The 57,671-nt window shown below is 37.1% G+C and carries 54 protein-coding genes (1 of these 54 running past the window's edge); 7 read left to right on the top strand and 47 right to left on the bottom strand.

The features are described 5' to 3' along the window. The 5 genes from xylE to D0T53_RS10030 all read right to left on the bottom strand — a co-directional run. A protein-coding gene (xylE, locus tag D0T53_RS10050) for a D-xylose transporter XylE (protein ID WP_163267479.1) crosses the window boundary here: on the bottom strand, positions 1–324 show its 5' end (the start). Its footprint begins 1,068 nt before the window's first position; 324 of the gene's 1,392 nt are visible here — the first part of the coding sequence; it begins with the start codon at positions 322–324; the stop codon falls past the left edge of the window. A 74-nt stretch (positions 325–398) separates the two neighbouring features. Further along, the gene (xylA, locus tag D0T53_RS10045; protein ID WP_163267477.1) at positions 399–1,727 is read right to left on the bottom strand and encodes a xylose isomerase; all 1,329 of its coding nucleotides are present in this window, start codon (positions 1,725–1,727) and stop codon (positions 399–401) included. Positions 1,728–1,750: 23 nt separating this feature from the next. Beyond that, the gene (locus D0T53_RS10040) at positions 1,751–3,229 is read right to left on the bottom strand and encodes a xylulokinase (RefSeq protein ID WP_163267475.1); all 1,479 of its coding nucleotides are present in this window, start codon (positions 3,227–3,229) and stop codon (positions 1,751–1,753) included. A gap of 16 nt (positions 3,230–3,245) precedes the next feature. Continuing rightward, the gene (locus tag D0T53_RS10035) at positions 3,246–3,962 is read right to left on the bottom strand and encodes an NUDIX domain-containing protein (RefSeq protein WP_163267473.1); all 717 of its coding nucleotides are present in this window, start codon (positions 3,960–3,962) and stop codon (positions 3,246–3,248) included. Between the two features lie 307 nt (positions 3,963–4,269). Continuing rightward, complete coding sequence (locus tag D0T53_RS10030; RefSeq protein ID WP_163267471.1) at positions 4,270–4,950, bottom strand: MIP family channel protein; 681 nt, start codon at positions 4,948–4,950, stop codon at positions 4,270–4,272. 110 nt (positions 4,951–5,060) lie between these two features. Between D0T53_RS10030 and dinB the strand changes: the two genes are divergently transcribed. Continuing rightward, entirely contained in the window at positions 5,061–6,134 is a 1,074-nt protein-coding gene (gene dinB, locus D0T53_RS10025; protein ID WP_163267515.1) for a DNA polymerase IV, read from the top strand. A 31-nt stretch (positions 6,135–6,165) separates the two neighbouring features. Here the strand turns inward: dinB and D0T53_RS10020 are convergent, their stop codons facing one another. The 9 genes from D0T53_RS10020 to D0T53_RS09980 all read right to left on the bottom strand — a co-directional run bounded on the left by D0T53_RS10020 (position 6,166) and on the right by D0T53_RS09980 (position 14,383). Next, a complete protein-coding gene (locus D0T53_RS10020) occupies positions 6,166–6,762 on the bottom strand; it encodes a MarC family protein (protein WP_185152990.1) in 597 nt (198 codons plus the stop codon). A 92-nt stretch (positions 6,763–6,854) separates the two neighbouring features. After that, a complete protein-coding gene (gene pdxH, locus D0T53_RS10015) occupies positions 6,855–7,493 on the bottom strand; it encodes a pyridoxamine 5'-phosphate oxidase (RefSeq protein WP_163267469.1) in 639 nt (212 codons plus the stop codon). 125 nt (positions 7,494–7,618) lie between these two features. Continuing rightward, complete coding sequence (gene tsf / locus D0T53_RS10010) at positions 7,619–8,443, bottom strand: translation elongation factor Ts (protein WP_163267467.1); 825 nt, start codon at positions 8,441–8,443, stop codon at positions 7,619–7,621. Between the two features lie 114 nt (positions 8,444–8,557). Further along, entirely contained in the window at positions 8,558–9,412 is an 855-nt protein-coding gene (gene rpsB, locus D0T53_RS10005; RefSeq protein WP_163267465.1) for a 30S ribosomal protein S2, read from the bottom strand. 140 nt (positions 9,413–9,552) lie between these two features. Next, positions 9,553–9,939, bottom strand: coding sequence for a 30S ribosomal protein S9 (gene rpsI, locus D0T53_RS10000; RefSeq protein WP_163267464.1), 387 nt, complete (start codon positions 9,937–9,939; stop codon positions 9,553–9,555). A gap of 5 nt (positions 9,940–9,944) precedes the next feature. Continuing rightward, positions 9,945–10,400 (bottom strand): 50S ribosomal protein L13, encoded by a 456-nt coding sequence (gene rplM, locus D0T53_RS09995; RefSeq protein WP_163267462.1) that lies wholly within the window; start codon positions 10,398–10,400, stop codon positions 9,945–9,947. Positions 10,401–10,987: 587 nt separating this feature from the next. After that, positions 10,988–12,592, bottom strand: a complete 1,605-nt coding sequence (abc-f, locus tag D0T53_RS09990) for a ribosomal protection-like ABC-F family protein (RefSeq protein WP_163267460.1) — start codon at positions 12,590–12,592, stop codon at positions 10,988–10,990. 433 nt (positions 12,593–13,025) lie between these two features. After that, positions 13,026–13,787 carry an SDR family oxidoreductase gene (locus D0T53_RS09985; RefSeq protein WP_163267458.1) on the bottom strand — a complete coding sequence of 254 codons (762 nt, stop codon included), beginning with the start codon at positions 13,785–13,787 and terminating at the stop codon, positions 13,026–13,028. After that, a complete protein-coding gene (locus D0T53_RS09980) occupies positions 13,787–14,383 on the bottom strand; it encodes a hypothetical protein (RefSeq protein WP_163267456.1) in 597 nt (198 codons plus the stop codon). The genes D0T53_RS09985 and D0T53_RS09980 overlap by 1 nt, the downstream gene beginning before the upstream one ends. Before the next feature lie 178 nt (positions 14,384–14,561). On the opposite strand from D0T53_RS09980, the gene D0T53_RS09975 reads away from it, so the two are divergent. Further along, positions 14,562–15,713, top strand: coding sequence for an ARPP-1 family domain-containing protein (locus tag D0T53_RS09975; RefSeq protein ID WP_163267454.1), 1,152 nt, complete (start codon positions 14,562–14,564; stop codon positions 15,711–15,713). Between the two features lie 154 nt (positions 15,714–15,867). Here D0T53_RS09975 and D0T53_RS09970 read toward each other — a convergent pair whose 3' ends face one another. From D0T53_RS09970 to D0T53_RS09920, 11 genes are all read right to left on the bottom strand, one after another. Next, positions 15,868–16,992 carry an aspartate aminotransferase family protein gene (locus D0T53_RS09970; protein WP_163267452.1) on the bottom strand — a complete coding sequence of 375 codons (1,125 nt, stop codon included), beginning with the start codon at positions 16,990–16,992 and terminating at the stop codon, positions 15,868–15,870. 1 nt (position 16,993) lies between these two features. Next, positions 16,994–18,133: a glycosyltransferase family 4 protein gene (locus D0T53_RS09965; protein WP_163267450.1), complete on the bottom strand. Its 1,140-nt coding sequence runs from the start codon at positions 18,131–18,133 to the stop codon at positions 16,994–16,996. After that, positions 18,130–19,266, bottom strand: a complete 1,137-nt coding sequence (locus D0T53_RS09960; protein WP_163267448.1) for a glycosyltransferase — start codon at positions 19,264–19,266, stop codon at positions 18,130–18,132. Before D0T53_RS09960 ends, D0T53_RS09965 begins: the two co-directional genes overlap by 4 nt. Positions 19,267–19,272: 6 nt before the next feature. Further along, entirely contained in the window at positions 19,273–20,241 is a 969-nt protein-coding gene (gene argC / locus D0T53_RS09955) for an N-acetyl-gamma-glutamyl-phosphate reductase (RefSeq protein ID WP_163267445.1), read from the bottom strand. A gap of 24 nt (positions 20,242–20,265) precedes the next feature. Continuing rightward, complete coding sequence (locus D0T53_RS09950; RefSeq protein ID WP_163267443.1) at positions 20,266–21,465, bottom strand: argininosuccinate synthase; 1,200 nt, start codon at positions 21,463–21,465, stop codon at positions 20,266–20,268. Beyond that, the gene (locus D0T53_RS09945) at positions 21,465–22,055 is read right to left on the bottom strand and encodes a GNAT family N-acetyltransferase (protein WP_163267441.1); all 591 of its coding nucleotides are present in this window, start codon (positions 22,053–22,055) and stop codon (positions 21,465–21,467) included. The genes D0T53_RS09950 and D0T53_RS09945 overlap by 1 nt, the downstream gene beginning before the upstream one ends. 13 nt (positions 22,056–22,068) lie before the next feature. Continuing rightward, positions 22,069–22,521 carry an arginine repressor gene (argR, locus tag D0T53_RS09940; RefSeq protein ID WP_163267439.1) on the bottom strand — a complete coding sequence of 151 codons (453 nt, stop codon included), beginning with the start codon at positions 22,519–22,521 and terminating at the stop codon, positions 22,069–22,071. Positions 22,522–22,613: 92 nt separating this feature from the next. Beyond that, positions 22,614–23,834, bottom strand: a complete 1,221-nt coding sequence (locus D0T53_RS09935) for a M48 family metallopeptidase (RefSeq protein ID WP_163267437.1) — start codon at positions 23,832–23,834, stop codon at positions 22,614–22,616. A 12-nt stretch (positions 23,835–23,846) separates the two neighbouring features. Beyond that, complete coding sequence (locus D0T53_RS09930) at positions 23,847–24,671, bottom strand: VanW family protein (protein WP_163267435.1); 825 nt, start codon at positions 24,669–24,671, stop codon at positions 23,847–23,849. A 127-nt stretch (positions 24,672–24,798) separates the two neighbouring features. Then, a complete protein-coding gene (locus D0T53_RS09925; RefSeq protein ID WP_163267432.1) occupies positions 24,799–25,428 on the bottom strand; it encodes a LysE family translocator in 630 nt (209 codons plus the stop codon). 127 nt (positions 25,429–25,555) lie between these two features. After that, on the bottom strand, positions 25,556–28,447 hold the full coding sequence (locus D0T53_RS09920; RefSeq protein WP_163267430.1) for a PD-(D/E)XK nuclease family protein: 2,892 nt from the start codon (positions 28,445–28,447) through the stop codon (positions 25,556–25,558). Positions 28,448–28,541: 94 nt separating this feature from the next. Between D0T53_RS09920 and hflX the strand changes: the two genes are divergently transcribed. The 3 genes from hflX (at position 28,542) to D0T53_RS09905 (ending at position 32,583) form a co-directional block, all read left to right on the top strand. Beyond that, positions 28,542–29,765: a GTPase HflX gene (gene hflX, locus D0T53_RS09915; RefSeq protein ID WP_163267428.1), complete on the top strand. Its 1,224-nt coding sequence runs from the start codon at positions 28,542–28,544 to the stop codon at positions 29,763–29,765. A 269-nt stretch (positions 29,766–30,034) separates the two neighbouring features. Continuing rightward, on the top strand, positions 30,035–31,999 hold the full coding sequence (locus D0T53_RS09910; RefSeq protein ID WP_163267426.1) for a DUF4954 family protein: 1,965 nt from the start codon (positions 30,035–30,037) through the stop codon (positions 31,997–31,999). A gap of 8 nt (positions 32,000–32,007) precedes the next feature. Next, positions 32,008–32,583 (top strand): flavin reductase family protein, encoded by a 576-nt coding sequence (locus D0T53_RS09905; RefSeq protein ID WP_163267424.1) that lies wholly within the window; start codon positions 32,008–32,010, stop codon positions 32,581–32,583. 43 nt (positions 32,584–32,626) lie between these two features. Here D0T53_RS09905 and D0T53_RS09900 read toward each other — a convergent pair whose 3' ends face one another. The 14 genes from D0T53_RS09900 to D0T53_RS09835 all read right to left on the bottom strand — a co-directional run bounded on the left by D0T53_RS09900 (position 32,627) and on the right by D0T53_RS09835 (position 45,575). After that, entirely contained in the window at positions 32,627–34,018 is a 1,392-nt protein-coding gene (locus D0T53_RS09900) for an NADH-quinone oxidoreductase subunit N (protein WP_163267422.1), read from the bottom strand. 17 nt (positions 34,019–34,035) lie between these two features. Beyond that, a complete protein-coding gene (locus D0T53_RS09895) occupies positions 34,036–35,469 on the bottom strand; it encodes a NuoM family protein (RefSeq protein WP_163267420.1) in 1,434 nt (477 codons plus the stop codon). A gap of 14 nt (positions 35,470–35,483) precedes the next feature. Next, positions 35,484–37,358, bottom strand: a complete 1,875-nt coding sequence (gene nuoL, locus D0T53_RS09890; RefSeq protein WP_163267418.1) for an NADH-quinone oxidoreductase subunit L — start codon at positions 37,356–37,358, stop codon at positions 35,484–35,486. A gap of 6 nt (positions 37,359–37,364) precedes the next feature. Then, a complete protein-coding gene (gene nuoK / locus D0T53_RS09885; protein ID WP_163267415.1) occupies positions 37,365–37,688 on the bottom strand; it encodes an NADH-quinone oxidoreductase subunit NuoK in 324 nt (107 codons plus the stop codon). 3 nt (positions 37,689–37,691) lie between these two features. Then, entirely contained in the window at positions 37,692–38,195 is a 504-nt protein-coding gene (locus tag D0T53_RS09880; protein ID WP_163267413.1) for an NADH-quinone oxidoreductase subunit J, read from the bottom strand. 11 nt (positions 38,196–38,206) lie between these two features. Beyond that, positions 38,207–38,740: an NADH-quinone oxidoreductase subunit I gene (locus D0T53_RS09875; protein WP_163267411.1), complete on the bottom strand. Its 534-nt coding sequence runs from the start codon at positions 38,738–38,740 to the stop codon at positions 38,207–38,209. A 14-nt stretch (positions 38,741–38,754) separates the two neighbouring features. After that, complete coding sequence (nuoH, locus tag D0T53_RS09870; protein WP_163267409.1) at positions 38,755–39,810, bottom strand: NADH-quinone oxidoreductase subunit NuoH; 1,056 nt, start codon at positions 39,808–39,810, stop codon at positions 38,755–38,757. Between the two features lie 22 nt (positions 39,811–39,832). Next, positions 39,833–40,879 carry a 2Fe-2S iron-sulfur cluster-binding protein gene (locus tag D0T53_RS09865; protein ID WP_163267407.1) on the bottom strand — a complete coding sequence of 349 codons (1,047 nt, stop codon included), beginning with the start codon at positions 40,877–40,879 and terminating at the stop codon, positions 39,833–39,835. 71 nt (positions 40,880–40,950) lie between these two features. Further along, positions 40,951–42,306 carry an NADH-quinone oxidoreductase subunit NuoF gene (nuoF, locus tag D0T53_RS09860; RefSeq protein WP_163267405.1) on the bottom strand — a complete coding sequence of 452 codons (1,356 nt, stop codon included), beginning with the start codon at positions 42,304–42,306 and terminating at the stop codon, positions 40,951–40,953. Between the two features lie 8 nt (positions 42,307–42,314). Next, positions 42,315–42,836, bottom strand: a complete 522-nt coding sequence (gene nuoE, locus D0T53_RS09855; protein WP_163267403.1) for an NAD(P)H-dependent oxidoreductase subunit E — start codon at positions 42,834–42,836, stop codon at positions 42,315–42,317. A 17-nt stretch (positions 42,837–42,853) separates the two neighbouring features. Then, on the bottom strand, positions 42,854–44,089 hold the full coding sequence (gene nuoD / locus D0T53_RS09850; RefSeq protein ID WP_163267400.1) for an NADH dehydrogenase (quinone) subunit D: 1,236 nt from the start codon (positions 44,087–44,089) through the stop codon (positions 42,854–42,856). Positions 44,090–44,100: 11 nt separating this feature from the next. Further along, the gene (locus D0T53_RS09845) at positions 44,101–44,634 is read right to left on the bottom strand and encodes an NADH-quinone oxidoreductase subunit C (RefSeq protein ID WP_163267398.1); all 534 of its coding nucleotides are present in this window, start codon (positions 44,632–44,634) and stop codon (positions 44,101–44,103) included. Between the two features lie 8 nt (positions 44,635–44,642). After that, on the bottom strand, positions 44,643–45,197 hold the full coding sequence (locus D0T53_RS09840; RefSeq protein ID WP_163267396.1) for an NADH-quinone oxidoreductase subunit B: 555 nt from the start codon (positions 45,195–45,197) through the stop codon (positions 44,643–44,645). A 9-nt stretch (positions 45,198–45,206) separates the two neighbouring features. Then, positions 45,207–45,575 carry an NADH-quinone oxidoreductase subunit A gene (locus D0T53_RS09835; protein ID WP_163267394.1) on the bottom strand — a complete coding sequence of 123 codons (369 nt, stop codon included), beginning with the start codon at positions 45,573–45,575 and terminating at the stop codon, positions 45,207–45,209. A 413-nt stretch (positions 45,576–45,988) separates the two neighbouring features. On the opposite strand from D0T53_RS09835, the gene D0T53_RS09830 reads away from it, so the two are divergent. Beyond that, entirely contained in the window at positions 45,989–46,987 is a 999-nt protein-coding gene (locus tag D0T53_RS09830) for an alpha/beta fold hydrolase (RefSeq protein WP_163267392.1), read from the top strand. 150 nt (positions 46,988–47,137) lie between these two features. Next, on the top strand, positions 47,138–47,548 hold the full coding sequence (locus D0T53_RS09825) for a DoxX family protein (protein ID WP_163267390.1): 411 nt from the start codon (positions 47,138–47,140) through the stop codon (positions 47,546–47,548). Positions 47,549–47,631: 83 nt separating this feature from the next. On the opposite strand, the gene D0T53_RS09820 is transcribed toward D0T53_RS09825, so the two are convergent. From D0T53_RS09820 to D0T53_RS09785, 8 genes are all read right to left on the bottom strand, one after another. Further along, a complete protein-coding gene (locus D0T53_RS09820; RefSeq protein WP_163267388.1) occupies positions 47,632–48,057 on the bottom strand; it encodes a biotin/lipoyl-containing protein in 426 nt (141 codons plus the stop codon). A gap of 12 nt (positions 48,058–48,069) precedes the next feature. After that, on the bottom strand, positions 48,070–48,249 hold the full coding sequence (locus tag D0T53_RS09815) for a hypothetical protein (RefSeq protein ID WP_163267386.1): 180 nt from the start codon (positions 48,247–48,249) through the stop codon (positions 48,070–48,072). 39 nt (positions 48,250–48,288) lie between these two features. Continuing rightward, positions 48,289–49,848 carry an acyl-CoA carboxylase subunit beta gene (locus tag D0T53_RS09810; RefSeq protein ID WP_163267384.1) on the bottom strand — a complete coding sequence of 520 codons (1,560 nt, stop codon included), beginning with the start codon at positions 49,846–49,848 and terminating at the stop codon, positions 48,289–48,291. A gap of 96 nt (positions 49,849–49,944) precedes the next feature. Beyond that, a complete protein-coding gene (gene mce, locus D0T53_RS09805) occupies positions 49,945–50,358 on the bottom strand; it encodes a methylmalonyl-CoA epimerase (protein ID WP_163267382.1) in 414 nt (137 codons plus the stop codon). 241 nt (positions 50,359–50,599) lie between these two features. Further along, the gene (locus D0T53_RS09800) at positions 50,600–51,460 is read right to left on the bottom strand and encodes an RNA polymerase sigma factor RpoD/SigA (protein WP_163267380.1); all 861 of its coding nucleotides are present in this window, start codon (positions 51,458–51,460) and stop codon (positions 50,600–50,602) included. A 201-nt stretch (positions 51,461–51,661) separates the two neighbouring features. After that, complete coding sequence (locus tag D0T53_RS09795) at positions 51,662–53,179, bottom strand: Do family serine endopeptidase (protein WP_163267378.1); 1,518 nt, start codon at positions 53,177–53,179, stop codon at positions 51,662–51,664. Between the two features lie 333 nt (positions 53,180–53,512). Continuing rightward, positions 53,513–55,543, bottom strand: a complete 2,031-nt coding sequence (locus D0T53_RS09790) for a TonB-dependent receptor (protein WP_163267376.1) — start codon at positions 55,541–55,543, stop codon at positions 53,513–53,515. 537 nt (positions 55,544–56,080) lie between these two features. Continuing rightward, positions 56,081–57,463 carry an MATE family efflux transporter gene (locus D0T53_RS09785; protein ID WP_163267374.1) on the bottom strand — a complete coding sequence of 461 codons (1,383 nt, stop codon included), beginning with the start codon at positions 57,461–57,463 and terminating at the stop codon, positions 56,081–56,083. Positions 57,464–57,671: the final 208 nt, after the last annotated feature.

Genomic DNA, 57,671 nt, shown 5'->3' with positions numbered 1-57,671 from the left:
TTTTGTAAAGAATAAGAATTCAGGGCAAGCTGAGCCTAATGCCGATAAGAAGAATAAGAGAGCAGCAAGCTGTAAAGACCTTTTTCTTCCCAAACGAGAAGACAATAGTCCGGATAAGGCTCCCCCAATAATACATCCAATCAGCGCACTCGATACAGTGGCACCATGGGCAAAGGCACTCAGGTTGAGAGGATCGATAAGGTATGCTTGTATCGACTTTTCTGCGCCCGATATAACAGCTGTATCGTATCCGAATAACAGCCCTCCGAGGGTAGCTACAAGCGTAATACCAAATATGTAGAATTTATTTGTTTCGTTTTTCATTGGTCAGTTTTAATTAGAAGTTAGCAAATAACAGGCTACAGTTAATATAGCCTGTTATTTCTATATAATATCAATTAGATATACATATTAACAATAGCTTCAAACAATTCTTGTTTACCGCTTATTTGTTTAGGCTCTCCAACTTTATGAGCAATAGTGCGTAAATCCTCTAGAGTAAGTTTTCCGTCTTCAAATGCTTTTCCGTCACCATTGTCGAAAGAAGCATAACGCTCTTTACGTAATTTGTTATAGTCCGAATTTTGAAGAATATCAGCTGCTATAAGCAAACCACGGGCAAACACGTCCATTCCTGAAATATGAGCAATGAAAAGATCATCCATATCTGTGGAGTTACGGCGTATTTTTGCATCGAAGTTAACACCTCCGTTACCAACACCTCCGGTAGGAAGCATCACTAACCAAGCCTGAGCTAAATCATATAGGTCGATAGGGAATTGATCTGTATCCCATCCGTTTTGATAATCGCCACGGTTAGCATCAATACTACCCAACATTCCGGCATCAACAGCCGTTTGCAATTCGTGTTCGAATGTATGCCCTGCCAATGTAGCGTGATTAACCTCTATGTTTACTTTAAAATCTTTATCCAGTCCGTAATTACGAAGGAAACCTATTACTGTTTCTGTATCGAAATCATACTGATGCTTAGTTGGTTCCATTGGTTTTGGCTCAATAAGGAACGTTCCTGTAAACCCATTTTTACGAGCATAATCGCGAGCCATGGTCAACATTTGAGCTAAATGATCTTTTTCGCGCTTCATATCTGTGTTTAAAAGGCTCATATACCCTTCGCGACCACCCCAGAATACATAATTAGCACCACCAAGGGCAATTGTAGCATCAATTGCATTTTTTATCTGTGTACCGGCACAAGCAACAGCATTAAAATCAGGATTTGTTGCAGCACCATTCATATAACGTTCGTGTCCAAAAACATTTGCAGTACCCCAAAGCAACTTGATACCCGATGCTGCTTGTTTTTCCTTAGCATATTCAACAATAGTTTGAAGATTCTTTTCATATTCAGTCCAAGAAGCACCGAAGTCTACTAAATCAACATCATGGAAACAGTAATAATTGAATCCCATTTTTGTCATAAACTCGAAACCTGCATCCATTTTATACTTCGCACGGCTTATAGCATCATTTCCTATATTCCATGGATGATGAATTGTTCCTCCACCAAACGGATCGCCTCCATCAGCACACAAAGTATGCCACCAAGCCATAGCAAAGCGCATCCAGTCTTTCATGGATTTTCCCATTACTATTTTATTCTCATCATAAAAACGGAATGCTAATGGGTTTTTACTGTCTTTTCCTTCGAATTTAATTTTTCCTATCCCTGGGAAAAATTCTTTTGATCCTTTCAAAATTTCCATTGTTCTTTATTTTTAATAAGTAATTATTCATTTACAATATCTTTCCATCTCTGATACGCTTCCCTATACTGCTCTGTATACTTAAGATCGGGCTCAATTACAGCCAACTTTTCAAGCGAAACAAAGGCTTCTTGAGGTGTTGAGTAAACGCCAATACCAATACCTGCTCCTTTAGCTGCACCAGCAGCACCATCGGTGTTATATAATTCAATTGTTGCGCCACTTATGTCTGCTAATGTTTGACTGAAAATAGGACTAAGAAACATATTAGCATAGCCAGCCTTTATTGTATGAATATTCAGACCCATTTCTTTCATTATTTCCATGCCGTATTCGTACGAAAACACAATACCTTCTTGTGCTGCTCGTAACAAATCGTTCTTACTATGAGTATTAAAGTTAATACCATGTATAGAGCAATTCACTTCACGATTTTCCAGAATACGTTCCGCACCGTTTCCGAATGGAACAATAGTAACTCCATTTGAACCTATAGATGATTTTGTAGCAAGATCATTCATATCGTTATAACCAAGCCCTTCAAGAGCTAGGTTACGCTTCAACCACGAATTTAAAATACCTGTGCCATTTATACACAACAATACTCCTAGCCGTTTTTGCTCAACCGTATGATTCACATGTGCAAATATGTTTACGCGAGACAAACGGTCGAAACACAATTGATCGGCCACACCATATACAACTCCTGAAGTTCCTGCATTAGAAGCAATCTCCCCCGGATTGAAAACATTTAAAGACATCGCATTATTTGGCTGATCGCCTGCCCTGTACGAAATGGGAGTTCCTTCTTTTAACCCTAATTCTTTTGCTGCGCTAGCCGACACTTGTCCTTGTAATCCAAAACCGGGTTTAACATCCGGAAAAAAACTTTTTGGTATATCAAAATAGCTTAAAACATCTTCAGACAAGCTATTTGATTCGAAATCCCAGAAAATGCCTTCCGATAATCCTTCAACAGTAGTTACAATATCTCCTGTTAGCTTCATCCCGATATAATCTCCGGGAAGCATTAGTTTATCTATTTTTTCGTAAACGTGAGGTTCATTCTCCTTAACCCAAGCCAGTTTCGAGGCTGTAAAATTTCCGGGCGAATTAAGTAAACGCGACAAGCATTTCCCCTCTCCTATGGTTTTAAAGGCCTTCTCGCCATACGATACAGCACGGCTATCGCACCAAATAATAGATGGACGTAGAACATTCTTATCTTTATCGACAATAACCAGCCCATGCATTTGCCATGTTATACCAATGGCTTTGATATCCAGGCTGTTTACACCTGACTTTTTCATTACCGATTCATGAGCCAATTTAAGATTCTCCCACCACATTTCGGGTTCTTGTTCGGCCCATCCGGGTTTCACCGCTGTTATCTTCATCTCTTGCTTCGGAAAAAAATCCGATGCAACCGTTTTTCCTGTGCTCGCCTCTACTAAACACACTTTTACAGACGAACTACCTATATCATAACCTAGTAAATACATATTTATCTTTTATCGATTATATATTAGTTTTCCTTTTATTATATATTATCTTATCGAACTTATAGTAGCGTGCTGCCCTATGCGAAACGCCTGTCTGTCTCTCTTCCAAAGGTTGTACATAATCCATAGTTGCTACTTTTTTATGGAAATTACGAATATCAAGCGGCTTGTTATATATAGCCTCATACAGCCTATGCAATTGGCTTATCGTAAATTTGTTAGGGAGCAAATCGAAAACAATTGCCGGATCATGTTCAATCCAACGTCTGATTTCCAACAACGATTCATTCAGTATCTGGTTATGATCGAATGGCATTTCGGGAATCAGATTCAGTGGACACCACTCTGTTGAACGGTATTTCGATACATTATTCAACTTTCGGTCAATTTTGCATAACGACAAATATGCAACTGTTACCAACCTGTTTATATTAGGTTCATATTCTTTGTTCAACCATTTTATATCATCCGGATTATTAGCTCTGTCGGGTGAAGCAAAGCAACGAAATTGTCGTAGCCTAACCTTTTTTATACCTGTCAATTCAAACAATACCCTGTTTGCTGCATCATCAACATCTTCTTCGTTATAAATTAAGCTACCGGGTAGTTTTTGTATCTTTTTTTCCCCGTCAACTGCATCCCGTTTCACCAGTAATATATTGAGCTGATTATCGTCAAATCCAAATATTACACAATCGACCGAAAGATATGTTTGTATGAAGTTTGTTTTCATATCTAGGTATTAGTATTACATCTTTATATCGTAAAGCAAATATATACTCATTACCTGAATAAAACAAGTAATAGTCATCAAAAAAATACATAAATATTTGACTATCAATAAATTACTAATCTTCCAATATACAATAAGCACCCTTACCTTATTGTAGCACATACATTTATATACATCTCATAATAAGCAGGTTACAATTGTCATTAAAAGAGCCTGAACCTTACTTATTTTTACAATAAGACAGACAAAAAAAGGACACAAGCCACAGGCCTGCATCCTTTATCTTTTATGTATGTTAACTATAAGTTTATGCTTCTTCTGTATCTATAACCCTCCACGAAAGAGCAGCTAAAGCAGCACCCAAAAATGGAGCTACAATAAACAACCATAACTGAGATAACGCTTCACCTCCCTGAAATATAGCAGGTCCGATACTACGAGCCGGATTTACCGATGTTCCTGTAATTGGAATACATACTATGTGTATAAGAACCAACGAAAGCCCGATTGCCAACCCTGCAAAATTACCGGCACCACCTTTAGATGTAGTTCCCAAAACCACCAAAACAAAGATAAATGTAAACACAAGTTCAGCAATAAAAGCCTGTGTCATATACCCTTCGGTAAAACTATTAGAACCTGTGGCAGTAGGTCCGGCATGCGATCCTGTCGAAACCAGCGCATATAATACGGCAGAACCAATTACTGCACCTATCACTTGGAAAATCATATACATTCCTGCATCTTTTGCCGACATACGTTTCGATAAAAACACGCCTAATGTTATAGCCGGATTAATATGACATCCCGATATTTTACCAATGGTATAAGCCATAGCTACAACAGCCAAGCCAAAAGCCAAGGCAACACCTAATGTTCCGACTCCAGCACCAACAGTTCCGGCAATACTTCCTGCAAAAACAGCACTACCACACCCCATAAGAACAAGGACCATAGTCCCTAACATTTCCGCAATGTACTTTTTCATTCTAGTTTTAATTTAGTTAAATTAATATTTAATCTGTTTATTCAATAAACAATCAATCTATCTCTTTAGTTTGCGCGCCGAAAGATAATAATTATTTATTTTAACTTTGTATCTATATGAGAAAAATTATCCATATAGATATGGATGCCTTTTACGCCTCTATTGAACAACGCGACAATAAAGAACTGAGAGGAAAACCAATTGCTGTTGGCTATTCGGGCAATCGTGGTGTTGTTGCAGCAGCCAGCTACGAAGCCCGTCGATATGGTATCAAGTCGGCTATGGCTTCAAAAACGGCATTACGAAAATGCCCGCACCTCATATTCGTACCTGCCCGATTCGATATATATCGGTCTGTTTCGTCACAGATAATGGATATATTTCACGAGTATACAGATATAGTTGAACCTCTCTCTCTTGACGAGGCTTTTTTAGATGTTACCGAGAACTTAAAAAACATAGCTTCGGCCACACAAATAGCAAAAGAAATAAAGGCTCGTATATTTGAAGAAACAGCGCTGATAGCATCGGCAGGTGTATCATTCAACAAATTTCTTGCTAAAATAGCATCAGACTACAATAAACCTAACGGACTGTTTGTTATAAAACCCAAGATCGCAGAATCTTTTATAGAGCAACTTCCTATCGAACAATTTTTTGGTGTCGGAAAGGTTACAGCCAAAACCATGCACCAATTAGGTATAAAGACAGGATGGGACTTAAAACAAAAGAGCGAAGAAATGCTGGTTAATATATTCGGCAAAGCCGGACACATGTACTATCAGAACGCCCGAGCAATAGATAATCGTTTAGTAAACCCAAACAGGATACGCAAATCTATTGGCGCCGAAATGACCTTCGACCACGACATTGATTCGTTCGACGAATTATATGCCGAAATGAAGGATGTAGCCGCAGATGTCATTAACAGAATATCGCGCCGATCATTTGAAGGCCGAACCGTTACATTAAAGATAAAATACGCCGACTTTAAAGTTATAACCCGAAGCAAGACCTTAAATGCTCCGATCAAAGACATTGATACATTAATGCTTATAGGCGATGAACTTTTAAGAATGGTAGACATTTCGCCCACAGTTCGTTTATTGGGACTAAGTATAAAAAACAGCGACTCCGATATATGGAGGGACGCAATACAATTGGAAATCGATTTTAAAGATTAAACCGATAACTATACACGTTGGCATACAGCCTTTACTTTCCTCCCGCAAAAGACTCTAACAACATATTGATATTCGAAGTAAACAGGCTTATTGCTATTGCCATAAGTATAATACCAAAAAACTTACGCATAACATAAACTCCGCTTACACCCACAAGACGTTTTACAAATCCCAAGTTTTTGAGAACAAAAAACACAACAATCATATTAAGGAAAAGCGCAATAACTATATTCTCGACATCGTACCCCGCACGCATCGAAAGCAGAGCTGTAAATGTACCCGGTCCGGTAATAAGAGGAAAAACAACGGGCACAAGCGTAGAAGAGCCACCGGGAGCATCATTTTTAAATACTTCTATTCCAAATATCATTTCTATCGAAATAATGAAGATTACCAATGCACCTGCCACGGCAAACGATTCGACATCCACATTAAATAATTTGAGAATCCACTCCCCTACAAATAAAAATACAATGAATATACAAAACGAATAAATAGCCGCCTGTTTTGAGTTAATATCTTTTCCTTCGGTTTTAAATTTCAGAAATATAGGAACCGATCCTAAAACATCGATAAGGGCAAACAGAACGACAAAAAGACTTGCTATTTGAGTTATATCTATATTCATAAGTATATATTTATAAAAATACTGTTACGCAAAAATAGTTCTTTAAGCTATATTTTTCTTATTTACAAATATGTTTAATAGCCTACTTTGGTTTAAGGAGCCAAACGTTCAATAATCCAATTTCCGTTCTTATATAGATATTGGACTCTATCGTGTAATCGGTTAGAACGACCTTGCCAAAACTCAAACAGGTAAGGTTTGACAATATATCCACCCCAATTTTGAGGACGGGGAATTTCAGTGTTTTCGAACCTGCGTTCAAATTCTTCAACCTTATCGTCAATACTTTTTCTGGTATCTATTACCTGACTTTGAGCCGACACCCAGGCTCCTATCTGGCTATCTCTTGGACGAAGGCTAAAATAATAATCCGAATCTTTGGGCAATATTTTTTCGGCAAAACCTTCTATTCTTATTTGTCGTTCAAGGTCGAGCCACACAAAATTTAATGCACAAAAAGGATTAATTTCAATATCCTTTGCCTTATGGCTTTCGTAATTTGTGAAAAAGGCAAAACCTTCTGCTGAAAACTGCTTCAGTAATACAACTCTCGACGATGGTTTCCCTTCGCCCGATACAGTTGACAATACCATTGCATTAACCTCTTTCACATTATTGTTTACTGCATCGTAAAACCACCGTTCGAATTGCTTAACCGGATCGGTATCGACACAATGTTCGTCAAGCATATCCAAATTAAACTCTTCCCTCATATCAAAAATTTCAGCCATAAATTATCCTTTCTTCATTTTACCACAATGATATAACGGATAAAGACGGCTTTTGTTTAAAGATAAAAGCCGTATCAGATTTCTGATACGGCTTTCTATATTAAATAAGAATATGTTATCCTTAATTATTCAGCATTTAAAGTAAAACGTTTGAATGCTGTTACAGTCAAATCTTTATCGTGTTGTGCAAGATATTGAGCAACTGTTTGTTTTGGGTTTTTAATAAACTCTTGTTGAAGCAAAGTAAACTCTTTGTAGAATTTAGTTAATGCACCTTCAGCAATTCTGTCAATAAGATTTTCAGGTTTGCCTGCTTCACGAGCTTTTTCTTTAGCGATAGACATTTCACGCTCTTTAATTTCTTCCGATACTTCTTCGGCAACTAAAGCAACAGGATTCATCGCTGCAATTTGCATAGCAACATCTTTAGCTACTTGCTCATCAACTCCGGTTTTGTTGAAACCTACTATAGTAGCAAGTTTGTTGCCAGGGTGAACATAAGCAATAACAGAAGGCGCTGTAATTTGCGCATAAATACCTATTTCCATTTTTTCGCCTGTAACACCCATTCTGTCTGTTACAAGATCTGCAATACTGCGTCCGTCTACTTCAATAGCATTAAGTGCGTCTAAGTCAGCAGGTTTATTTGCAACAGCTGTGTTAAGTATCTTTTTAGTAAGATCAACAAACTCAGCATTCATAGCAACGAAGTCTGTTTCGCATTTCAAAGCTACAATAGTAGCAAAATCTCCGTTTGTTGCAGCTAAAACACAACCTTCCGAAGCCTCACGATCGCCACGTTTTGCAGCAAAAGCCTGACCTTTTTTACGAATTATTTCGATAGCTTTTTCAAAATCTCCTTCTGCTTCAGTTAAAGCAGCTTTACAGTCCATCATACCCGCACCAGTTCTTTTACGAAGGTTTTGGATATCTGCCATACTAATTGCCATATCTTTATATTTTTATTTGTTTAAAATCAGTTTGGTTTTTAATAAAAAATGACCAAGAAATAAGTACTAAGAAGACACCTCAGTACTCAGTTCTTAGTCAAAATATACTATAACTTATTCTTCGTCTTCTTTGTTTGCAAATTTACTTGCAACAGCAGCATTTATAGCTTCTTCATCTTCTTTTGCTACTCTTTCTTTTCTAGCTCCGGCTTTAGCTTTACGCTCTTTGCGTGGCGCATCGTCGTCCTGAGCTTCTGCAGCAGCAGAATCAGCTTTTTCTACTTTTCTTTCGTCAAGACCTTCTTTAATAGACACACACATGTGGTTGATGATTAACTCAACCGATTTTGCAGCGTCATCATTTGCAGGTATTACGAAATCGATATTCGAAGGGTCTGAATTTGTATCTATCATTCCGAATACAGGTATACCTAAACGGTTAGCTTCTTTTACTGCGATGTGTTCTTTCATAACATCAACAACAAACAAAGCCGAAGGCAGACGTGTAAGGTCTTGAATAGAACCTAAGTTCTTTTCAAGTTTAGCACGCTGACGTGTAACCTGTAATCTTTCTCTTTTTGATAATGTATCAAATGTTCCGTCTTTAACCATTTTGTCGATAGTCGACATTTTTTTGATGGCTTTACGGATTGTTGGGAAGTTTGTTAACATTCCACCCGGCCAACGTTCGATAACATAAGGCATGTTTACCGATTGAGCCAAGTCTGCAACAATTTGCTTAGCTTGTTTTTTTGTTGCAACAAACAATATTTTTTTGCCCGATTTTGCTATTTGTTTCAAAGCAGCAGCAGCTTCATCTGCTTTTGCTATTGTTTTATAGAGGTCGATGATATGAATACCATTTCTCTCCATGAAAATGTAAGGAGCCATTGCAGGGTTCCACTTTCTTTTCAAGTGTCCGAAGTGCACACCTGCATCTAATAATTGGTCAAATTCTAATTTAGCCATTTTTGTTTTTAATTATTCGTTTACTTTCTTTTTCTGAAATTGAATTGTCGGGTAGCTCGTTAAAATTCTGCGACGTCCCGCCAATTTAGATACTAAACAAAACTCAGTGAACAGTTAACAAACTGTATACTGCCCTTTTGTTAACGTTTCGAGAATTGGAATCTTTTTCTTGCCTTTGGTTGTCCTGGTTTTTTACGTTCAACAACACGTGGGTCGCGAGTCATAAATCCTTCGGCTCTCAAAGCTGGTTTGTCCTCTGGGTTTATTTTTACCAAAGCACGAGCGATACCTAAACGTGCAGCTTCTGACTGACCTTTGTATCCACCACCTTTAAGGTTGATTTTAATATCATAATTCTCAGCAACTCCTAATTTATTAAGAGGTTGTTTAACAACATACTGAAGAATAGATGAAGGGAAGTATGTCTCTAGATCGCGCTTGTTGATAACGATTTTACCAGTACCTTCGCTCACGTATACACGAGCAACGGCAGCTTTACGTCTTCCTATTGTGTTTATTACTTCCATTGTAATTATTTAATAGCGTTAATATCTAATGATTTTGGTTCTTGTGCCTGATGAGGATGCTCAGTACCAGCATATACATAAAGATTTTTCAAAAGAGCTGCACCAAGACGATTTTTTGGCAACATACCTTTTACAACTTTAAGCATTAAACGATCTGCTCCTTTTTCAAGTAATCTTGCTGGAGTCATTTCGCGTTGTCCTCCCGGATAACCTGTATATCTTAAATATACACGATCGTTCCATTTATTTCCTGTAAGAACAACTTTTTCGGCATTGATAATAATTACATTGTCGCCACAATCTACGTGTGGAGTGTAATTTGGTTTATATTTCCCTCTCAGGATTTTAGCCACTTTAGAGGCTAAGCGACCCAAAGTCTGACCAGTTGCATCAATCACAACCCATTCTTTGTTTACTGTTGCTTTGTTAGCAGAAATGGTCTTAAAACTTAAAGTATCCACTTTCTTAATGTTTTTAATTAGTTAATGACTTTTGTTTGGCAATAAACACGACTGTTGCTTGCTAAGGGCACATGTATACAAATAACATGCTGATTGCCAAAACCTTACATTTATTCTTTTAATAATCGGCTCGCAAAGATACGTTTTTTCAATGAATTAGCAAAAATATACCACCCAAAATCTCATTTTTTTCAAAACTAAATTGCATTGTATCAATTAAAAAAAATAGCGGCCACACTTATTCTATCAAAACAGAATACCTACTCTGTTTTAAAACTGTAAAAAGTATATTCACTGAAAAACCTGACAAATCTGACGGTTTTATTACTATTTTCTGTTTGTTGGAATAAAAACATTATGCCCAATATTTTCTGTTTCGAACATATATAATTTACCATCTACTTTATTTACATCTTTTCTACCAACATAGAATTACGCATTGGTTTAAGTATCATATAACGCATATTTTCAAAAAAGCTGACAGACCTGACAGTTTTTTCGCATATTTCAAATACGATAAATCTACATCCTTGATGGTTAGATACTATTCCTTTATACATAGATAAAAAGACACCTGATAATTATTTTTAAATCGACTTTTTAGACAACTCTAAAACGCTATCAACTCCTATTTCGTCAATAAAATACTGATCGTGCGAAACAACAAGTAATGTTCCCTTATATCCTTTTATAGCAGATGTTACAATCTCCAGACTTTGTATATCAAGATTATTTGTAGGCTCGTCAAGAATTATCATGTCCGGAGTATTATTGTCGACAATCAGACTGCAAAAAATTAGCTTCATCTTCTCTCCCCCACTTAACTTACTGCATGGTTTATTCCATGTGTCGGATGGAAATAAAAAACGATGAAGAAGTGTTTTCACTTCATGCTCTAATAGTTTTCTTGTATTAAATTTCTGAACCTGTTCAAAAACTGTCAGGTTATTATCAATTATCGAATATTCCTGATCGAGATACAAACTCTTAAATTCGGCTCTTTCCAAACTGCCCTCGGATGGAGGAATAACACCAAGTATTAGCTTTATAAGTGTAGTTTTTCCCGAACCATTTTCTCCCCTGACTACAATTTTATCGCCTGAACTAATTACAAAGTCGAAAGGCTTTTGCCATAAATTTTCCGAAGCATATCTGAAATTTATTTCACGAGCCGAAACCAGTATCTTTCCTGTGTGTAACTGCGAATTTCCAAATCCCAACTGAAGCTCTTGAGTTACCGAAAGATCTCCTCTTATTTGAGTGAGCTCTGTTCTTAATTTTTCAATTTTATCGGCGTGCACATCTTTTAATTTTGCCCCCGACTGTTCTGCTCTGTTCCTTATGGTATTCATCATAATACGGGCAACACCTTCTTTTTCTTTCTTTTTTGCTCCTTTCGAATCTTGTTTTTGTTTTCGTTCTATTGCTTCCCGTGCTATTTTATTAGCTTTTCGCAAAGCCTTCTCTTTCTCATCTTGCTGAGCTTTTAATGCATCCAGCTTCCCTTCTTTTTGCTCCTTATAAAAGTCGTAATTTCCACCGAATACCTCTATGCCATTCTGCCCCAATTCGCATGTTAAATTCAACCGATTTAGTAAAACCCGATCGTGACTTACTATAATAAAAGTTCCATTGTATGCTTCCACAAATTTATATAGTTGTTGGCGGGAATCCCAATCAAGATGATTTGTGGGTTCATCCAAAAGTACTATTTCGGGGTTGTGTAATTTTATTCCGGTCAAAAACACTTTTGTTTTCTCGCCGCCACTCAGTTCATCCAATCGCTGGTATAAATCTATGTTATGCAATCCCCAATAATCAAGAGCAGCCAAAGCCTTCTCTTCTATATCCCAATCATCGTCTAATACTGTAAAATTCTCAAGCGAAGCATCACCACCTATTATAGCCTGTAAGGCTTTTAATTTAACATCTATACCAAGAGCTTGAGCTACTGTTTTTTCATTAAATTGACCAAAGTGCTGTGGTATATAGTAAGGATCTGACGAAACTATAACTTCGCCCATTGTTGGTTGTAATACTCCACTTATTATTTGCAGAAGGGTTGATTTTCCCGCCCCGTTATTACCTACTAAACCAATTTTATTTCCATTGTTTACATTCAGGTTTATATTTTGAAATAATAACTCTCTGTCGGGATGTATATATGTTAAATCTTTTAGTATAATACTCATACTAATTTATGCTATAATGTTAAACGAAAAAAAATGAACACGCGAACCCTAAACACTCATCAGGAAGAAGATTGCTTAAAGCGATTAAACAGCATTAAGAAAGCTGTTCTGTTACTGAAATTAAAATTACATGATTTCTAAGTATTAACTCAAACACACAAAATAAAGAAGGCTTTGCGTTTGAGCAAATTGATAATTTATTTAACCATAATGTTTGTCCAATCCTGTTGGACTTCATGATGGCTCGTAACCACCAGTTTTTACTTAGACACTTTCATTGGAGTATTTTTTCGTTTATACTGCTGCAAAGATATATACTTTAATGTAATAAAACAAGTTAAATTCGCCTATTATCAACACTTTCCGTCCGATAATTAAGAACAAAGGGATGTATTTATTAATACATCCCTCTCTTTTAATTTATATCATATCCCTATTTTTCCCTATGAAAAAGACTCCCGCTTGCCTGTGCTTTAGGCATTACCAATACATCCTGAATATCAACATGATCGGGAGCCGATATAGCAAAGTAAACAGCATCGGCAACATCTTCGGCCGTTAACGGCGTCATTCCATCGTATACCCTATCGGCCCTGTCGTGATCGCCTTTAAAGCGGACAAGAGAAAATTCGGTTTCGGCAAAACCGGGAGCAACAAGAGTAGTTTTTATCCCATATTGAAGCATATCGATACGCATTGCCTGCGATAAAGCAGCTACCGCATGCTTTGTTGCACAATACACATTTCCGTTCGGGTATACTTCGCGCCCGGCAATTGATCCTATATTTATTATATGTCCCGATTTGCGTTCAACCATAACAGGCGAAACAAGACGTGTAACGTAAAGTAAACCTTTTATATTGGTATCAATCATCCGCTCCCAATCGTCTATTTCTCCCTTATGTATAGGATTAAGCCCAACAGCCAATCCCGCATTATTTATAAGGATATCAATATTTTTCCATTCTGACGGTAAGTGCCCCAAATTCTTCTCTACTTCCTCGTAGCAACGAACGTCAAAACTCAAAGGTAAAACACTTATTCCATTATCCTTTTCAAGCTGATTTTTAAGTTCGTCTAAACGCTCAGCCCTACGTCCTGTTATTATCAGATTAAAACCTTCTTTTGCCAAGCGTTCGGCAATAGCTTTCCCGAATCCGGCTGTTGCTCCTGTTATTAATGCAATTTTTCTCATTATATTCTAAATATTTTTTTCGATTTATCCCATTCTTCTTTAAAAATCAGTTTAGAGAGTTTTACTATTTCATTTAATTGCTCTTCAATCGCAGCTCTATTATCTGATTTTAAATTGTTCTTTTCATGCAAATACTGTTCTATTTTATCAATGCATTTTTCAATTTGCTGATGTTTATCTTCCTTTGCATTTAAATAAAGTAATACCCTACAACTTAATCTATTAATCAAATTGGCAGATTCCACATAAGAAGAATAATGTTTATCTATAATCATATCAATTTCTTCTTTTTTTACCCCTAGACATTTCTCTCTCATATTAGTTATAATCATTGCACAATTAATGACTTCTGCTGAATACTCACTTAATGCACATCTAAGGTTTTCAATCCAAGTTATCCTTGCACTAGATATTACATTCGACTTTACCTGATATAAAGCAATCAAAGCAGCCACTAAAGCTAACAATATTGTTATAACATTAGTTATTAATTGGTTGTCACTATCTGGATTTGCATTGAAAGTTATCGAATGATTAACTTGAGCAATTGTGTCTTTCAACACAACTATGTGGTCTGAGATTAAAGTATCCTTCATAAACGAGTTTTTTTCAAAGGTACCCTTTTTAACTAAAAGATAAAATAATACCTAAAACTTTTAAATATAAAGTTCACCATCCGAAAACACGGGTTTACACACTGCCCCCGAAATCTTATTTTTTAACAATCTATATTTGAACAACAGAAACGAGATTGTATAACTAAAACATAAGATTATGAAACGTTTATTTTTTATTTTCATTGCAACAATTTTCATCTTTGCAAATACACATGCACAACCCAAAGTTGTGGATAAGGTTTATACACATAAAAACCTGAGTATATTTTTACTTGAAGGTGAAGATCTTATCAACAAAAGTTTTATGACACTGGAAGAAGCCATGAAGCAAAATAAAATAGCACTACACGAAACCGGAAACGTTAACGAATTAAGTATAGATAACAAATCGGATGCTTATATATTTATTATGGCCGGCGATATTGTAAAAGGAGGAAAACAAGACCGCACAATAGGCGAAGACGTAGTTCTAAAACCTTGGGCAAAAAAAGTCCCTTTAAAATCGTTTTGCGTAGAACAAAGCCGATGGAGACAACGAGGCGCAGAAAATGTGAGTCAGTTTTCGGCATCGACACAAGTTTTAAGCGACAAAAAGATAAAAATAGCAGCACGATCGAGTAAAAACCAATCGGCTGTGTGGAAAGAAGTAAATGAATTTCAGGAAAACGCAAGCAAAAATGTAAATAAGAATGTAAAAAGCAGCGTTTCGGCTACAAGCTTGCAGTTAACACTCGAAGATAAAGACCTGAAAGCCCTTACCATTGAATACATGAATGCTCTTAAACCTGCTTTAGAAGGAAGAAAGAACATTACAGGAATAGCCTTCTGTATAAACGGAAAAATATCGACTATCGAATGGTTTGGAAATTCGGCCTTATTCGATAAACTAAAAATAAAGCTTCTGGAGTCGGCCGCAAACGAAGCGATCTCGAATTATGATAAAAATAAATTAACATCTTCTGATATCGAAACATTTATAAAAAAAGCTATCGACGAAAACTCAAACCTATCGAAAAGCGAAATTGAAGCATTCATAAAAAATGCACTTAAAAGTTCTACAATTACAGCTTCTGACATTGCCAGCTTTATAAAAAAAGCTAAGAGTAAAGAATTTACGAGTAGTGGTAATAAATCGGATATGATTGAAAAACAATATAAAACTGACAATAGTATAATGTTTGAATCGTTTAACGCAAAAATAAGCGAGCAACACCCCATACATGTAAGCATTTACTCGACCGAAGGTGTAGCACAGGAAGTAACTCCCATTCAGATAAACCGCAGCCCGTATATAAACAGGATAAGATAGCCTTCTATTGATATCTAAAAAAGAAGCAAAGGTGTCTGACTTTTTCAGACACCTTTGTTTTTTGTTATATAGTGGGCCGATATAAATATTCTATGCCTGTTTTAATGAGAAGACTGTAGTAGTTCTTCGGTACCAACCGACTCAAAAAAAAGGCTTATTCTAATACTCGCTTAAATCGTACTAAAAAGTCCTGAGCCTGTTCTTTAGTTAAACATAGTGGAGGTAACAAGCGGAATATATTTGTACCTGCTGAGCCGGTAAATACTTTTTCCTCAAATAAAAGCCTTCTACGCATATCTTTAATTGGTTCTTCAAATTCCATACCAATCATTAAGCCTCGTCCTCTAACTTCTTTTATCGAGGGTATTTTTTTCAATTCCTCAATCAGAAAATCCCCTACTTTCTTTGCATTTTCCACTAAATTTTCGGCCTTCATTATGTCAAGAACCGCAATTGCAGCAGCACATGCTAAATGGTTTCCTCCGAATGTAGTCCCCAATTGTCCGTATACAGCCTTAAACATAGGATGGATCAATACTCCCGACATAGGAAAACCATTGCCAATACCTTTAGCTACTGTAATAATATCTGCCTTTATATCAGCATATTGGTGCGCAAAAAATTTACCACTACGTCCATAACCCGATTGAATTTCATCCAGAATAAGCACAGTATCAGTATCAGTACACAGTTGGCGAAGTTCTTGCATAAAGTTATCATCGGGAATCTGAATTCCGCCAACACCTTGTATGCCTTCGATTATAACTGCACAAAACTCGTTTGTAACAAGAGCCTTTCTTACAGCATCAATATCATTGAACGGAACAAACAAAACATCCAATCCATCATTTACAGGAGCCTGATAACTTGGTATATCCGTAACCTTTACAGCGGCAGAAGTTCGTCCATGAAAAGCTTTATTGAAAGACAATACTTTTTTCCGATTGTTATAAAACGATGCCAATTTTAGTGCATTTTCATTTGCCTCAGCTCCCGAATTTATAAGGAATAACGAATAATCGTCATATCCACATTGTTCTCCCAGTTTTCGGGCTACCTCTTCTTGCAGCTTATTGATAATAGAATTTGAGTAAAAACCTATTTTATTCAGTTGTTCTGTTACTTTTTCCACATAATAAGGATGTGTATGCCCCACCGATATTACGGCATGACCTCCATACAAATCGAGGTACTCATTTCCTTTGTCGTCATAAACATAACATCCCTTACCTTTTTCTATATTTATATCGAATAATGGATATACATCAAATAATTTCATCTTATAATTCTTTTAAATATTTCATTATTGTTTGTCCTGCAACATCCCAGTTCAGACGTGTTTTATAATCATTAAATGCATATAACGACATATCCTCATATCGCTTTTTATCAGAGAATATACTATATATTCTTTTTGCATATTCCTCGATTGAAGCACCGACCTGCAATAGAGCACCATTTTCTCCGTCTTTTATTATTGTAGGGATACCTCCCGTGTTAGAGGATATACAAGGGACACCAAAAGCCATAGATTCACAAAAAACCACCCCATACGCTTCTGCCCTTGACGGAACAAATAAGAAGTGGCTTTGCTGAATCAAATTTTCAATTCGTTCAACACCCTCTGGTATAGACTTACTTATACGCCCATGATTTATAATGTAAACAGGCAGCTCATCCACAACAGGTAAGTTATCGATTCCAACAAGATGCAGTTCTGTAGGTTGTTTCAGAACTTCATTCAAATATTTCACAGTTTCAACAACTATATCGCCCCCTTTTCGTTCCCACTCTACCGCCAAGAAAAGTATTTTGCAAACGTCATTATTATTACGCAGTGTAACAATGTTTTTTACATCTTCGTAAGAAAGGTTTAAATTTACATTTGCTCCAAAAGGAACAACTTTCACTTTGTCCGGATTGGCTCCATAATCATTTATTGCGCTTTGAGCCGCCCAATCCGACGAATAGAAGGCAAGGTTACTACTATTTATGGCTTGTCGTTCCATCTTCATACCTTCTTTATAGGTCTGTTGGCTAAGGTTGTCAAACCAATCGTAATAACCAATCATCGAAGCAAAAGTTGCATCTGTATAAAAAGCCTTTGGTTTTCCTGCATCCAGATAAGCAATAGACTCGGTACTGGCTGAAAATATAATATCTGTCGGAGATTTCAGTTGAGCCACAATCTGATTAGCATATGCCTTCCCAACTTCGGGCGAACGTTTTACCCAGTATTTTTTACTACGTCCAAACAAACGCATTTTTATTTTTACCGGAAAACTCAATATATCTTTTAACCCTGCAATACAATCCAAATCAGCCCCTTGTTGTTCAAGAGACTTCAGAATATAATATTCGGTACCTGACCAATTATTAATATTAATATCAGGAAATTTGGATATAAAGGTAATATTCATTTCAAGTTATCTTCTATTGTGCTCAAGAACTTAGTAATATAATTGTCCCACGTAAAATCTTTTACTTTATCATATGCATTTAAGGCCATCAATTCATAATTTGGGCTTTCTAATACCTGTTCTACAATATTGTATAAATCTATATTCTCGTTATGTGTATAATAAACCCCAAAATCAATATTTTCTCCAAATGTTTCAACAAACTCTTTATAATGGGTAACGATAACCGGCGTATAAAAATACATAGCTTCTAATGTTGCCGAAAAAGCACCCCATTTGGGTGTTGTATTTATAAAAACAGTTGCTTCCTTCAATAATTTATAAAAAAGCTCTTTGTCTTTACTTTTCCCTTTATCCAGATATCCATGACATAAAACACCCGATGGTAAACTATTAAAATTGCTTTCTGACATACCTATTATGTCAAGTTTTAATTCTGGATACGCTTTTCTTAATCTGGAGAAACACTCTATAAGTTGTAATGCCCCCTCTTTATAATCCGGTTTCCCAACAAACAACAATCGCTTATTCTCTTTGTTCTTATTTATGTTTATACCAACAGGTAACTCTAGAGAGTTTATCACATTCCCTAAGTAATAAATATTTTCATTATTATATACCGATTTCATTTTTTGATATACACCGGGAAATAGAACAAAAATCATGTTAGAGTTCTCTATACAACTATTTTCCCTTAGTAATACTTTCTTTTCGAAATAATCTGGTTCGCGACCTTTAAAATGCGTGATGTAATGGTCATAAGTCCAATCTCCAAATAAAACAACCGGTTTTTTCGATACCTTATAAGAAGAAAAAGAGAATGTCATAAATAAATTAATATCAGCATCTGGGAATCTTCTTTCTGCTTTTTTTATTTTCCTTGCTACTGTTCTGTCATAGATCTTAGAGCGAAAATAAGTATACGATGTCCCTTTTTTACATGCTTTCAGAATACGTAAAAAAGTGTGTCTATATAAAAAATCGATAAAAGAAGAATGGGCTATATTTATGCGATTCACTTTAATGTCTTTTGCGAGTAACCCCTCTGCAAAAAAATAAGGAACATTTGAGAAAACCTTCAAGTCGGAAGAATCTCCTGTCGTAAACATATTTATTTCCTTTATCTTAATCATACTTATTTAAAAAGCATTCGCTTTCAATTTAAGCCCTGTCGTTTCGTCCAAATCAAAAATAAGATTCATATTTTGTACTGCCTGCCCCGACGCACCTTTGAGCAAATTATCGATACAAGATAGAATTAGCAATTTATTACCATGTTTCTCGATATGTAAGATACACTTATTTGTATTCACAACCTGTTTCAAATCGATATTCTTTTCGGAAACAAAAGTAAAAGGTTCATCTTTATAAAAATCGTTATATAATTTATATGCCTCTTGTTCTGTTCCGTTATAGTCAAGATATATGCTGGCAAAGATACCTCTGGTAAAATTACCTCGAACAGGTATAAAATTAATTTCGGACTCGAAATTTGGCTGCAACTGCGCCAAAGATTGTTTTATTTCGGTCAAATGCTGATGTCCAAACGCCTTATACACCGAAATATTATTCTCGCGCCAGCTAAAATGAGATGTAGCCGATGGCTTTACACCTGCACCTGTTGAACCTGTTATAGCACTTACATGAATCTCCGAATTTAATAATCCTGCTTTTGCCAACGGCAATAAAGCCATTTGGATAGCTGTTGCAAAGCATCCGGGATTTGCAATATGTTTTGCTTTTTTAATGTCCTCTTTGTTCAACTCCGGAAGACCGTAGATAAAATCATTACCTTCGGCTTTATGCCTGTAGTCGGTCGATAAGTCAACTATTTTAAGATTATCGGGAACATTATTCGATTCTAAAAACTTCTTCGTATCGCCATGAGCTGAGCAGAAAAACAGCACATCTATCTTTTCGTACGGTAACTGGTCGGTAAATAGCATATCGGTTTCGCCTAACAACCCACCATGTACATCTGTCATTTTATTACCTGCATTACTTGTACTGTTAACAAAAACCAACTCCACCTGCGGATGGTTTAATAATATTCTTATCAGTTCTCCGGCCGTATAGCCTGCACCACCTATAATACCAGCTTTTATCATTTAATATTGTTTTATCTAAACCAATTATTTTCCGTTCTTTTTCTGTACGCTATGGAATATCTTATTGGTCATAGCATATATTTTAGTGAATCCTTTGGCATCGTCCGAAGTCCAAGCTTTATTTACTTCACCATATTCTCCGAAGTCGGCTTTCATTAAATCAAAATCGCTTTCTATACCCACCAATACATATCTGTATGGATGTAATTCAATAATAACACGTCCTGTAACATTGTCTTGCGAATTACTAAGGAAAGCCTCAATATCCCTCATAACGGGATCTAAATATTGAGCCTCGTGAAGGAACATACCATACCAATTACCCAATTGCTCTTTCCAATATTGTTGCCATTTGGTTAATGTATGTTTTTCGAGCATTTTATGAGCATTTATTATAACTATCGGAGCAGCAGCTTCAAAGCCCACACGCCCTTTTATACCTATAATAGTATCTCCAATATGCATATCGCGCCCAATAGCATAACGCGATGTTATAGCTTCAATTTTTTGTATAGCTTTTACTTTATTGGCAAACCTTTCGCCGTTTACGGCTGCAATTTCTCCTTGTTCGAAATCAATAGTCAGGGTTTCTTGTCCATTCTCTTGCAATTGCGAAGGATATGCCTTTTCGGGTAAAGTTTGCTCCGATTTCAAAGTCTCCTTCCCCCCTATACTTGTTCCCCAAAGCCCTTTATTTATAGAGTATTCCATTTTTACAAAATCGGCTTCGTAACCATGTTCTTTCAGGTAATTTATCTCGTACTCACGGGTAAGAATCATATCGCGAGTTGGCGTAATTACCTCTATTTCGGGAGCAAGCACATCGAACGTTAAATCGAAACGAACCTGATCGTTACCTGCTCCGGTACTTCCATGCGCTACGGCATCGGCTCCAATCTCTTTTGCATAATTGATAATTGCCATTGCCTGAAATATACGCTCCGAACTAACTGATATAGGATATGTTCCGTTGCGAAGTACGTTCCCGAATATCATGTATTTAATGCTCTTTTCATAATATTCTTGTGTTACATCCAATGCTATATGTTTTACGGCTCCTAAATCGTAAGCACGTTTTTCGATATTTTTTAATTCTTCGGTCGAAAAACCACCCGTATTTGCTACTGCTGTGTATACATCATATCCTTTTTCTTCGGAAAGATACTTTACACAAAACGAAGTGTCTAGTCCTCCACTGAATGCCAATACTACTTTCTTTTTCATTATATTTTATCTTTTAATTTTTCTATCAAATCTTTTATTTCAGGCTTATCTTCATGCGTTTTCGGATCGTATAACATTGCTGTACAAATACAATACATCCGATTTGTGCGTTGCAGTATATCTACATTCTTACAACCATTACAACCACGCCAAAAAGCCTCATCGTCGGTCAATTGAGCAAAAGTAACAGGCTCGTACCCTAACTCGGTATTTATCCTCATTACAGCTGCACCCGAAGTTAACCCAAATATTTTAGCATCGGGAAACATTGTCCGACAAAGGGCAAATGCCATTTGTTTTATACGTTTAGCTAAGCCATGCTTACGGTAACTATCTACAACTATAAGTCCCGAGTTAGCTACAAATTGTTTATTTCCCCACGACTCGACATAACAAAAACCAGCAAACCTATCGTCATCCAAAGCTATAATAGCTTTTCCCTCGCGCATTTTTTGTTCAACATATTCGGGCGAGCGCTTTGCAATACCAGTGCCACGTACTTTAGCGGCATCCTCGATAGTTTGTAAAATTTCAGGAACATACTTTATATGCTCTTCTCCTGCTATTATAATTTTTATATTATCTTCCATTTTATTTACGAACCTATAACATAAAACCCGATAAAACTTTTAATACCTGTTCACGGGCAACCCCTTCTCTTATCACTAATAAAATAGTATCGTCTCCGGCAACAGTACCTATTATTTCCGACTTTATACTCGAATCAATCTCGGCTGCTATACCCTGAGCATATCCGGGAGGTGTTTTTACGACTGCCAGATTACCAGAGAATTTAATACCTAAAAGTTTCAGAGTTGCTAAACCTCTTGTATCTGACTGATTATTAGCCGGAGTTGTATCACTCAGTTGATATATATAATGTCCCAAGTCGGTAGGCACTTTTACCACCCTAAGCTCCTTTAAGTCTCTCGATAAAGTTGCCTGAGTAAGATCGAATCCTTTTTTCTGCAACACAACAAGTAAATCTTCCTGACACTCAATTTTGTGAGTCTGGATAATTTCCATTATTGCTTTTTGCCTGTTCTTCTTTACCATGCGAATAAATATACAAATAAAATGCAAATTTATACATAATATTTGTATATACAAACACTATAAAACACAAATTGGTAGTATTTATTGAAACTTTATGCACCTAGATGCTTTATACGTTGTAATAACGTAGGGTGCGAATAGTAGAAAAACACATATAAATCATCCGGATTTAAATTACTTAACGAGTCGACCGACAATTTTTTCAATCCACCGACTAAGCCATCCGACAATCCGAAGTTTGCAGCAAAAGTATCCGCTTCGTATTCGTTCTTGCGACTCAAAACGTTCGTAAATAGACCTAATACCAGCGAAATAGGCGTAAATAAAATAGAAAATGCAATTATGCCTAAATGAAATGAAGTATACGAACCACCCAAAGCTTCGGCTAATGGCTGACTATTTAAAAACAACGACAAAATAAACAACATTGCACCTGTATAAAACACCGATATTATCATCTGCTTAACAATATGCTTCTTTTTATAATGCCCTATTTCGTGGGCTAACACTGCAACTATTTCTTCTGTTGTTAAATCTTTGATAAGTGTATCGAATAATACAATCCGCTTTTTACTGCCAAAGCCTGTAAAATAAGCATTTCCTTTAGTCGAACGCTTCGATGCGTCCATCACATATATATTTTTAAGCGAAAAATCGGCTCTCTTCGCAAATTCCTCAATAGCTTTTCTCAATTCTCCATCTTCTAAAGGAGACTGTTTATTGAATAAAGGGACTATAATATCAGAATATAAAAAAGTCATTACTAATGAGAAGACTGTAATGGCTCCCCATGCATAAAGCCACCAATATTCGCCCAGATTTCCAAATATCCACAATATCAGAGTCAATATTCCTCCACCTAAAACAATTGTAAGAAGAAGCCCCTTCAATTGATCGAACCAAAATGTTTTCAGGCTCGATTTATTGAATCCAAACTTTTCTTCTATCACAAACGTGGAATAATACTCAAAAGGAAGCGATACTATTTCGTTTATCACATACACAACGCCTACAAATGCAAGGGTCAATAACATTGGGCTTTCGATATAACCCCTCAAATAATTATCGAGCCACCCGAATAGCCCGAAAGATAAAACAACCAGAATTATAATAAACGACAATAAACTCGTATAAATACCAAAACGGCTATTCTCTTTTTGATATGCTTGCTGACAATTATATTTTTCCTGATCGTATATTCCTTTCAGCTTCTCAGGAATTATAGGTGTCATCAACTTTCTGTTGCGATAGGCTAAATATTGTGTCCATCCAAAATCGAGAACAACAATAAGTATAATAATATAGTATAGCATAAATGTAATTATTTACTGTTCAATGTAATTATCGGGTGTATAAGTAACCCGTGCAAAATTTTTAATCAATTGTTCATCTTCGAGCACTTCACCCCCTTTAAACTTCAGAATTTTTTTACGCCAGATTTCATTCTTTCGAAAAAAATCGTCTCCAATTTTCAGAAATTGATGATCTTTTTCATAAACGTGATACGCATAATCTAATTCGGTATCAATTCTTAACTCTCCTTCGAGGCATTTATCTGTCAACCACAAGTTTAATTGAAAAGTATGAGGAGTATTATTTGCAAACTGATAATCTCGGTAATTATAAAAAACAGTAGCTCCGCTACCAAAAGGCAATACTCGTCCGTCGTCAGGAAACGGATCGAATGAATGATGATAACGTTCTTTTATTGTTAAAGGGCTATGCATTACAAGCCAATGAATTAGATTGGATATCTGGCATAAACCGCCACCTATTCCCGGTTTAGCTTTACCAAAAGACAATTCCATTCCTTCAAGAAATCCTCGCCTGCGAGTAGGTAAACCCACCAAACGACAAAAAGAAAAGACTTCGCCCGGTTTTATTATCAGCCCATCAATCTCGGCAATAGCTATTCGCAAATTTGTTACCTTATTTATCTGCAACTGCATGTCGCTTTCGCCTAATTTTTTTAATAAAACCGATTGATGCTTCTTTACCCTGAAAGGTAGTTTATGAGGCATGCGTTTAAGTGAGTATTTATTTCCGTCGAAGTGCCAGTCAAAGTATCTTCTTATTCGCCTTAACCATACGGCGATAAAATACAGTACAGGATGACGTTGACTTAATAATTTGCGTTTAGGTTTTGGCATATAAACAAAAAAAGAATGCCCGAAGATAGGAATTCTTTTGCAAACTTATAACATTAAAACTATAGAGTATAATTACCGAATTAACCTTTATCCACTAACACAAGCGCACGTAGCAAACTCTTTTACACTAAACTTCGAATATCCATTGGTAAAAACCTTTAAACGTTCCCACCAAGCCTATAAGAATAAGTATAAGCCCCAATATTCGGTTAAAAACAGACAAACCACGCAAATTAAAACGTCCGCGCAACCTGTCAACAATATAAGATATAAGAATCCACCACAGCACAGCTCCTATTCCTATCGCTATTATCCCCACAGGTAAAGGAGCCTCCGACGAAACAAAGTTGAAACGCGCAAATAATGCTATGTAGAAAAAAAGTATTCCGATATTAGACAGATTCAGAAAAAAAGAAGAAAGAAAATCTTTCCATACAGGTTCTTTTGTATGATTCTGTTTTTTTAATTTTCGTGCAGGATTTGAGTTAAATACCATATAACCCAAAATAAAAAGCACAAGACTTCCTATTACTATTAAGGGCTTTTCGTTTTCTTGTATAAAATCTATTATAAAACCCATCCCTACCCCTGCTATTACAGCAAAAAGAACATCGGACAACGAAGCTCCGAAACCCGTAGCCAACCCATGTTTTCGGCCATCATTCAACGTGCGCTGAACACACAACACGCCAATAGGCCCCATCGGTGCAGAAGTTAAAAAACCAATAAATAATCCCTTATATATAATTTCGAGCATAGAAAATTCGCTTCAGAAAAATGCATCAAATAAATAATGCAACAGACAAAGATAATACCTATTTTGCAATTTAACGAAAAGGCTTTCTAAAAAAAGCCTCTATTTTTCTATCTTAAATTAATTACCACTACTTTTTACATATACCCGTAAATTTACACCACTCGCAAGCTTTACCCGTTGTTGTTTGTGTAAACGGTATATTTGCGTTAAATATCTCGGTCAAACAATCGTCGAATAAACGAACAAATTCAGTCTGGTATTCCGAAAAATCATTAACCCGATACAAATCCCTTAACGAAGGTTTATATATAACATTAGGGTCGAAGCGCTCGTCAAACAAATTCCGCAAATAATAAATACCGGGTTCCAATATCTTTTCAGGATTTTCGAGCATATACAGATGAGCATACATAAACACCTGCATAACAGCCTTCGGACGATCTTTTGCTTCTTTATCGAATAAATGCTCTATGCTTTTAAACTGCAAGATGCCTCGCCCTGTTTTATAATCAATTATCCGGGTATGTCCTTTAATCTCATCAACCCTGTCGATAAAACCCTTTAACGAAACATTCAGCCCTGTGGGTAAAGTGTATACTTTTTCTAATCGCTTTTCCGACTCTATGTATTTAAAAGGCGTTAGCTTAGCATCGGTACTCAACACCCGCTTAACATACCTCTTTATAACTTCGCCTGTCAGGTAATTTTGACCTACCAATTTTCGGGCTTTCGACGGATCTATCTTGAAAAAATTCTTCGCAAAAGAGCGTTCTATCACTTCGGTCAGAAGTTTATTATCTTTAGCTATAGCTTGTAACAGGTCTGCTGTTATGAGTTGACCTTCGAACCGATCGTATAGCCATTCCATCACCGAATGAAATATACTGCCAAAAACATCGGCCTCAATAGTTTCCGATATTTCATCCTCTTGCTGAATACCCTCAACTACCGAAAAATAAAATTGCAACGGACAATCGAGGTAGGTATTAATAGCACTGGCCGACAAACTTCGTTCGCCACTACTAAAAGCCTTCATCTTTTCGAGAACCGAAGCATCTTTTTGCACTGCAATAGACAGACTCTCGGTTGACGAAACTTCGTATACAGCAAGCCTTTCGCGTATGTCGAACATATCGGCATAAATATGTTTCAATTGCAAAAAGTACCTGCTGACTTCGCCCGTTTGCAATCCCTCGGTACGGGTATCATATAGCAGATAAATACGCCTTGCCCTGTTTATCATCCGATAAAAGTGATATGAAAATATACTATCCTGATGTTCGTATGTGGGCAAGCCAAAACCTCTGCGCAAGTTGTAAGGAACGAACGAATTTGCAGCTTTCTTTTTCGGGAAAATACCTTCGTTCATCGATAGGATAATCAGATTTTCGAAATCAATTGCACGGGTTTCTAATACCCCCATAACCTGTAACCCCGAAAGTGGCTCGCCCGAAAAAGGAACACTTATATTTACAACCATTTTTTTTAACAGACGAAGATATGTTTCCACCAGCATATCGGCATGTACATGCTTCAATGCATCGTCCATTTTATTGATTGTTTTATAGTATTCTATAACAAATTCCCGTTCCATATCTGCCGATCGGGCATTTATTATTTCATCATCTTCATTCCTGTTTACAAATAACGATGTTTGCAATAAGGTTAGTATTTTCCTTAAATAATCAGGCACATCCGACCAACGTTCAACATACCTGAATATAAGATTTAGCAAGGGATGTACATGCAAATCGGAAGCCAAAACAATGGTTCTGTTATTCTGGTTAATCTCTAGCTTAATTCTTCGGGCTTCATCGCCCACAATGCCGACAATATATTTATGATTAAGGATAGGTAATACTGAACGATAATAAAAACCCAGATTACCATCTACATAACGGATATTACGTTGAACCTCGAATATAAGATTCATCAGACCCGATATAGACGAGTTACTAAGGCTGTACCCCATCGTTACATTAATTTTATCAATACCCTGAGGTATAGAGTATAACGTTGGTAACAGAAGATTTTCGTCAGGAAGTACCACAGCTGTATTAAGAGCATCTTCAGGCTTAGATATAACACCTTCGGTTATGAACGAATCGAGTATGGTATGTACATATTTTGCCTGTCCCACCATCGATGGTATACCAATAACTTCGACCACAGGTTTTTCGAAAGTTTGTTCCTCCGGATCTAACGATAATTTACCGGGAAATTGCTGCCTGTTCTTATCGATAAAGAATGAAGCTTTATTGAATGGATCTTTTACTAAAGGAGACGAATAATCCCAATAAAAATCGGCAACACCTATTCGGGCTAAATGCTTCAATAACGTTTCTTCCGATTTGCTATGAGCATTTAATCCAACAAATACTAATTGTGAAAACGGCAATTTCAAATCATCGTTCGCTTTGGCTTTTTCGGCTACTTCCCGAAAAATCATCCCTTCGTATGCTAGACCCCTCGATGCCAGTACCGAGCGCAACGATGAGTACAGTTCGAAAAGAACCTCCCACATTTTCAGGAAATCTTTTTTACTTTCGCTATCATTCAATGGTAAAAAATTATTCCAAAACCTACGAATAGCAGCTATTTGCTCATCTGTCAGATATGTAAATCCGGCATCTATTTCTTTCAGATCGTAAATATTTCTGAACAATTGCTCTGCATCAACCATGTATTTATCTACATCGTCAAAATCGTTCAGTATCATTTCGCCCCAAAATAAGAAATCGTCAAAGCTTTCGTCCGATTTACTGATACGAATATATTCGCCGTACAAAATAAAAAGCATTTCTATTCTGTCGGCTGTCTTATAACCGCTTAAAAGCGAAAACAAGTCGGATACGGTTAATATCGGAGGCGAAAAAACAGGCTGTTTAGCTATCTCTGCCAGGTATTTCTGAAAAAAAAGCCCGGCCCGACGATTAGGAAATACAAATGCATAATTACTAACATTATGTTTATGTGCTTTAAAAAAGGCATTGGCTACATTCTTCAGAAATGGGATCATCTATTATTTTTCTTTTTTACAAAGATAATTTACCTGACGGTAATTCGGATATTTTCGTGTAAATTTGTATTTTAAAATATTTATAACAAACTGAATGAAAGACTTTATTATATCGGAATCGAAAAATAAACGTACCGTATTAGTTGGGCTGATAACACAATATCAGACCGAAGAGCAAGTTAAAGAATATCTTGACGAACTTGCATTTTTGGCTGATACGGCAGGTATTGTTCCCGATAAATTTTTCACCCAAAAACTCGAATATCCTAATCCTGTAACTTTTGTTGGAACAGGTAAATTACAGGAAATAAAGGAGTATATGGAAGAAAACGAAATAGGGCTGGTTATATTCGACGACGAACTTTCGCCAAAGCAAATACGAAACATCGAGAAAGAGCTTCAGGTAAAGATACTCGACCGTACAAGCCTTATCCTCGATATATTTGCCATGCGAGCGCAAACGGCCTATGCTAAAACTCAGGTAGAACTGGCACAATACCAATACCTGCTACCGCGGCTTACCCGCATGTGGACTCACTTAGACAGGCAGCGAGGTGGAGGTACAATGATGCGTGGTGTTGGAGAAACCCAGCTGGAAAGTGACCGCCGGATTGTAGCTGACAAAATAGCCGACCTAAAAAAAGAACTGAAATCTATTGACCGTCAGATGACAGTTCAACGGAAAAACAGAGGAAAAATGGTACGTGTGGCATTGGTAGGATATACCAATGTTGGAAAATCTACACTCATGAATTTGCTAAGCAAATCGGAAGTATTTGCCGAAAACAAGCTTTTTGCCACACTCGACACTACTGTTCGTAAAGTGATAATAGAGAATTTGCCTTTTCTTTTGTCCGATACGGTAGGGTTTATACGTAAACTGCCTACACATTTGGTCGAATCGTTCAAATCTACACTAGACGAAGTGCGCGAAGCCGATTTACTTGTTCACGTAGTAGACATTTCGCACCCTAATTTTGAAGAACATATTGAAGTTGTTGAAAAAACCTTATTAGATATAGATGGGGAAGAAAAGCCAACTATTTTAGTGTTCAACAAAATAGATGCATTTTCGTATGTCAAGAAAGATGATGATGACCTGACTCCGGCAACCCGTGAAAACATATCGCTTGACGAACTTAAAAAAACATGGATGGCTAAGATGCGTAACAACTGCATTTTCATTTCGGCTAAGGATAAAACCAATATTAAAGAACTGAAAGAGTTGATATACGATAGAGTGAAGGAAATACATATCGAACGTTATCCTTACAACGACTTCCTGTTTCAGACATATTCGGAAGAAGACGAAGAATAACTTTTATTTATCTATATATTAAAGGCTAACGGTCATAAAAAACGTTATCCATTAAAGTTGTAGATAAAACAGAAAAAAACTGTCAGGTGTGTCAGGTTTTATCGGTTTACAGTTCTCAACCAACAGTAAACCAAAATAACTTAATGTTGTCAGATATGTCAGGTTTTATAAAAAAACACATTACAAGGCATTACAGCAGAGCTTTAATTCTACACAAGTAGAATTAATATATACATTAAGTTACTATAATCCGTTTAAAAACAATCGAAATGGGAACGAATACAAAATACAGAAAACTGACAGAACAAGAAATTGATGTGCTGCTACATAACAACTGTATTTGCACCGATTGGGATAATCTGGAAGTAGCAGATAATTTTTTGCCAGAATATGTAAAAAATACAACATTCTCGGGAAAAGTAAAGCTTGGCGTTTTTAATAAAGAGTTTGAATTTAAAGGCGGTATATCTAAACATTCGGGTATATTCAATGCATCTATACACAACTGTGTAATAGAGGATAATGTATTAATAACAAACATACACGGGTATATTGCTAATTACCATATTCACGAAGACTCTGTTATTGAGAACGTAGGAACAATAGTTGTAAACAAAAAAACATCTTTCGGAAATGGAACAATAGTCGCTGTTCTGGACGAAACGGGAGGACGAGAAGTTGCTATTTTCGACAAAATGTCGGCACACTTAGCTTACATATATACGTTATACCGCTACAAACCCGAACTAATAAAAAAAATAGATGGAATTATATATAATTACTCTCAAAATCAGTCTTCCGAAACAGGATATATCGGCAAAAATGCAATCGTCAGAAATACTCAACATATCGAAAATGTAAAAATTGGAAATTTTTGTCAGATTGAAGGAGCTTTAAGCCTTATAAACGGAAGCCTAAATAGCAATTCGTCTGCTTCTGTATATATCAGAAATGGGGTAATAGCAAAAGATTTTATTATATGCTCGGGAACAACCATCGACAACAATGCGATAATTAACCGTTGTTTCATTGGTCAGGCATGTAAATTAGGAAATGGGTTCACGGCTTCCGATTCGTTATTCTTTGCAAACAGTCAGGGCGAAAATGGCGAAGCCTGTTCAATATTCGCAGGTCCTTATACTGTCACACATCACAAATCCACTTTACTTATTGGCGGCATGTTTTCTTTCGCCAATATTGGATCAGGATCTAACCAAAGCAATCATGCTTATAAGTTAGGGCCAATACATCAGGGGATTGTTGAACGTGGAGGACGAACATCCAGTGGATCATACATGCTATGGCCTGCCCGAATAGGTGCATTTTCGTTGATTATGGGAAAACATTACAGCCACCCTGACACGTCATCATTACCTTTCTCCTATTTAATAGAGAACGAAGGAAAAACATATCTTGTCCCGGCTGTGAACCTTAAAACTGTAGGCACAGCCCGCGATGCACAAAAATGGCCTAAAAGAGATCTTCGGGAAGATGAAGATTTACTCGATTGTCTGAACCTTACATTATTAAACCCTTACTCTATAGGCAAAATATTAGAAGGCATCAATGTTTTAAGTCAGCTTCAGGAGAAAGAGGGTGTTAATACCCTGCAATATACCTATAACAACTGTATAATTACAAACTCTGCTCTTCAGAAAGGGCTACGGCTATACCGAATGGCTGTCGATAAATATTTCGGCGATATTTTGGTTCAACGCATACAGTCTGGAAGACCAGTAGCATCAGAATCAACACATTACCACTCAAATAATTGGCTCGACATATCGGGATTAATAGCACCAAAACCAGATATTGACAAGATTTTACAGGATATTGAAAAAGGTGAAGCAGCGGATATCAACGAAATCAACACACGCTTCGGTAAATTACACTCATTATTCAAAGAGATGGAATGGAAATGGGTTTGTAATATGTTATTTCAGTATTATGATTTAGACCAAAACACCCAAACCGAAAACCTTAAGAAAATACTGATATTATGGCGCGACTCATCAATTGAGTTAGACGAACTCATCTTTAAGGATGCGGAAAAAGAATTCAATAGCAGTGCAACTATAGGTTTTGGCGCAGACGGCACTGAAACAGACAAATCAAACGACATATTAGAAGTTCGGGGAAAAATTGAAGATAATACTTTTGTTTCCGATATCAAAAAACAAATAGACCAATATTGGGCAACATACAATGCTCTTATCGAAAGAATAAATAATTAAGAGAATAAATGAAACAAGACTGGAAACCCGGTACAATGATTTACCCGCTTCCCGCTGTAATGATAAGCTGTGGAAGCTCTCCCGAAGAATATAATATTATCACCGCCAGTTGGGTAGGCACAATATGCACAAATCCGCCAATGTGCTATATATCAATACGCCCCGAGCGCCACTCTTACAACATAATAAAACGTAATATGGAGTTTGTTATCAATATAACAACCGAAGAGCTGGCTCGCGAAACAGATTGGTGCGGTGTTCGTTCGGGAAAGGACTTCAATAAATTTAAAGAGATGAATCTGACTCCGGAAAAGGCAGCAATTGTTCAGGCTCCAATAATAAAAGAAAGCCCGTTAAATATAGAATGCCGCGTACGTGAAATAATAAGTCTCGGTTCGCATGATATGTTTATTGCCGATGTTGTAAATGTAAAAGCAGATGAGAAATTCATCAACCCCGAAACTGGTAAGTTCGAACTCGAAAAAGCGAAGTTACTATCCTATTCGCACGGACAATATTATGGACTGGGCGAGAATCTTGGACACTTCGGGTGGTCGGTAAAGAAAAAAGGAGAAAACTTATAAAGCTTCTCCTTATACTCTTTTACAAGTTATATCTTAACTTGGGTTACAAATGTAAGCCCATTATTATATCAGGGAACATACCCAATAATATATTAAGAGTAATTGCAATTACCGCCACAGCTTTGTATACTAAAGGCACAGGCAAATGTTCTGTCGATACGGGTTCTTTTGTAACCATCACATTACCAACTCCCAAATAGTAATATACTGCTATAACAGAGTTTACTATACCGAAAAACACCAATATAAGGTGGCTTGCCTGCGACATTTGTCCGAATACAAAGAACTTGGCAAAGAATCCCGCAAAGATAGGTATACCACTCAATGATAATAAGGCTCCTATCAATACCGCAGTTAATATCGGTTCGCGCTTTAGCAATCCGAAGAAGTTCTCTATATCTTCATTGTCTTTACCTTGACACACAGCTAGAATAACAGCAAAAGCTGCAATACCCGCCAAACTATATGCCGAAGCATAATACAACACCGCATTTGCCGATGTTTCTACAGCCAAAAATGTCATCATCATAAATCCGGCATGTGAGATACCTGAATATGCCATCATACGCTTGATATTTTTCTGTTTAATGGCTGTAATATTACCTACCAACATAGTAAGTATGGACAATACTACCAAAATTGTTTCGTATGCAGGAGTAATACCAACCGATAATATAGACATAAGCTTGAATAAAGCACCTATTGCAGCTACTTTAACCAAAGTACTCATTGTAGCTGTAACAAGCGTAGGAGATCCTTCGTACACATCCGGAGCCCAGAAATGGAAAGGAACAATAGATGCCTTAAACATCATACCCACCGTAACCATTACAAAACCAAGATTAAACCATACTGGAAGAGAATTTGCCTGAGATAAAGAGAATGTTGTTATCTCTGCCGAATCGAACGAACCCGTAGCACCATAAATAAGAGCAATTCCAAACATTATGAAACTCGACGCAAAAGCTCCCATGATAAAATACTTCATTCCGGCCTCATTGCTTCTTATATTCTTCGGCTCGCTCGACGCTAACACGTAAGCAGCTATAGATAAAACTTCGAGCCCGATAAAGAACACTACAAAATTACCAAAAGCAACCATAGCCACTGCTCCGGCAAGCATAAATACTTTAAGAGAAACATAATCGGCTATTTTCGTTATCTTATCCTGATAGAACTTAGCACTCATCGCTACAATGAAAATGGTCAGCAAAATAAACAGGATAGAAAAGGCTTGCGAAAACGAAGAAGTCGCTACCATATTATATTTATCAGCCCCCATCAATGGTTCACCTATACGAAACTCAACAAATGCGAAAACCAATATAGCTATCAGCCCCAAAAGTGTAACAGGAATAAGAATCTTTCTCAGATTAAGAATCTCTAATAAAAGGCAAATTATACCTAATCCCGAGATGGCTATTAATGTACTCATTATATCTTTAAATATTTTTATCTGTTAATATACATTACTATTTCCCCTATGCTTGACGACACTAAATCCGAAACAGGCTTAGTATAAACCCCAAAAAATAAGAGAACCAATACAATTATCGCAAACACTGTTATTTCGCATCTCGATAAATCTTTAATTGGCTGACTGTATGGTTCACCTAACATTACATGCTGAAACATACGCAACATAAAGAATGCTCCTAAAAATAAAGCAGTACCAATGAAAAGAGCATACCAAAGATTAACCTGATAAAGACCAAACATAATGGTAAACTCACCAACGAAATTAAATGTTAAAGGAATACCGATGGACGATAGCATACTCAAGAAGAATGCAACCGTAAACTTAGGCGAATAAGAGGAAAGCCCCCCTAACTCTGATATTTTAAGCTTATTTGTACGATTCTGTATCACATCTACAGCATAAAACAGCGATACAATACCGAAACCATGTGCTAAAATTAAAACTACTGCACCTTCGAGTCCATCAAAAGTTAATGCATAAGCTCCCGCAGCAACAAAGCCAACATGCGATAACGATGCATATGCCATAAATCGTTTCAGGTCATCCTGACGTAAAGCCATTATCGAACCGTAAACAACACCTATAATACATAACACAAGAATTATCGACCTAAACTCTTGCGATGCATACGGAGTTACAGGTAATTGCCAACGCATTACACTATATGCTCCCATTTTTGACATTAGCCCTGCAAGCATCATAGTTCCTATAGCCGGAGCCTTTTGATAAACATTAGCTTGCCATGTATGAAAAGGGAAAATAGGTATTTTAATGGCATAAGCCAGAAAGAATGCAAAAAATATCCAAATCTGCTCGGTATGGGAAAGATTAGCATTATAAAAAGCTTCTAACTGAAAACTACCTGTTTTGGTATACATATATATAATAGCCCCCATCATGAAAAGAGAACCTGCAAATGTAAACAGGAAGAATGTCATAGCTGCTTTGCGCCGCTTTACAATCTCATCGTTACCCCACAATACAATGATAAAGTAAATAGGAATAAGAGACATTTCCCAAAACACATAATAAAGAAGCGCATCACTACTCAAAAACACGCCTGTCATAGAAAAACCCATGAACATAACAAGGCTATAAAGCAATTTAGCATTTTTAAATTTCCTGCTATGCGATGCTAATATTATAATAGGCAGAAGAATTGTTGTAAGCAAAACCATGGCTATTGCAAGCCCATCAGCTTTAAGCGAAAAGGAAACATTAGGATTGCTGATCCAATCGATACTAAATGATGTTCCCAATGCTCCATAATTCAGATACAAAACAATAGAAAAGGCGGCAGCAAGCGTACTAAATAATATAGCAACCTTCGAAGCTAGTTTATTTCCTGAAAAATAAGTAACAAATGTACCTGCCAGTAAAATGATTAATATAATAACGATATTCATACTACTCTATAATTTTACACAAGAAATAAACAAATAATTAATACACTGAAACCAAGAACGAAAAAGAAGAGATAGAATCCCAAACTTCCGTTTTGCAATTTCTTTGCAGGGAACGAAAGTATGCCAAAAATGACACCAATTCCTTTAAAGATATTCTTTAGAAACTTTTCTACCACTTGTTCAAAAAATGTAGACAACACATACATCGGCTTTATAAACAATGCATTATATATTTCGTCGATATAATATTTATTATAAAGAACTTTTGCAAATCCGGTAATCTTACTATCCTCGGCGGGAACCGACATTTTTTTGACATATAAGTAATAAGCTATACCAAGACCAGCAAGGGCAATTACCGTAGACACACACATCAACACTATAGCTTCGGTAGATAATGTATGTTCAACAAACGCTAACTGTGGTAAAACCGGTTCAAGAAAATGATTCAGCCAACTAAGCCCTCCCGGTAAACTTATAACACCTCCGAATAAGGCTAAAACAGCCAAAACAACTAAAGGTATTGTCATACTCTTAGGCGACTCATGCAAATGATGCTTTTGTTCGTTCGTACCTCTAAAATCATTAAAGAAAGTAAGGAACAGAACACGAAACATATACACCGCAGTAAGTAACGATGCCAATGCTGCAATTACCCACAATATTTTATTACCTTCGAATGCTGCCAACATTATTTCGTCTTTAGAGAAAAATCCTGCCAAGGGAGGAATACCCGAAATAGCAACTGTTGCAATGGCAAATGTTGCATAAGTTATAAACATTACCTTCTTTAGTCCGCCCATTTTTCGCATATCCTGTTCTCCGCCCATCGCATGGATAACCGAACCCGAACCTAGAAATAAACAAGCTTTAAAGAAAGCATGTGTTATTACATGAAAAACAGCTACATGGTATGCTCCCAACCCTAGGGCAAGAAACATCAGCCCCAATTGCGATACAGTAGAATATGCCAATACCTTTTTGATATCAGTTTGCGCTATTGCAATGGATGCTGCAAATAAAGAGGTTACAGCCCCCACAATAGCAATTAAAGCCTGAATATCCGGAGTAAGATCAAATATAAAATTAAGGCGCGTTATCATAAAAATACCTGCTGTTACCATCGTTGCAGCATGTATCAAAGCCGATACAGGAGTTGGTCCTGCCATAGCATCGGGCAACCATGTATATAAAGGAATCTGAGCACTTTTACCCGTAGCACCTATAAAAAGGGCAAAAGCAGCCACTCCTAACAGCGGATCGGGGCTCGTTGCCAACTGTTTCAACGATACATAATCGACAGTATTGAAAAGATATGCCAGAGTAAATATCCCGATAAGAAAGCCCAAGTCTCCTATACGGTTCATGATGAATGCCTTTTTTGCAGCATCATTATATTTCTGATTCCTAGACCAAAAGCCTATCAATAAATAGGAACAAATACCTACACCTTCCCATCCTATAAATGTTACAAGCAAGTTACTTCCCGTAACCAGTACATTCATAAAAAATATGAACAGATTGAGATATGAGAAATAACGGTCGATATTTCTGTCATCGCGCATATATCCTATCGAATAGATATGGATTAACGCACCTATACCTGTTACAACCAGTAACCAAAGTAACGAAAGCTGATCGAGTGTAAAAGATAGATCTACCGAAAATTCCTTAAAAGTCATCCATTCAAACAGACGTATATATGCTATCGTTCCGGTCGACAGAATCTGTATAAAAAAGTATAACGAAATAACAAAACTAATAAGTACTGCTGTTGTAGCTATAAGACCTGTTGTTTTTCGCCCGACAATGCTCTTCCCGACAAGAAGATTAATTACAAATCCTATAAACGGGCTAAGCAGAAGTATTATGACTAATATTTTTTCCATTCAGCTTTATCCTTTTAAATTTTTTAATTCGTCAGTATCAATCGACCCTACGTTACGGTATATAGCAACCAGTATAGCCAAGCCTACTGCAACTTCGGCAGCAGCAACAGCTAACGAGAAAATAACAAACACCTGTCCGCTGGTATCCTGATGGTATACGGAAAACACTGCCAATAGCATATTTCCGGCAGCAAGCATCAGTTCTACCGACATTAGCATAACGATTGTACTTCTACGGTATAATAACCCGATTGCACCTACACAAAACAGAAGTATGCAGAGATAAATATAATTATCGATACCCACTTGTTCTAATATATTATTCAGCATGGCTTAGGCTTTTTTTTCTCTTTTTGAAATTAATACAGCTCCTATCATTGCAGTTATCAGTAAGATAGAGGCAAACTCGAATGGTAGAAAATATTCATCGAGCAACACTTGCCCTATAACAGCTACCGATTGAAAGTCTGTACCTACCGATTTATATGTTTCTATTACCGGAACCGATTTTAATAATGCAGCAAATAATACGACTCCCATAAGACAAGCCGAAACAGCTGCTGCTATACGACTAATTATTTTCTTTTTCGGCTCGTGCTGCTCACTCAAATTCATTAACATCAGGGTAAAGAGCAATAGCACAATTATCGCTCCGGCATAAACCACAATGTTAACTACGGCCAGAAACAACGCATTCAGCATCAGGAAATGCCCCGATATAGAAAAGAAGCAAATAATCATATACACCGCACTATGCACAGGATTTTTCGACAAAACTGTTAATAGTCCCGTACCAAGTGTTATAGCTGCCAGAATATAAAAAATTATTGTAATCATATTAATTATTTTCAATCAAACTTTCTAGCTTTAGCATCTTCTACCGAAATTACAAGCTTATCTTTTGCATATATAAAATCTTTTCTGTCTAATTTGGGTTTTACCAACAGTTTTGATTTTGTAAGATAAATTGCTTGCTTTGGGCACGCCTCTTCACATAATCCGCAAAATATACAGCGTAGCATATTTATTTCATATTCTGCCGCATACTTTTCTTCCCTATAGAGGTGTTCTTCTCCCTTTTTTCTTTCGGCTGCCACCATTGTTATAGCCTCTGCCGGACAAGCCAATGCACACAGCCCGCAAGCTGTACAACGTTCGCGTCCTTCTTCATCACGCATTAATAGATGCTGCCCCCTGTAAACCGGACTAAATTCACGTTGTTGTTCGGGGTACTGTATTGTATTTTTTTTCTTAAAAAAATGCTTAATAGTAGTAGCTAAACCTCCTATTATAGCAGGCAGGTATATACGCTCCCAAAAAGTCATCTTCTTATCGACAACTTCTGCCTTCCGTCCTGATAAGGATATATCTTTTATTGACATTTCAATTCTTTTTATTACGAGCCAAAATACTCAACAACCAACATTACGATACCTATTATAAATATATTAGCTATTGCCAACGGGAAAAGTATCTTCCATCCCAACTTCATCAACTGATCGTACCTGAATCTTGGTATTGTCCAACGTACCCACATATAGAAGAAAATAAAGAATAATATTTTTCCTAACAGGGCTAAGAAACCTAAAATACTGGCTATATTTACACCCCAATTTTCTCTGACCCAGTCGATAAACGGATAATTATAACCTCCGAAAAATAATACCGAAATCAAGGCCGAAGAAAAGAACATACTTGCATATTCCGAAAACATAAAGAATCCCATTCCCAGCGAAGAGTATTCAGTATGATGGCCATTTACCAGTTCCGATTCGCATTCGGGTAAATCGAACGGCGTACGGTTACACTCGGCAAACGAACAAACAAGAAATATAAGGAAAGTAAGTGGTTGGTAAATTATATTCCACTGCATTCCATGCCATCCGCTTTGTTGTTCAGTTATACTAACTAAACTCAACGAGCCTGTCATCATCACTAAAGCTATGATAGAAAGTCCCATTGCTATTTCGTACGAAATCATTTGAGCTCCGGCACGTATACTCCCAATCAACGAATATTTATTGTTTGATGCCCAGCCTCCGATAACTATACCATATACACCAGTAGACAATATTGCTACAATGTAAAGAATCGCAACATCTACATCTCCAATATAACCTTTGACTTCGCCATAACCGGGTATTTCAAATTTGTCGGCCCAAGGAATAACCGAACTTCCTAAAAGCGACACAGTCATGGCAATAGCCGGACCTGCCAAAAACAATATTTTATTAGGAGTATTCGGCATGAATTCTTCTTTTGCAAAAAGCTTTGCTCCATCGCAAATAGGCTGTAGCAACCCAAATATACCGGCACGGTTAGGTCCATATCGGTCTTGCAAAAATCCGGCGACTTTTCGTTCCGCATATGTCGCATACAAGGCAATAAGCATAGTTAAAGCGAATACGAGAACTATAAAAATCAATTTTTCAATAATAAATGCAATTTCCATATCTTATTCTGTTGTACCTATCTTATTGTTCTTTTGCTTTCTTTATAGCTTCTTTCTCCTTTTCGTCAAAAGGAGTATTGGGCATACTTATCTTCTGCCTATCCTCTTCACGTCCTTCAAGAATAAGGTCATCGGCATTAATCTTCACATTTTTCAGATCACGGGTATAGTTATTTACATTTTTTACCGAATGTCTTTCAAATTTGCGAGGACCCTCAATAACCCAGTCTTCAACATTCTTATGTTCAAAACGACATTCGTTACATATAAACTCTTCCGCTTCGTTCCATTGATCTTTGCGCGCTGTAACCCGAAGCACATCATCTCCAAACATCCAAAGGACAACATCGCCCGAACATTTCGAACACTGACGATGAGCATTAAATTTCTTGGTAAACCACACACGCGACTTGAACCGGAATGTTTTATCAGTCAATGCCCCTACCGGACATACATCTATTACATTACCCGAGAAATCGTTATCAATTGCATTTTTTATATATGTCGATATCTGGGCATGATCGCCACGACCAATTACTCCATGTACACGTTCTGGTGTTAATTGATCGGCCAATTTTACACAACGATAACATAAAACACAACGGTTCATATGCAATTGTATATATGGACCGATATCTTCGGGCTCGAATGTTCTCTTCTTCTCGGTAAAACGCGAACGGAAATTTTCATTTCCATAGGCCAAATCCTGAAGGTCACACTCTCCTGCCTGATCGCAAACAGGACAATCGAGCGGATGATTAATCAACAAAAATTCAGAAACAGCCCTTCGGGATATTTTTGCTCTGTCGGATGTAGCGCTTTTCACCTCCATTCCATCCTGTACTGCAGTAACGCACGAAGGCTGTAGTTTTGGCATAGGACGAGGATCTTTTTCACTTCCTTTCGTCACTTCAACCAAGCAACAACGGCATTTCCCCCCACAATCTTCGAGCTTGGAGTAATAACACATGGTAGGAGGAACACTGTCGCCTCCGACAATACGGGCAGCTTGCAGAATTGTAGTTCCCTGCTCAACTTCTATTGTATGCCCATCTATTGTTATTTTCATTTTTTGTTGGCTTTTTGTATTTCAGAAACATTTACATATTACATAATTTGTAATATAAATCGACCGATTATTTAACCTAATAAGTGACGAACCTTTTCCATAGGTTCGCTTGTAAAGTGATCTCTATTCTTAATTTTTTCAGGAAAACGTATATGATATTCAAATTCCTCGCGAAAATGCCTTATGGCTGCTGCTACAGGCCACGCTGCAGCATCGCCAAGCGGACATATAGTATTTCCTTCTATTTGACTCTGAATGCTCCAAAGTAGCTCGATGTCTTCTTCCCTACCCTGACCGGTTTCTATCCGATGAAGTATTTTATCCATCCATCCAGTTCCTTCTCTGCAAGGAGAACACTGTCCGCAACTTTCGTGATGAAAGAAACGGGAAAAGTTCCAAGTGTTCCGTACAATACAAGCTGTATCGTTGTATACAATAAAGCCTCCTGAGCCTAAAGATGAGCCTGTAGTAAAACCTCCATCAGCTAATGATTCGTACGAAACCAAACGATCTTCGCCATTAACTGTTTTGAAAATGTATTGCGTTGGTAAAATAGGTACAGATGCCCCTCCGGGTATTATTGCTTTCAACGGACGATCATCCATCATTCCGCCACAATATTCATCAGAATAGAAAAACTCTTCCATCGACATTCCTAATTCTATCTCATATACACCGGGATTTTTCACATGCCCCGAAACAGACATCAGTTTTGTTCCTGTAGATCGTCCTATTCCTATTTTTGCGTATTCCTCTCCTCCATTATTTATTATCCACGATACAGAAGCAATAGACTCAACGTTGTTTACAACCGTCGGCTCATTCCATAATCCGCTAACAGCCGGAAAAGGCGGCTTAATACGAGGATTACCCCGTTTACCTTCCAACGACTCGATAAGTGCTGTTTCTTCTCCGCAAACGTATGCTCCGGCACCGCAATGAACATAAAGGTCAAGGTCGTAACCTGTCCCTAATATATTTTTACCCAACCAACCGTTTGCATAAGCTTCTTTTATGGCTTTTTCCAGTATCTTAAATAACCACATATACTCGCCACGAATATATATGTAAGAAAGATTAGCTTCCAGTGCATAACTGGCAACAATAGCACCCTCGATAAGTAAATGTGGAATATGGTGCATCAGAAAACGGTCCTTAAATGTTCCCGGTTCCGACTCATCGGCATTTACAACCAAATGACGAGGTTTTCCCGATTTTTTATCGATGAAACTCCATTTCATACCCATAGGAAATCCTGCACCTCCACGACCACGTAATCCCGATGTTTTCACCTGTTCGATTACATCATCCGGAGTCATACTCTTTAATGCCTTTTCAACAGAAGCATATCCACCATTTTTGCGATAAACATCATATTCCTGAATATCGGGAATATTTATTTTTTCTAATAATATTTTTCTACTCATCGCAAAACTTAATAAAGGGTTACTTTTCCTTGTTTACACTCTTCTATCAAAATATCTATTTTCTCTTTCGTAAGTTTTTCGTGATAATTATCACCCAATTGTAACATTGGCCCGTAACCACAAGCACCCAAACACTCAACACCTACTACGCTGAACATGCCGTCAGCCGTTGTCTCGCCTTGTTTTACTCCTAGTTTTGCGCAGGTATATTCCATCAAATCTTCGCCTCCACGCAATCCGCAGCATGATGTACGACAAAATTCGAACATATACTTAGCCACAGGCTTTTGGTTAAACATCGTATAAAATGTTACTACCTCGTATACTTCGATAGGTTTAACTTCCAATATTTCAGCAACCTTGTTCATCAGCTCAACACTCAACCAATTATCATGAGCATCTTGCACAGCATGAAGCACGGGTAACATTGCCGACTTTTTCTTATCAGCCGGATAATGACTCAACAACTCGTTAATACGGGCTGTCAACTCGTCTGTGATATTAATATCTTGCTTATAATTTCTTTCCATAATACAAATAAAAGACACTATGCATCCAATTCTCCTGCTATGACATTTATACTAGATAGCGTAGCCACTGCGTCAGAAAATAAACCTCCTTTTATTAATTCGGGAAATGCCTGATAATAGACAAAACAGGGTCGGCGAAAATGTAAACGGAACGGAGAACGTGATCCGTCAGTTATTAAATACATGCCTAACTCTCCATTTGCCGCCTCTACCGAATGATATACTTCTGCTATAGGAACAGGTATCTCGCCCATTACAATTTTAAAATGATCGATAAGAGCCTCCATCTCGTTATAAACAGCATCTTTAGGTGGAAGGTAATAATCGGGAACATCGGCATGATATGAACCCGAAGGCATATTGTCGCGTGCCTGACGAATAATCTTAAGACTTTCCTTTATCTCAGCCGAACGCACACACCAGCGATCATACGTATCTCCCGATTCCCCAACGGGTATTACAAAATCGAAATCCTCATACGAACTATATGGTTTTGCTGTACGCACATCATAATCGACCCCTGTTGCACGCAAGTTAGGCCCTGTAAACCCATAGTTGATTGCTTTTTCTGCCGAAATAGCTCCTACCCCAACAATACGATCCATAAATATACGATTACGGAGGAATAAGTCCTCTAATTCGCTCCAAGCTTTCGGAAAACCTTCGAGAAACTCATCCAGTTTACGCCATGCAGCTTCACTCCAGTCTCTTTCGAATCCTCCTATACGTCCCATATTAGTAGTCATACGGGCACCACAAATTTCTTCGTATATTTCGTAAGCCAATTCACGATATTTCATTACATAAAGGAATGGCGTGTATGCACCTAAATCTACACCAAGTATAGAGTTACAAATAAGATGGTCGGTAATACGAGCAAGTTCCATAATGATAACCCGCATATATTGTGCACGCTTAGGGACTTCTACACCTAAAGCTTTTTCAACCGTCATCCACCAAGCCATATTATTAAGCGGCGAAGAACAGTAATTAAGACGATCTGTTAATGTCGTAATCTGATAGAAAGTCCTGTTCTCTGCTATCTTTTCAAATGCACGATGAATGTACCCGATAGTAGTTTCGGCATCTACAATTCGTTCACCATCTAATAATAATATATTCTGAAACACTCCGTGAGTAGATGGATGAGTAGGGCCAAAATTCAATACATTCAACTCTCTTCCGTCTTCGAAGGTTTGTTCTCTTACAATTTTCGCAAAGCGATGTTCTTGATTTATCTGTTTATCCGACATATCTTACTTTGCTATTTATTGGGTTCATAATTATTAGGAGTTCTTCCAAAGAAACGGTCGTCTTTATCTGTACGTCCTGAGTCTTCCATCGGAAATTCTTTACGCATAGGGAACGAAGTCATACCTTCATCATTCAATATTCGTTTCAGATTAGGATGTCCTTTAAATACAATTCCATAAAAGTCATATGTTTCCCGCTCCATCCAATTCGCCGATGCGAATATATCGACAACAGAGTCAACCTCCGGCTTAGCTCCATTCAGAAAAGTTTTCACTCTCACTCGTACATTATCTATCCAATTATGAAGATGATAAACTACCGCAAACTGAGTATCTTTATTATTATCGGGATAATGTACTCCACATAAATCTGTCAGAAAATTAAAACGCAATGTATCATCTTCTTTCATAAAATGAATAACTGCTTTTATTGTAGCAGGCGTAGCCTCAAAAGTAAAGATATCATGCTCCATTCTGAAGTTAAAAGCTGAATCCCCGAACTTCTCTCCTATCTTATTTTCAATAATTGTTGTATCAAGTGCCATTATTCCAATTATTCAAATTTGTACGACTTCAAAAGTTCGTCATATCTTTCCGAACTCCGACGTTTTATCGATTCGTGTTTTACTAATTCCTGTAACTGCATTACACCGTCAAGAATCTGTTCGGGACGAGGAGGGCAACCCGGAACATATACATCTACAGGGATTACCTTATCTATGCCTTGCAATACCGAATAGGTGTCGAATATTCCACCCGAAGAAGCACAAGCCCCCACCGCAATTACCCATTTGGGCTCTGCCATTTGTTCATAAACATGCCTAAGTATAGGTGCCATTTTTTTCGATATGGTTCCCATAACAAGCAACATATCTGCCTGACGTGGAGAAAAACTATTACGCTCGGCCCCAAAACGACCCATATCGTAAGTAGAAGCCATAGTTGCCATAAATTCTATTCCACAACAAGAGGTAGCAAAAGGCAATGGCCATAAAGAGTTAGCTCTTGCCAACCCTATGACATAATCAAACTTTGTAGCAAAAAAACCATGCCCCATATATCCTTCGGGAGCCGGTACTACATTTATATTAGATGATTTACTGCTCATAACCATGTATTATTTTTCCCATTCTAAAGCCTTACGCTTAACAATGTACAGATACCCCACTAATAAAAGTGCAATAAAACCTCCCATCTTTAGTAATCCGTCCAATCCTATAGCTTTAAAGTTTACAGCCCAAGGATACATAAATACAATCTCGATGTCGAAAAGGACAAAAAGAATTGCAACTAAAAAATATTTCACAGAAAACGGAGAGCGCGCATTCCCCAATGGATCTAGCCCACATTCAAAATTCGCAAGTTTCCGCGCACTTTTTCTTTTCGGACCAATCATATTCGACACAAATACAGTAAGTGTCACAAATATTGCCGAAAATGCAACTTGCATCAAAATGGGTATAAAATCGTATAAATTTGAGTTCATAACCTAACTACTAATACTCTTTAATTTTATAGCATGCAAAGTTACTTTTTTTGTTTATCAGAAAAGAACAAAATAATACATAATAATTAATTTATTTATTGCCACAGGCATATCCAGAACGCAAAATAAAGTCATTTTGCATAGTGAAGTTTACAAATTTGCATCTCTATAAATATAAGTAAAATTTAGAGGGTAAATCAGAAATATATTTACTCCATTTTTTTCAAAAAAAAATCAACAAATAAGAGAAAACAAAAATTAGACTAACATCTATAAATTAGTCATATTACAGAATAACAAGCAAGAGAATTATAGCAAACATCTTTTTGTTAATATTCCGAAACCTGATGTAACAAAAAATTAGACTCTTTGTTATATGTTAAATTCAATGTTTAATTAAAAGATAAATATCAATGAAATTAATATCAATTCTTTCTACTTTCTTTCTGGTATCACTAAGCGGAATTTATGCTCAAGACAATAAACCTGTATTAGATATCATGCTTTCTAATTACGAATACCCCTTTAGTGTAAAATATGCAAAAATAGAAAGTCAAGGACAACAACTAAAAATGGCTTACATGGATATCAACCCGTCGTCGAACAATGGAAAAACAGTAGTTTTGCTGCATGGCAAAAATTTCAACGGAGCCTACTGGAAAACAACTGCCGAAGCCTTAATAAAAGAAGGTTACCGTGTTATAATACCAGATCAGATAGGATTCGGAAAATCGTCTAAACCAATTGGTTACCAATTCACTTTTCAGCAACTTGCTATAAATACCAAGAAAATATTAGACGAACTTCAAATAAGCAAAATACATTTATTAGGACACTCGATGGGAGGAATGTTAGCTACACGTTTTACACTAATGTACCCCAATATTGTAGAGAAATTGATTCTCGAAAATCCTATCGGACTCGAAGATTGGAAACTTGTTGCCCCCTACACCAGCATTGACGAAAATTATGAAACCGAATTACAAGCCAATTACGAAACGGCTAAAAAGTATCAGTCGGAATTTTATTACAACAACCAATGGAAGCCCGAATATGACGAATGGGTATACTTACTAACAGGATGGGTAAAAAACACAAACTATCATATAGTTGCAATGAACAATGCCCAAACTTCCGATATGATTTTCACACAACCTGTTATTTATGAATTTGAACGTATAACAGTACCTACTCTATTAATAATTGGAACTCGTGACCGTACTGCTATTGGGAAAAACAAGGTTAAAGATTCAACCATTAGAGACAATATGGGACTCTATCAGGATTTAGGAAAAGAAACCCGGGATAGAATACCTAATTCAACACTTATTGAACTGGATAATGTAGGTCATTTACCACATATAGAAGCTTTCGATAGATTTATAACCCCATTTATTGATTTTTTACAGTAAAATAAATTCAATAAAAAAGAACAACTAACTATTTAATAACAAATTAACATGAGAAATAAACAGAAACTCTTAATGATAGATAAAAACACTCAAACAAATACTTCCATCTGTATGTTTTAGAAATGAAACAAACTTCTAAAACAAAAAATTATGAAATTATTAGATCGAAATATCGATTTAGGACTGCTTGTCCTTCGATTAAGTATAGGAGTACTTATGTTACTACACGGAGTAAACAAAATCTTTAACGGGATAGGTTTTATTGAACAACAGATTATAGACTCGGGACTACCGACAATATTTGCTTATGGTGTTTATATAGGCGAAGTAATTGCTCCATTATTAATTATTGGGGGTATTGCAACCCGTTTAGCTTCAGGAATATTTGCTATAAATTGTTTGGTAGCTATGCTAATGGTACACAGTGCCGATATATTTAGCATAACACCAGTTGGAGGTTGGGGCGTAGAACTATTGGGATTATATCTGTTTGGAGCTTTAGCTCTTGTTTTTACCGGCGGAGGAAAATATGCCTTAAGTAAGAAATATATATGGGACTAAATTCCATTATCACAAAGTAGAGAAGAGAATAAGAGGCTGAATCCGTTATTGGACACAGCCTCTTATAGTATATGGATATAATATTAACCTATCACAACAAGGTCAACGCCTTCGAGCACCGAGTCGCCTGCAGCTACCTTAACTTCTTTTACAACACCATCTACAGTAGCGGCAATTGCATTTTCCATTTTCATAGCTTCGAGCATAACTACAGTATCACCTTTTTTCACAGCATCGCCTACTTTTACTTTGATATCGATAATGATACCCGGTAGCGGCGATTTTATAGTTCCTGCGCCACCTCCTGACGGACGGCTTGCACTTGCCGATGAAGCTGCACTTGTTACAGGACGCTGAATTTTTGGGATAGAAGCTTCAGGCTCTTCTTTTTTCTCAAGTTCTACAGTGTACGCAGTTCCATTAACAGTAACTTCGGCCAATGTATCTTCTTTTTTATCTACGGCAACTTCATATTCTTTGCCGTTAATTTTATATTTAAAAGTTTTCATATCGAAATAGCTTTACTTTCTGATTGGGGTTTGCAACATACCAAACGATTTATCGCACCATGGCTGATAATCCTGAGGCTTTCTTTTAATTGTTATCACTTTAGCTTCCACATCATGAACTTCATCCTGTAAATCGAAGATAGCCATCGATATAGCTGCTAACACATCACCCGGAATATTATTATTACTCATAATCCTATTTTTTATTGAGGTTCTCTAATAATATTATAATTATAGTGGCAGATTATCGTGCTTTTTAGCAGGATTAGTCTGACGTTTTGTTCTCAATTGTTCCAAAGCACGGATTACACGGAAACGTGTATTACGAGGTTCGATAACATCGTCGATATACCCATAACGAGCAGCATTGTAAGGATTTGAGAATAATTTATTATATTCTTCTTTCTTGGCAGCCGCAACTTCCGCTTGCTTTTGAGGATCTGTTTCTGCTTTAATTTCTTTTGCATAAAGAACTTCTGCAGCACCATCAGCACCCATAACTGCAATTTCGGCAGTAGGCCAAGCATAGTTTAAATCGCCACGAAGTTGTTTACAACTCATTACAATATGCGAACCTCCATACGATTTACGTAATGTAACAGTTACTTTTGGCACTGTAGCTTCTCCGTAAGCATATAAAAGTTTTGCACCATGTGTGATAACAGCTCCGTACTCTTGTCCTGTTCCGGGTAGGAATCCGGGAACATCCACCAAAGTAACCAAAGGAATATTAAATGCATCGCAAAAACGCACGAAACGAGCAGCTTTACGAGAAGCATTGATATCCAATACGCCTGCCAAATATTTTGGTTGGTTTGCGACTACCCCAACAGACTGACCATTGAAACGAGCGAAACCAATAATGATATTTTTTGCATAAGCTGAATGTACTTCTAGGAATTCTCCATCGTCGATAATAGCTCCGATAACCTCATACATATCGTATGGTTTATTTGGATTATCAGGGATAATTTCGTTCAACAAATCATCCATTCTCGATACAGGATCAGTACACTCTTTACGAGGAGCTTCTTCCATATTATTCGAGGGTAAGAAGCTTAATAAGTGACGAATTAATGTTAAACCATCATCTTCGTTTGCCACAGAAAAATGAGCAACCCCCGATTTTGTTGTATGAACCGATGCTCCACCAAGTTCTTCTTGTGTAACATCCTCACCCGTTACGGTTTTCACCACTTTAGGACCAGTAAGGAACATATATGATGTACCTTCTGTCATGATATTAAAGTCTGTTAAAGCCGGAGAATACACAGCTCCACCAGCACAAGGCCCGAAGATTCCCGAAATTTGAGGAATAACACCTGATGCTAAAATATTACGTTGGAATATTTCGGCATATCCGGCAAGTGCATTTACACCTTCCTGAATACGAGCACCTCCCGAGTCGTTGATACCAACGCATGGCGCACCCATTTTCATTGCCATATCCATAACTTTACAAATTTTCATTGCCATAGTTTCGGACAACGATCCACCGATAACAGTGAAATCCTGAGCAAAGATATAAACTAAACGTCCACCGATTGTTCCACAACCGGTAACAACACCATCTCCAAGGAATTTTTGTTTATCCATCCCGAAATTTGTCGAACGGTGTTCAACAAACATGTCGAACTCTTCAAAACTACCTTCATCTAACAAGATAGCAATACGTTCACGTGCTGTATACTTTCCTTTTGCGTGCTGAGCTTCGATTCTTTTTTCACCACCTCCTAGGCGTGCTTTTTCACGAAGTTCAATAAGCTCTCTTACTTTTTCAAGTTGGCTCATGTCTTTATGATTTTTGTTATATTAGTTTTTTAGATAAATCTGTATAAACATCTAAAAGACCTCACAACCCAAAGGCTATAAAGTCTTTTCTTTGATTTATTTTTTAGGGTCTTCACACAACTCTGTTAACACCCCTTTGGTTGATTTTGGATGAAGAAAAGCTATACTAAGGCCTTCGGCTCCACCACGTGGTGCTTTATCTATTAATTGCACACCTTTTTCTTCTACTTCTTTAAGTGCATTTGCTACACCATCGGCTACACTGAATGCAATATGGTGTATACCTTCACCTTTTTTTTCCAGGAATTTAGCAATTGTACTATCGGGGCTTGTTGGCTCCAGCAATTCGATTTTTGTTTGACCAACTTTAAAAAATGCTGTTTTTACTTTTTGATCTTCAACAACCTCAATATTATAACATTTTAAGCCTAAAACGCCTTCATAGTAAGGTAAACTTTCTTCAATGCTATTTACAGCAATCCCAAGATGTTCAATGTGTGAAATATCCATGACTTTTTTTATTGAGTTTATAAAAATTTGACTGTGCAAAAGTAACATTAAATTGTAAGACCAAGAAATTAAAGCGAATGAAAATAACCTACTTGTTTGTAAAAAACATTTGCTCAAAATCTGCCCCTTATACTTCTTTTACATTTACCGAAAGCAGCCATCGCACATTATATTTATATAGATAAAAAAAGGGACACATCAAATGATACATCCCTTTAGCCATTTTATTATTCTGGATTATTTATCCTAAATAACTTTTCAATAATTTACTTCGTGAATTTTGCCTCAATCGTTTTATAGCCTTTTCTTTAATCTGACGTACACGCTCGCGTGTTAACTGAAATTTATCACCAATTTCTTCGAGTGTCATTTCCTGACAACCTATACCAAAGAACATTTTGATAATTTCACTTTCTCTTTCTGTCAATGTAGATAAAGCCCTTTCGATTTCTTGTTGCAACGACTCGTTGATAAGTGTTCGGTCGGCAATTGGAGCATCGTCATTTACCAAAACATCAAGTAAGCTGTTATCCTCTCCTTCGACAAACGGAGCATCCATCGAGATATGCCTTCCTGAGACTTTTAGTGAATCGGCAATTTTATCAACCGGAATATCCAGTTCATCTGCTAATTCTTCAGCCGATGGCTTACGCTCATGCTCTTGTTCGAATTTCGAGAAAGCTTTACTGATTTTATTCAACGACCCTACCTGATTTAAAGGCAAACGAACAATACGCGATTGCTCTGCCAAAGCCTGTAAAATCGATTGGCGAATCCACCACACCGCATAACTGATAAATTTGAACCCTCTTGTTTCATCAAATTTTTCAGCAGCTTTTATCAACCCAAGATTTCCTTCGTTGATAAGGTCTGGCAAACTTAAACCCTGATTCTGATATTGTTTAGCTACAGACACCACAAAACGCAGATTGGCTCTTGTCAATTTCTCTAAAGCAGCCCTATCTCCTCTTTTTATGGCTTGTGCTAACTCAACCTCTTCCTCAACAGTAATAAGATCTTCACGCCCAATCTCTTGTAGATACTTATCAAGCGATGCGCTTTCACGATTTGTAATTGATTTGGTAATCTTTAACTGCCTCATTGTAGACGGTTTATTTAGTCAATATTCAAAAGGAGTGCAAATATAGCATTTTTTTATCAATATTTCAACCCCTTACCTCCAAAAAAGTACAATATATACTCAATTCTTTGTTGTGTACAATTATAACGCTTGACCCTAACCTTTAGTTGAGAGTCAAGCGTTAAAAAAATAGAGTTTATGAAAAGTTGTTTGAATTTTTTATTATTCGCCCAAATCTATTGCATAATAACGAGTTCTGCCATTCGGGTAAAAACCTGCAATAAACAAACCTTTATCTCGTGATTGCCCTACAGACAATATTACTTTTTCAACATCTTCGGGTGTAGACACTGGCTGATCATTGAGTTTTAATATTATAAAGCCTTTGCTTATTCCTGCAGCCTTAAATTTACCATCTCCGTCAACACCTGCAACTTCAACTCCAAAACTTACTCCGTATTCTTTCTTTTTATCCGACGATAGCTCATTAAAGGCGGCACCCACCGATGCCAACGGATCGGATTTCTTCACTATAGAAGTACTTCCGTCATTATTTTTCAGTACAACTTCGTATGTTTTATCCGATGTACCTCGTCTTACCTTTACCTTTACCTTATCGCCCGGACGATGGCGACTAACTTGATCCTGAAGCTCTCCTGTGTTACGTACTTTTATATTGTTTACTTCAACAATTACGTCACCCTCCAGCAAACCTGCTTCTTTAGCAGGACTTCGGTCAGCAAAATCGTTTACATATACGCCTTCTGTCACTTTTATATCTTTTGTTTTATCGGGATAAGCCTCTTTTGCATTAGCTATATCGGTAATAACAATACCTAACACCGCACGCTGAACAGCACCATATTCCTTCAAATCGGCAACCACTTTGCCCGCAATAGAAATAGGTACAGCAAAACCATAACCTGCAAACGATCCGGTTTGTGAATATATGGCAGTATTAATACCTACCAATTCTCCTTTTGTATTTACCAACGCACCACCACTATTACCGGGATTTATTGCAGCATCGGTCTGGATGAATGATTGTATACTCGATTGGTTACCCGATCCTATTCCTCCACGTGCCTTAGCACTTACAATACCGGCTGTTACTGTCGACGTAAGGTTAAACGGATTACCTACCGCAAGCACCCATTCGCCCACTTTCAGTTCATCGGAACTACCAATAGGAATAATGGGATAATTATCCCCTTCTATCTTCAATAATGCTATATCGGTAGTGGGATCGGCACCTATAAGCTTAGCCGAGAACTTACGGTTATCGCTTAACGTAACTTCCAGTTCGTTAGCTTTGTCTACAACATGGTTATTGGTTATAATATAACCATCTTTCGAAATTATAACTCCAGACCCCGACCCTATACTGGGTTGTTGAGGTTGCTGCTGATATCCCCTGTCTCCAAAACCGAAAAAGTACTCAAACGGATCGACCATTCTTTGTTGGCTTCTTCTGGTTTCTTGTTTTATAACCGACTTAATGTGTACAACTCCATGTACCGAATTTTCTGCTACTTTAGTAAAATCGGGGTATCCTTCTGCCGTAAGACTCGCCAGATGCAGATTCTTTTCATTGTTCTGCCCTGCAAAAGTTTCGAAAATATCGGTAGAACCTCCACCTGTTTTCGATTTTTCTAAATAACTGTAAGTTGCATATGTAGCACCAACACTTATAGCTGCTACAAGCACATAAGTAAACAAATTACTCCATATTTTCTTCATATCTTCAATATTAAAATATTAAACTTTATTTTCTCAAATGTATACACAAATAACATTCAAAAAAACAGTAGTAGTTCGTATTTTTAACACTTTTAACCTGTCTAAAAACAGCTTAACAGGGTTTAACGTGAGACAAGTATCGATACTCCTTTTTTAACATTACGGATGACACTTTGACAGAATACTTTGTCAAAAATACAGACGAGATACACTTCATACAACACTACATTATTGTGTTTGACATACATATTTCATCATAAAATTACCCGCGACAAGGTTATACAAACAAAACCTTGTGCGGGTAATAGATAAATTTTACTTAACTACAAATTACTAGTGTATAGTATAGCTTACTCCTCCCATAAGCCAAAATCCGGGTTGCGGAATACTTGTCAGGTCAAAATAGCCAGTATCGTATAAATTGTTGACATTTATATAGAAACGCATACTGTTATATGTGTAGTTCAGTTTAAGATCGAGAGTCGAATACGATTTGAAGGGCGCTGATTTTCCTGTATTTTCAGTACCTTCATATACTTCATATTTTCCCATACGTTTTTGAAAGCGGAAGAACCAACTAGCCGAAAAATCGCCATATATACGATGATGAAATTGCGTAGTAAGTTTATCCCGTAAATAACTCATCGAATATTTCGAAATCAATCCTTTTGTATCCGAATCTCCATTCAGGCGGGTATATTCGACCGACAATAAGGAGGCTTCCCCAAGCACAGGTAAAAATTTGCCTAACCTAAACTTTACACCGGCCTCTACCCCTTTTGTATTAAGTTTTGTATGATTCCATGAAGCCCAAGTATCATTTGGATTTTCTTTTACCCAATCGATAATATTGCGTCCCCACATAAAAAAGCCCGTTGCATAAGCACTCATAAATGTATTGTGGTATTTGACGCCTAAATCAAACGACTCCGACCGCTCTGGCTTTAAGCCTTCGTTAGCTGTATGTGTTTCGGTTGAATAGTAAAGATCGACAAAAGTAGGTATGCGTGTCGATTTACTCCACGATGAAGACAAGCTAACATTGTTTGTGGCACGATAAGTTGCCGAAACCGCAGGATAAAATTTATACTTCTTTTTCTCCAGGGTATTATGGTTCATCATAACACCTGCCGACATATTGAACTTATCGATTGTAAATGAATGTTCTAAACTGATACTTGCATTTGTCCGATCGTCGTATTTTGTATATTTTCGGTGAGGCTCAACCATTTCCTTCCCCAAATTAGTACTCATTATATCTTCCTTACGTAATTCACTGCCCAAGCTGGTACTTCCGAACTTCGAACGATAGAGGAATATCAAATTTGCACCATAAGTATCATTCCGATGGAAATTACGCCCCACAGGAGTATCTTTTATCAAGTCAAATTGGTCGTGATGCCTGTTCCAATAGATTATGGGAATAAACTTTAGTACCGAGCCAAACTCGCCTTTAAGCGAACCCAGATAAGTACTTGTCCGTTCGTACTGATTTGGATATTTTGGCGAATAAAAGGTGTTTGCTCCATACTTTTTATCGTTATATCCTAATTGCAGATCAATTTTAGACCCATTTTCGAGGCTAAAACGGCTTTGCCATAGGGCATTGAATATATTATAGTCGCTATTATCGGTATACCCGTCCGATGAATTATGCGTAACAGACAAGCTGTTTGATGTTGCATCCGAATCGACTGCGCCACGCACTTCTATACCTTTAAGGTTATGCATACCGCCCTCTACTTTGGCATATAGTTTCGAATCGGCTTTTTTCTTTGTTATTATATTTATCCCCCCCGAGAACGCACTCGAACCGTAGATTAGTGCAGATGGTCCGTGGATGATTTCAATACGTTCGATATCTGAAAGACTGATGGGAATATCCAGGTTGTAGTGTCCTGTGTGTGCGTTGGTTATATTTACTCCGTTAAGAAGTATTGCGTTTTGGTCGGAAGATCCTCCCCTGATTGAAATATCGGCCTGAACCCCATGAGCTCCGCGTTGAATCACATCAATTCCGGCCACATAAACAAGTAAATCCTGTATACTCTGGACGGGCGCCTGCGCTACCTGCTCTTTGCTTATAACCGTAACTTGCTTAGCTGTCTGATTTAATGGCACTTCAACCTTTGCCGCCGTTACCATTACTTCTTCCAGCTCTTTCTCCATTGTGTACAACTGTTCTCCCTCAACCGAGGTTGTTGCCTGAGCCTTTACTTCTCCTGCATTGGCAAACACAAGCATACCACCTGTTACAACTCCAATGCTTACAACTTTATGCATACTATTAAAAGCAGCATAAGCCGTTTTAACAAACCGCCGGAAGCGATACGTTCCGGATTTAAAAAACATTTTCTGTTTCATAATTTAAATTATTAAAATTTGACGGCGCAAAGGTATAAAATACTTAAAACACCTTACCATTTAATAACTAATTTATGCACATTCTTGCCTTACAATTCTACTTATATAGAATTAATACTCTTCAATAAAGCATTGTAGTACGTATTTTCAGAAAACCTGACATACCTGACGGTTTTATTGTTTTCTCGCTCCTCTATATCTCCTCTGTGAAGAGATTTTATTCTTTAATTATATTCGCGGCCTTACATATCATTTCCACGCATGATCGAAGATCACTTGCAAAACTGTACAATTTAAAAGAACACTTGTATGTTCCTTAATTCTACCAACATAGAATTACATCTTATCGAAAGCACTCTAAAAAGACTTAAATTGCAAAACCTGACATACCTGACAACATTTAGTTATTTCGATTTACTGTTGGTTGAGAACTGTAAACCGATAAAACCTGACACTTCTGACAGTTTTTCTGTTTTATTTATTATCTCTATGAACAATGTTTTCCATAACTATTAATCGCTGATATATAAACAAATATCAACTACCGATTGCATTATTACCCATTTTTATAAGTTGCTTCTTTTTTATCCCTTTATAGATAAAACTAAACCAAATAGGAAGAATAATACCTTTACATGTAGTAGTTATAGCCATTGCCCACCAAACGCCAATTATACCAATGTTTTTTGCCAGAATATAAGCTAGAGGAATACGGAGCAAATTAAAAGTCATATTTATAACGGCAGGAGGAATAGTGCGCCCCACTCCATTAAACATTCCCTGAGTTGTAAGCTCAAACATCATAAATATTTGAACAATACCCATTATTGCCAAGTATTCGGCACCCGCAGCCATCGCTTCTTCTTCAGGAATTATAATCCCGAATATTTGCTTTCCGTACAGGATAAAAGCCGCACTTATCACAATTCCCAAACTCACCATTATAGTCATTGTGTATAAGTAAGCATTTTTGCCCCGTTCTATTTTTCCTGCTGCATAATTCTGTGCGATAAAAGCACTCAATGCTGTAGAAAATCCTTGCGAGGTAGTCCATGTAACCGCTTCTATTTGTCCCCCTGTTGTTTGAGTCATTAAACCTATGTGACCGCCAAAAGAAGAAGCAACACGTGCCAATAATATATTTATTGAAGAATGTATACAGTTCATAACCGACACCGGCGCACCAAGATAAAATATCCGTTTTACATACTCGATACGGGGTTTTATCAGGATAGGAAAACGACCGACTATACCTGCACCAACTTTAAGCTTAAATATAAAAAAACCACAAACAAATAATTGTGCTATAACTGTGCCAAGTGCCGCACCATGTATTCCCATTTCGGGGAAAGGCCCTAATCCGAATATAAAAAGAGGATCGAGAACCATATTCAATGCCAACCCCGCCGAATTTACGGTAAAGGGGGTTACACTGCGTCCAGCTCCATTATATATACCCGAAAAGGCAAACGATAGAAACTGAAAAGGTAAGCAGATTGTAAGCATCCGCAGATACACAACGGCATCGGTCGTTATATTGGCAGGCAATTTAAAAAACGAAAGTATTTGTGGTGCAAAAATGCAAAATCCCGCCGACCACAATACTCCTATTATTACGGCTATTGTAGTGGAATGCGATGCAAACAACAAAGCTCTGCGATTTTTTCTGGCACCTAACGATTGCCCTACCGACACTTCGGATCCAATCATTGCTAATATAGCAATGGTTGAAGATAACCACAACAGCATTCCTATAGCGCCTATTGTAGCTTCGGCCTCCGAGCCTAAACGTCCAACCCAAAACATAGCCATCAGGTTATAAGCCATTTGCACAAAGCTGGTTCCCATTAAAGGTAAAGCAAGTTTTAGCAATCCTGTTAAAATGCTGCCAATCGTTAAATCTCTATAATTTGATTTCACTTCAATTAGTCCTTAAACAATCCTTAAATATCCTTTTTCTCAATTTGGGCAACAAAGATATAAAGATTAAAATTACAAATAATGAAAAAACAAAAAGGAGATAACTTTTTTCAAGCCATCTCCTTTTATCCTCGTTATGTCCCGTCCTAATATAGGTTGACACAAAAAAAGTCACCTTATGAAAGATTTACAACCAACATCATTAAAA

It is taken from the genome of Dysgonomonas sp. 216, assembly GCF_010501065.1.
In the GTDB taxonomy this organism is placed as follows: domain Bacteria; phylum Bacteroidota; class Bacteroidia; order Bacteroidales; family Dysgonomonadaceae; genus QVMM01.
The sequence above is the reverse complement of the archived record's forward strand: the minus strand, read 5'-3'. Positions and strand labels throughout refer to the sequence as shown.

Bases quoted from the DNA above. Each gene is read 5' to 3' on its own strand.
- D0T53_RS09880 (WP_163267413.1), bottom strand. From the start codon at position 38,195: ATGATTACAATAATTTTTTATATTCTGGCAGCTATAACACTTGGTACG.
- D0T53_RS09950 (WP_163267443.1), bottom strand. From the start codon at position 21,465: ATGAAAAAGAAAGTAGTATTGGCATTCAGTGGAGGACTAGACACTTCG.
- D0T53_RS09840 (WP_163267396.1), bottom strand. From the start codon at position 45,197: ATGAGCAGTAAATCATCTAATATAAATGTAGTACCGGCTCCCGAAGGA.
- rpsI (WP_163267464.1), bottom strand. From the start codon at position 9,939: ATGGAAGTAATAAACACAATAGGAAGACGTAAAGCTGCCGTTGCTCGT.
- mce (WP_163267382.1), bottom strand. From the start codon at position 50,358: ATGGATATTTCACACATTGAACATCTTGGGATTGCTGTAAATAGCATT.
- abc-f (WP_163267460.1), bottom strand. From the start codon at position 12,592: ATGAGTATTATACTAAAAGATTTAACATATATACATCCCGACAGAGAG.
- D0T53_RS09975 (WP_163267454.1), top strand. From the start codon at position 14,562: ATGAAACGTTTATTTTTTATTTTCATTGCAACAATTTTCATCTTTGCA.
- D0T53_RS10035 (WP_163267473.1), bottom strand. From the start codon at position 3,962: ATGAAAACAAACTTCATACAAACATATCTTTCGGTCGATTGTGTAATA.
- rpsB (WP_163267465.1), bottom strand. From the start codon at position 9,412: ATGGCTAAATTAGAATTTGACCAATTATTAGATGCAGGTGTGCACTTC.
- nuoK (WP_163267415.1), bottom strand. From the start codon at position 37,688: ATGCTGAATAATATATTAGAACAAGTGGGTATCGATAATTATATTTAT.
- D0T53_RS09820 (WP_163267388.1), bottom strand. From the start codon at position 48,057: ATGAAAACTTTTAAATATAAAATTAACGGCAAAGAATATGAAGTTGCC.
- D0T53_RS09865 (WP_163267407.1), bottom strand. From the start codon at position 40,879: ATGAAAATAACAATAGATGGGCATACAATAGAAGTTGAGCAGGGAACT.
- nuoF (WP_163267405.1), bottom strand. From the start codon at position 42,306: ATGAGTAGAAAAATATTATTAGAAAAAATAAATATTCCCGATATTCAG.
- D0T53_RS09795 (WP_163267378.1), bottom strand. From the start codon at position 53,179: ATGAAGAAAATATGGAGTAATTTGTTTACTTATGTGCTTGTAGCAGCT.
- nuoE (WP_163267403.1), bottom strand. From the start codon at position 42,836: ATGGAAAGAAATTATAAGCAAGATATTAATATCACAGACGAGTTGACA.
- D0T53_RS09810 (WP_163267384.1), bottom strand. From the start codon at position 49,848: ATGAGCCAACTTGAAAAAGTAAGAGAGCTTATTGAACTTCGTGAAAAA.
- pdxH (WP_163267469.1), bottom strand. From the start codon at position 7,493: ATGGCTGAAATTTTTGATATGAGGGAAGAGTTTAATTTGGATATGCTT.
- D0T53_RS09875 (WP_163267411.1), bottom strand. From the start codon at position 38,740: ATGTCAATAAAAGATATATCCTTATCAGGACGGAAGGCAGAAGTTGTC.
- D0T53_RS09895 (WP_163267420.1), bottom strand. From the start codon at position 35,469: ATGAATATCGTTATTATATTAATCATTTTACTGGCAGGTACATTTGTT.
- D0T53_RS09830 (WP_163267392.1), top strand. From the start codon at position 45,989: ATGAAATTAATATCAATTCTTTCTACTTTCTTTCTGGTATCACTAAGC.
- D0T53_RS09965 (WP_163267450.1), bottom strand. From the start codon at position 18,133: ATGAATATTACCTTTATATCCAAATTTCCTGATATTAATATTAATAAT.
- D0T53_RS09815 (WP_163267386.1), bottom strand. From the start codon at position 48,249: ATGAGTAATAATAATATTCCGGGTGATGTGTTAGCAGCTATATCGATG.
- D0T53_RS09925 (WP_163267432.1), bottom strand. From the start codon at position 25,428: ATGCTCGAAATTATATATAAGGGATTATTTATTGGTTTTTTAACTTCT.
- D0T53_RS09790 (WP_163267376.1), bottom strand. From the start codon at position 55,543: ATGAAACAGAAAATGTTTTTTAAATCCGGAACGTATCGCTTCCGGCGG.
- D0T53_RS09835 (WP_163267394.1), bottom strand. From the start codon at position 45,575: ATGAACTCAAATTTATACGATTTTATACCCATTTTGATGCAAGTTGCA.
- argC (WP_163267445.1), bottom strand. From the start codon at position 20,241: ATGATAAAAGCTGGTATTATAGGTGGTGCAGGCTATACGGCCGGAGAA.
- xylA (WP_163267477.1), bottom strand. From the start codon at position 1,727: ATGGAAATTTTGAAAGGATCAAAAGAATTTTTCCCAGGGATAGGAAAA.
- argR (WP_163267439.1), bottom strand. From the start codon at position 22,521: ATGGTAAAGAAGAACAGGCAAAAAGCAATAATGGAAATTATCCAGACT.
- nuoL (WP_163267418.1), bottom strand. From the start codon at position 37,358: ATGGAAAAAATATTAGTCATAATACTTCTGCTTAGCCCGTTTATAGGA.
- D0T53_RS09970 (WP_163267452.1), bottom strand. From the start codon at position 16,992: ATGAAATTATTTGATGTATATCCATTATTCGATATAAATATAGAAAAA.
- D0T53_RS09845 (WP_163267398.1), bottom strand. From the start codon at position 44,634: ATGGCACTTGATACAACAATTATTGAAAATAAGATAGGAGAGAAGTTC.
- D0T53_RS09935 (WP_163267437.1), bottom strand. From the start codon at position 23,834: ATGCTATACTATATTATTATACTTATTGTTGTTCTCGATTTTGGATGG.
- nuoH (WP_163267409.1), bottom strand. From the start codon at position 39,810: ATGGAAATTGCATTTATTATTGAAAAATTGATTTTTATAGTTCTCGTA.
- tsf (WP_163267467.1), bottom strand. From the start codon at position 8,443: ATGGCAATTAGTATGGCAGATATCCAAAACCTTCGTAAAAGAACTGGT.
- D0T53_RS09945 (WP_163267441.1), bottom strand. From the start codon at position 22,055: ATGGAAGATAATATAAAAATTATAATAGCAGGAGAAGAGCATATAAAG.
- D0T53_RS10030 (WP_163267471.1), bottom strand. From the start codon at position 4,950: ATGAAAAAGTACATTGCGGAAATGTTAGGGACTATGGTCCTTGTTCTT.
- hflX (WP_163267428.1), top strand. From the start codon at position 28,542: ATGAAAGACTTTATTATATCGGAATCGAAAAATAAACGTACCGTATTA.
- D0T53_RS09910 (WP_163267426.1), top strand. From the start codon at position 30,035: ATGGGAACGAATACAAAATACAGAAAACTGACAGAACAAGAAATTGAT.
- D0T53_RS09985 (WP_163267458.1), bottom strand. From the start codon at position 13,787: ATGAGAAAAATTGCATTAATAACAGGAGCAACAGCCGGATTCGGGAAA.
- D0T53_RS09930 (WP_163267435.1), bottom strand. From the start codon at position 24,671: ATGCCAAAACCTAAACGCAAATTATTAAGTCAACGTCATCCTGTACTG.
- D0T53_RS09800 (WP_163267380.1), bottom strand. From the start codon at position 51,460: ATGAGGCAGTTAAAGATTACCAAATCAATTACAAATCGTGAAAGCGCA.
- D0T53_RS09960 (WP_163267448.1), bottom strand. From the start codon at position 19,266: ATGATTAAGATAAAGGAAATAAATATGTTTACGACAGGAGATTCTTCC.
- D0T53_RS09900 (WP_163267422.1), bottom strand. From the start codon at position 34,018: ATGAGTACATTAATAGCCATCTCGGGATTAGGTATAATTTGCCTTTTA.
- nuoD (WP_163267400.1), bottom strand. From the start codon at position 44,089: ATGTCGGATAAACAGATAAATCAAGAACATCGCTTTGCGAAAATTGTA.
- D0T53_RS10020 (WP_185152990.1), bottom strand. From the start codon at position 6,762: ATGAATATAGATATAACTCAAATAGCAAGTCTTTTTGTCGTTCTGTTT.
- D0T53_RS09980 (WP_163267456.1), bottom strand. From the start codon at position 14,383: ATGAAGGATACTTTAATCTCAGACCACATAGTTGTGTTGAAAGACACA.
- D0T53_RS09920 (WP_163267430.1), bottom strand. From the start codon at position 28,447: ATGATCCCATTTCTGAAGAATGTAGCCAATGCCTTTTTTAAAGCACAT.
- D0T53_RS09825 (WP_163267390.1), top strand. From the start codon at position 47,138: ATGAAATTATTAGATCGAAATATCGATTTAGGACTGCTTGTCCTTCGA.
- D0T53_RS09905 (WP_163267424.1), top strand. From the start codon at position 32,008: ATGAAACAAGACTGGAAACCCGGTACAATGATTTACCCGCTTCCCGCT.
- D0T53_RS10040 (WP_163267475.1), bottom strand. From the start codon at position 3,229: ATGTATTTACTAGGTTATGATATAGGTAGTTCGTCTGTAAAAGTGTGT.